We start from the raw sequence: 57,671 nt of genomic DNA, 5'->3' as shown, positions 1-57,671 counted from the left end.
GTGATCGTGCTGGTCGGAGCCGCCCTGCTGTATCGGTACGGCCGGTCCCGATGGCTGACCACCGTGCTGTCGACGGCCGGTGTGGCGGGCCTGGTGACCGTGACGCTGGGCATGCCGTTGGGTGCGACCCGGCTGTATCTATTCGGGTTGTCGGCGGATCAGCAGTTCCGCACCGAATACCTGACCCGGATGACCTCGAGCCCGCATCTGGCCGACATGACCTACCTCGATCTGCCGCCCTACTACCCGGCGGGCTGGTTCTGGTGGGGCGGTCGGTTCGCCGCCGCGCAGGGCATGCCCGGCTGGGAGGCGTACAAGCCGTGGGCGATCCTCACCATCGCGGTCGCCGCGGCCGTCGGTGTCGTGTTGTGGAACCGGATGGTCGGCGCGGATCGTGGCGCGGCGATCGCGCTCGCCGTCACCGTCGTGACGCTGATGGAGGCCTCCCCCGAGCCGTACGCCGCGGTGTTGGTCCTCATCGGTGTGCCGATGCTGATCCCAATGCTGTACGCATTGCGGGGTCGAAGCCGGATGGCCGACGGGCCGACCGGGTCGCTGCGGGCGGGGACGAGTTGGCCTGCGGTGATCGCTGCCGGGCTGTTCCTCGGACTCTGTGCGACGTTCTACACGCTGTACGCCGGGCTGTTCGCCGGTGTCGCCGTGTTGATGGCGCTGGTGCTGATCGGGTTCGGGTGGGTCCGGGCGGGCAACAAGGCGCTGCCGTCGGCCGAGGTGTCCGCGGCGCGGCGGGCCGTGATCGTCGCGGTGGGTGTGCGTCTGATCGTGATGGCTGCCGTGTCGGGGATCGTCGCGTTGCTTGTCTGGACGCCCTACCTGTTGGCGCGGGTGAGCAATGCGCCGTCCAGCGGCGGGACCGCCGAGCACTATCTGCCCGGGCGCGGCGCGGTTCTGCCACTCCCGATGCTCCACCTCACCATCGTCGGCGTCATCACCATGATCGGGCTGATCTGGTTGCTGCTGCGGTTCCGCGAGCGCACCATCGCGCTCGCCCTGGGTGTGACGGTGGTCGGGATCTATCTGTTCTGCCTGCTGTCGATGATCCGCACGGCCGTCGGGTCGACGCTGCTGTCGTTCCGGCTCGAACCGATCCTGGTGGCCGTGCTGGCCGCCGCCGGTGTCCTCGGTGTCGCCGAATTGTCACGGTGGGCGGTCGGCCGGTTCGGTGATATCCGGACGTTGATCGGAGTCGTCGCGGCCGCCACTGCAATCGCTGCGGCACAGGGCATTCCCGAGTACCTGTCGGGTGAGATCACCACCGCCTACACCGACACCGACGGCTATGGCGTTCGCGCCGACCAGCGTCCGGCCGGTGCCGAGTCCTTCTTCCCGGAGATCGACCGGAAGATCACCGCGCAGACCGGCCGTCCGGCCACCGACAATGTGGTTCTCACGGCCGATTACGGATTCCTCTCGGTGTATCCCTACTGGGGTTTCCAGGGATTGACGTCGCACTACGCGAATCCCTTGGCCGAGTTCGACAAACGGGCCGCGACCATCGCCAAGTGGGCACAGGTCACCACGCCCGACGAGATGATCGATCAGCTCGACCACGCCGCCTGGCCCGCACCGAATGTCTTCCTGTTCCGCTACTCCGCGGACGGCTACGCTTTGCGGTTGGCGCAGGATGTGTATCCGAACGATCCGAATGTGAAGCGCTACACCGTCACCTTCGATCCGAAGGCCTTCGACGATCCTCGTTTCGAGGTCACCGAGATCGGGCCGTTCGTGTTGGTGGTTCGTCAGTGACACCAAGGAGGTGATCGTGCCGGCCGAGAAGTTCGACCTCAGTCATGTCGACGGCGCGTCGTCACGGGCCTGGTTCGTCGGCACCCATGCCGTCAATTGGGTTGTCCTCCAGGATGAGTCCGGACTCACCCTGATCGACGGCGGCTACCCCGGCCAGGCCGATCTGGTGGTCGAGTCGATTTCCCGGATCGGCGCACGCCCCGAGGACATTCGTGGCGCCTTGCTCACCCATGCGCACGTCGACCACATCGGCGGGGTGGCGAAACTCGTGCAGCGGTACGGCTTTCCGGTGTTCGTCGATCCCGCAGAGGTGGGCCACGCCCATCGCGATCACCTCCAGCAGGCGTCGCCGCTCGACATCGCGTCGGTGGCGTATCGGCCGAGGGTGTGGCGATGGCTGGCCGAAGTGACCCCGCTGGGAGTGTTGAGCCGCAAGGGAATCGACTCGGCGGAGGCCTTCCCGGAGCGCCTTGACCTACCCGGATCGCCGGTGCCGGTGGCCTCACACGGCCACACCGACGGCCACAGCGCCTACCTCGTCGCCGACGGGGCTGCATTGGTGTCCGGCGATGCGCTGGTCAGCGACCATCCGATCTCCGGAATCCATGGCTGCCAATGCATTCCGGACGTCTTCCAGCATGATGTGGCCGCGGCCCGTCGTAGCGTCGAGGCATTCACCGAGTTGAATGCGACGGTACTGTTCCCGGGACACGGACCTCGAGTCGACGGTTCGGTGGCCGACATGGCGCGAGAAGCGCTGTCGCGCTGACCGTCGACCCGAGGTCGGCGTCCCAATTCACTATGGAGTTCTCAAGGAACCGATGCGGTCCCGGCCGGAGCCGGGTGCGGGTTGGTTGGTCTGTTATCTATCTGTGGGCGAGGGTCTTACCCCGTTGGTCGAGCGCCTCCCATTCGCCGGTCGAGCTCCTTTGCCAGCCGGTCGAGCCGTTGTTTCGCCGGTCGAGCCGGTGAGGAGCGCTAGCCGCCGCGTTGAGCTCCGTCGAAACGACGAGCCGTGTCCAGACCTCCGCAAGGCAAGGCTGGAACCGGATCCTCATGCCACACCCGGCAATCCATCCAATGTCATGGTCCTACGGTGATACGACCGCAACCGTCTGCGTTGTGGGTCAACACTTTCCGGTGGGATCAACCACGGGTGGTGATCGGCTCCCATGACGACGTCCCATCCGTTATGGTGGACATCGTCATGACAGGACGAACAGAGCAAAGCGCCGTTCTCCAAACAGGTTTCGCCGCCGTCGATCCAATGGACGATATGGTGCGCCTGGGTTCGTGAGGGCGGTGCCCCACACTTGATACATCCTTTGTCGCGGTGTGCCAACGCGCGTCGTTGGGCCCGGTTGAACAGTCGGATGGTCCGCCCGAGCGATAGTGGTACCTCGTCTTTGCTGACGATCATGACGCCGACGGTGGCGTCGCAGCACAGTTTGCGGGCGGTGGCTTCGGTGACCGATCCCATGAACTGCAACGATGCCAATGATGGTGTGCCGGTGGGGATGGTGAGGTTGACCAACTCGGTGGGCATGCGTGGTCCGTCGTCGCTGTGTTCGCCTGCGGCGGCGCGGGCGGCGGTGTCGAGGATGATCTCGAGGGCGTCGGCACGCACCTGACCTGCGGTGCGCGGATCGCGGGAACCGTCGGGTTGGGGTCGCGGTGCGGACAGCACTTCGATCGCCGTCCTCAACTTCTCCCCGAGCACGGCATGCAGGTCGCCGGTGACGGTGAGTCGTCCGTCGTCGGAGTCGTGGAAGTCGAAGGTGTTGATGGAGCGATCTTCGCCGGCCGGTAGGCCGTCGGTGTCGTCGGCCTGCTGGTTGCCGCGGCTCTTGGCGTACTCGCGGATTTCGGCGGGAGTGAAGCCGGCGGTGGCGTGCCCGAGTAGGGCAATGGCGTGTGCGTCGCGTTCATCAGCCGTGACGGGTTCGCCGGAACGTTTCTCGATGTGCGTCAAGCCTCGGACGATGGCGTCGGCGTGTTCGGCCGACAATGTGCCCAACGAGGTGTGGCGGTACACGCGGCCGATGTCGGGCGTGGTGCCCAGGCGGATCATGCGGGACGCGGAAGCCGGCGCGACACCCCATTCGTGCAACAACTTCTGGAGTTTGCGACCCTCCTTCTCTGCGACCTTGAGGTGATCACAGAGTCCGACAAGCACACTGGCGTGGTGATCGACCAGATTGCGGATCAGCAGGATGGCGTGCAGTGCGCTCTTTGCGTCGTCGCCGGTGAGGCTGCCGTTGGTGAAGTCGAGTTCCAATAACAAGTCGATGGTGATGTCAAGTTCCCCCGATGTCATGTACACCACAATACGCCTCGTTGGCGGTCGGCGCAAGGGTCAGTTCTCTGAATCCTGTTGCTGTGCATAACTTTTGATCTATGGATAACTTGTTCGTGGCGGGATCTTCTTGTCGGTGGCGTGTGGTATGGCGCGGCGCGTTTCGTGGGAGATGTTGTGGTGGTGGGGGTTCCAGCATCATGTTGCGAGGTCTCGACTCGGACTTCGCTAGCGCTCCGTCCGGCTCGACCGGCGGGATGGGGTCGGCTCGACCGGCGGGATGGGTCGGCTCGACCGGCGGGGCGGGGTCGCATCACCGAAAACAGAGCGCTGTCAACGAGGTTCAGGGCGCTGTCAACGAGGTTCAGGGCGCTGTCAACGTAGCCAAGAGCGCTGTCAACGGAATAGAGAGCGCTGTCAGTGAAGAACCGGGCGCTGTCGGTTCGGCAGGACTGTCACCGTCGGATCCACGACCCAGCAACCCTAAGGCGAGTCGCAACCTCGGTCAGTCGTCGCCCTCGGCGAGATCCTTGATGCGCGAGAGCCGTCGCTCCCACCCACCGGCGATCTTCTCCAGCTGGCGCGCGACATCGGACAACCGCGCTCCGACTGCCTCGTAACGGATTTCGCGCCCCACCTTCATCGGCTCGACGAGTCCGACGTCGGCAAGTATCCGCAGGTGTTTCGCGATGGCCTGGCGTGTGATGGGCAGTCGGTCTGCCAGCGCCGACGCCGATGCTGGCCGGCGGCCGAGTTCTGCGAGGACCTGCCAACGGCTGTCGTCGGCCAAAGCCGCGAAGACGTCGACCGGCGACGAGACCTCAGGCATGCGAAGTCGATTCGGTGAGAGCTTCTTTGGCGAGATTCAGTTCGAGTCTCCAGCCCTCGCTGTGATCGTCGAAACGTGAACGACGATCCATCTCGGGTTCGTCCAGCGAGGCGAATCCGCTCTCGGCGACCTTGAGCTCGACACCGCCGTCGGTCTGGGTCAGCCAGAACTCGACGAGAGTCGCTGCGCTGTCCAGATTCTCGGCATCGGTCAGCCATCGGAAGGCGGCGTACCGAGGTTCGTCGAGTTCGATGATCCGCATGGCGAAGGAGCCGTGAGTCGGGTCGTGGACGATGGTGACGTCGCCGCGGGTCTCGATGCGATGTTCGGTGAGTGCGCGATCGTTGATGTACCAGCCCGGTTCACTGACCAGCGCCCACACGCGGTCGATGGGGGCGCTGATGGTGACCTGGTGCTCAATGCGGTCGAAATCGGTGGTGGACATGGCGACTCCTGGATTGATCGGTTATATGCAACTCTATGGTTGCACTCAATCCACCTCAATGCAACCCCCCGGTTGCAGTTAGTCAGTGCCCCGGCGGCTTGAGGAGCCCCATGCAGAACAGATCACCGCTGCGGATCGCGCACATACCTCGGAATGGCACCACCACTTTCGAGGCACCGTCGAGCCCGTCGATTTTCACCGGTGTCGGGACGTTGTCCCCCAGAGTGCCGTTGGGGTTGGGAATGTAGTCGTAGTTGCTGCCCCAGCAATAGACCTCGTGAGCAGACGAGATTCCACAGATGAGCGGTCCCGAACCGACAGCGATGTCCAGGTACCCATGGACACCGGGCACCGGGGTGGGCTTCGGCACGTCGGCGTACTGACCGTCATCGCCGAGAAGGTGGCCCCAACATTCCGGGGTGCCATTCTGCAGGACGCAGAATACTCCGCCGCCACCGCTGATCTTGGTGATGCCGGCAATCCCGGTCATATCGACGACCGGTCGTGGAGTCGACTCCACTGCGTTCTCGTCGACGCGGCCGTTGCCGAGGAGCCCGTACGCATTGTTTCCCCAGCAGTAGGGCGTGCCGTCGCTCAACGCGCAATACGCAGAACCCGAGATCGCGACGTCCGTGACATGACCGAGTCCGGGCACCTTGGTCGGTACGGCAACGTAGTCCGTGTCGTCGGGGTACTCCAGCGAGTCGGCCACCCGGTAGCCCTTGTTGTGGCCCCAGCAGTAGACGTCACCTTCGCTCAGTGCACACCCCGTCGACGCGCCGACGATCTTTGTCACCTTGTCGATGCCGGCCAGTCGGGTGGGCGTGGTCACCGGCGGCGAGTAGTCGGCAGACCCGTAGCTGCCCCAGCAGTACACCTCCCCACCCGCGACCGCACAGCCCGCCTTGCCATCAAAGCTGACGTCGGTGACATCCTGTAGCGAGCCGAATGGCGCAGGGTTCGCATCGGGGAAGAAGTCGATGTACGTGTGCGACCACTCCTCGTCGGCCCAGCAGTACAACTCGCCGCCGTCGACGCCGCAAGCGGTTCCCATGAATCCGTCCACAGCCGTCCAATTCGATCCCGCGGCCGGATTGGCGATCTGACGAGGATCGGGGTCGCCACCACCACCCCGCACGACCACCACCGCGACGATCGCGATCACCGCAAGCAGCGCCACCACACCAACAGGAATGGCCCACAACCACTTCCGCCGCGACGAGGGTCGGGCAGGCGGAACCACCGGCCCACCCGGCGCAACGGGAGCAGCCGGCGCACCCGCCTCCTTGGTCAACGACACACTGCGCTGCCCAACCGAACCCGCAACCCCCACAGCAGCTTTCAACGCACCCGCGAACTCACCACACGACACGAACCGCGCCCGCGGATCCTTCGCCAACGCACGCGCCAGCACCGCATCGACCGCCGGATCACCCACCGACGGCACCGGCGCCGACAACTGCGCCATCATCAGTCCCGCCGGGGTCGGCGCCTCGAACGGGAGTCGTCCTGTGAGGCAGGCGAACACCAGCACCGCCAACGCATACTGATCCGACGCCGGCGACGGCATCCCACCCTGCAACAGTTCCGGCGCCGCGAACGACAACGCCTCCGGACCCGAATCAGCGCCGGCAACACCGAAGTCGGTCACCACCACCCGAGCGATGGCACCGTCCTCGCCGCGTGTCACGATCACATTCGACGGCGTCACCGCCCGATGCAGAACACCTTGGGCGTGCGCAGCATCCAACGCCGCGGCCACATCGCCGACAACCCGCGACAGTTCGGCCGGTGACAGTCCGCCGGCGTGGGCCAGGTCCGGCCCGTCGACGAACTCCGTCGCACACCACGGCACCCCACCGGACGCGAGATCACCCTCCACCCCGAACCGGGAGATCGTCGCAATGCTCGGATGCGACAGCTCCGACACCGTCCGCATCGAAGCGATGAACTGCTCGGGCGCAGGCCCACCACGATCGGGCTCGATCACATGCAGCGCGACCCGAGATCCGTCCTCCAGATACTCGGCCTCATACATCGTCCCGGTGCGGCCCGACCCCAGCGTGCGCACCACCCGGTAACCGGCGAATCCCTCGTCGGGCTGCATGACCGTCCCCCTCGATCTACTACGGTTCGCAGCAGAATACCGACGCCAGTCCGAACGGGAAGAACCGCGTCAGCTCGTCAACCGACCAACTCGACCAATCGTCGGATGGCGAACTCATAGCCCCGGATGCCGTAGCCGACGACGATGCCGGCCGCGATCGGCGAGACATACGAGTGATGCCGGAACGCCTCGCGCTTGTGCACATTGCTGATGTGCACCTCCATCACCGGAACCTCGGGGATGACGAGTGCGTCGGCCAGGGCGACGGAGGTGTGCGTCCAGCCGGCCGGGTTGATCACGATGCCGGACACGTTCCCACGCGCCTCGTGAATCCAGTCGATCATCTCGCCCTCATGATTGGTCTGGGCGGCACGCAGTCCGTAGCCGAGTTCGGCGGCGGTACGTTCGGCCAGGTCGACGACGTCGGCGAGGGTGTCGGCACCGTAGATCTCGGGCTGCCGCAAGCCGAGCGTGTTCAGGTTCGGGCCGTTGAGCAGCAGGATCGGCAAGGGTGTGGCGTCGGGAGCGGCATCGGTCGACATGACGGTCAGCGTACCGGCGGCGAAATGCGTCGCGTGATGCAACTACGATCACTCTTTGTGCCAGCAGCGTCGACGGTAAGGCGAGCCAGACTCCTCGCCATCATCACCGGACTGCTCGGGGTGTTCCTCGCTCTGGCGACTCCCCTGATGCCGGTCAAGCAGACCACCGCGGAGATCTCGTGGCCGCAGCACGGCGAGATCACCTCGGTGACCGCGCCGCTGGTCAGCTACGTACCCATCGACCTGGACGTGAGCGTCCCGTGCTCGGCGGTCGACGACCTGAAGCCCGGCGAGTCGGTGCTCCTGTCGACCACTCCCAAGGGCGCGGAGAAGGCACCCGAACGCGGCCTCTTCATCCGCACGACCGGCCCGGCCGGCGGCGGGCAGACCGTCGAGGTGGTCAACCGCAACGTGCCGCTGGTCTCGGCCACGCTCGATCAGATCCGGGCACAGGACTGTCGCGAGATCGTCGTACACGCCGATCACGACGAGGTGACCGCCGAATTCGTCGGCATGACCAACGACAAGGGCGAATCGCTCACCGGCACGACCGCCGACCGCGAGCTCTACACCTCCGACCAGCGACCGCAGGTCACCGGCCTGTTCACCGATCTGTCCGGCGCGGCGTCGGCGATCCCCGGGCTGACGGCCCACGTCACCATCGACTCGCGGTACACGTCGACGCCGACGATCCTCAAGTGGCTCGTCCTCATCGTCGGCATCATCTGCACGTTGCTGTCACTGTCGGCGCTGACGGTGCTCGATTCGACCGACGGCCGCAAGCACCGACGGATCTTCCCGGCCCACTGGTGGCGCCTGAATGCCCGTGACTACGTGGTCATCGGCGCGCTGATCGTGTGGCACTTCATCGGACCCAACACCTCCGACGACGGCTATCTGCTCACCATGTCGCGGGTCGCGCAGAACAGCGAGTACACCGCGAACTACTTCCGGTGGTTCGGCGCGCCGGAAGCGCCGTTCGGGTGGTATTATCAGGTCTTCGGTCTGCTCAGCCACGTCTCCGTGGCGAGCCCCTGGATGCGTCTTCCGGCTCTGCTCTGCGGCATCGGCTCGTGGCTGATCATCAGCCATGAGGTGCTGCCACGCCTCGGTCGCGCTGCGATCGTCCGCCCCGGGGTGGGGTGGACGGCCGCGTTCGTGTTCCTGGCTTCCTGGTTCCCGTTCAACAACGGGCTGCGCCCCGAACCGATCATCTGCCTCGGCGCGCTGCTGACGTGGTGCTCGGTGGAACGTTCCATCGCCACCGGACGGCTCCTCCCCGCCGCGCTCGCGTGTCTGTTCGGCGCGTTCAGCCTCGCGGCCGGGCCGACCGGATTGCTTGCTGTCGCCGCATTGATCGCCGGGGCGCGGCCCATGATCCTGGCGTTGATCAGACGCGCCCGGGCCATCGGTGGCGGCTGGCGGGCCTACCTGGCATTGCTCGCACCGATCGGCGCGGCCGGAACGTTCGTGGTCTTCGTCGTCTTCTCCAACCTGACGCTGCGCTCCTTCCTCGAGGGTTCGAGCATGAAATCGGCGCTCGGTCCCTCGCTGCACTGGTACAACGAGATCGATCGCTACTCGTCACTGTTCGCGTTCTCCGCCGACGGCTCCATCGCCCGGCGCTTCGCGGTGCTCGCGATGATCCTCGGAATGGTGGTCTCGGCCGCCGTGCTGATCCGCAAGTCCCGCATCCCCGGAACCGCGCTCGGACCGTCACGGCGCATCGTCGGAATCACGTTCGCGTCGTTGGTGTTCCTGATGTTCACCCCGACCAAGTGGACCCACCACTTCGGCGTATTCGCCGGTCTGGCAGCAGCTTTGGCGGCCATCGCCGCCATTGCCGCCAGCCAGAGCGCCATGCATTCGCGGCGCAACCGCACCCTGTACGCGGCGCTGGTGTTCTTCATCGTCGGTCTGGCGTTCACCGGCCCCAACTCCTACTACTACTCGTCGGCCTGGGGTATGCCGTGGGGCGTCGACCAGGTCACCATCGTGGTGCGCATCGGTACCGCCATGCTGGCAGTTTCACTGGTTTTGTTGTTGCTGGCGTTGTGGTTTCACTTCCGGGAGCCGTTCACCGGCACCGACCCGGAGGCCGCCGAGGAAGCACACTGGACCGAGCGACCACATCCCTGGTATCGCCGTCTCTGGCATTCGCTGGCCGGGGCTCCACTGGCGTGGGTGGCCGCGGTGGCGGTGGCCTTCGAACTGATCACCGCCGCCTTCGCCGGTATCCACCAGGCCGAGTCGTATTCGGTGCCGCGTTCCAACCTCGAGGCCCTGACCGGCAAACAGTGCGGCATGGCCGACAAGATCTGGATCGAGCAGAACCCGAGCGATTACCAACTCACCCCGGTTGATTCGACGCTGCGCGATCCGCTCGCCGGACCCACGACACAACCCGCGGATTCGACCCGGCAGGCGACCACCGGATTCACCCCCGACGGTACGCACGATGACCTCAACGCCAATGCCCCGGCCGGATCGCTCGGCGTCCTCGCCGGCGACGCGGCCGCAGACCCGGATGTGTTGATCGCGAACGCCGGTGGCACCGGCGGCGGTGAGGAGGCCACTCCCGGCGTCAACGGCAGCCACGCGTCGTTGCCGTTCGAGCTCGACCGGTCGAAAACCCCTGTGCTCGGCAGCTATTCGGATACCGACCAGACCACGGCGCGACTCACCTCCGGCTGGTATCGGATGCCGACCGACTACAAGTCGTTGCCCCTGGTGACGTTCTCGGTGGCCGGGATGTTCGACTATCCGCAGAATCTGCAGCTCGAGTACACCACCGATCCGATCGGCAACGACACCCGGGACGCAGACCTCACTGCCGCGGGCGCGAAGGACATGATCGACCCGGGGCCGCGTCCGTCGTGGCGCAACGTGCGACTACCCACCAGCGACCTGCCCGACGGGGTAACCGCGGTGCGCATCGTCGCCACCGACGACAACCTGTCCCAGGACCGCTACATCATGGTCACCCCGCCGCGGCTACCGAAGATGCAGACCCTGCAAGAGGTTGTCGGAAGCAGCGATCCGGTGCACGTCGACTGGACCTCCGGCCTGGTCTTCCCCTGCCAGCGTCCCTTCACCCATCACGACGGCGTCGCCGAAATCCCCCGGTGGCGCATCGAACCCGGCGCCGACCTGTCGGCCGCGGTGTCGGCGTGGCAGGACAGCTTCGGCGGCGGACCCTTGGGGTGGGAGCAGGTCCTCCTCGACCCGACCGCCGTCGGCACTTACCTGCAGGGCGACGTCGGACGCGACTGGGGATCGCTGGAACGTCTTGTCCCGTACGACGATGTGACCACGAACGCGGACATCACCACCGGAACACAGACCCGCAGCGGGCTGTGGAGTCCCGCGCCGATTCGGTACTGAGCTGGATCGCTTTCACGTTGGGGTGGTCTCGATACGCCCCTCGTTCCTCGGGGCTACTCGACCGGCGGGGGGATGGGCGCTCAACCGGCGGGGGATGGGCGCTCACCCGGGGGGGGGTAGGGTGCTCGACCGGCGGGGGATGGGCGCTCAACCGGCGGGGGATGGGCGCTCAACCGGCGGGGGATGGGCGCTCAACCGGCGGGGGGATGGTGCTCAACCGGCGGCGGTGAGCACGGTCAGCGTCAGTTGGTGATCGCCCGCATCGGTCCGGGGGTCCAGAGTCCGGTGTGGACATCCTGCGTCACTTCGAGATTCGCCACCGGAACCTGATCGACCAGCGGGGTCAGCTTCTGCAGACTCCCCCAGTCCTTGGCCCAGGCGTTGCGCAAGTAGGACGGCAACACCGTCGGCCGCAGATCGTTCTCGACGATGCCGAGCGGGCCGCCGTAGTCACCGGCCATCCAGCGCCGCGAGTTCACGCGTTCACCTTCGGCGTCCGGGGTGATCCGCCACTGCGGAACCTCCAGGATGCCGTTGTGCACACCGGCCGGCCGCTGACATGGGAAGGCGAAGGCCACCTCCCAGTCCAACAGCACCGGATCCTCGCTGCCGACAAGATCATTCAGTGTCGTCATCGGCGTGACGCGCGGCGGGGTGAGCGCCAGCCACTGGGCCGGATCCGAGCTCGTGTCGGCAGCGACGACGCGCACGACAGTGGCGCGCGGCGGCGCGGATTCCAACGGGAAACGCAGGTTTCGCCACTCGGGGGCGGTGTCGATACCCAGCGGCACCATCGAGGCGACGGTCGTCACCCGTCCGTCGGGCTCCACCCGCCCGAACTCCACCGTGAGCTTCTGCCCCGGATGCGTCACCGCGAGCTCGTCCACGTACTGCACCTGCCCGGCCACCGACATCGTGACGAGGGGCTTGTCCTCACCGCGTGCGGGCAACTGATACCAGTCAGAGGTCAACTGCGCCCGGCCATTCGGCGCCCCGAAGCTTCCGAGGACGGGCACCCGGGACTGATCCAGACCGAACGGCAGTTTCACCGACGAACCGTTCACACCCTGATTGGCGGTGGTGCCGCCACCGGTGTCGGACGATCCCGCGGTGCCCTCCGACAGATCCTGCGACGTGGTCGGTTCGGTCTGCGCCGGGTCCTGCGTGGTCGCATCCGAGCCATCGGAATCGTCGTAGGTGTCCTCGAGATTGGTGGCCACGCCGTTCGGTGTGAAGCCCGTCATCCCGGTGCCGGCCAACGCCGCCCCGGGCGACGGATTGTTCTGTCCGGCAACCTGTGCCGGTGCGAGAACTCCCTTGTTCGGGTCGGCCTCGACGAGTACCGCGTCGGCCAATGCGCACGGATTGCCCCGCAGCGCATTGACGTTGGAACTCGCCCATGACCACGAACCGCGCTGTGTCTGAATCGCTTTCGCGAACGAGATCATGTTGAACACCAGCACGATCGCCAACACGATGGCCAGCGAGTACGTCGGCATCCGCCCGAGCCACCCGCGCACACCCGTGCTCGACTCGTCGACCGGCTCGCCGGCCTGGGCGCGACGGTCGTCGCGGTAGTACTGCCACGCACCGAGAATCGTCAGCGCCACCGCGACGAGCAGGATCGGAATGTACAGTTCGATACCCGCGACGTTGGGGGTGTCATCACCCCACGGGATTCCGTAACTGCCGACGTACCACCACTGATTGCGGCCGGCGAAGGTGACGGCGAGCACGTAGGTCGCGGCGGCCGCGATGAACGTGCGATTGCATCGCCGGCGGATCACCTGCGGCGAGATCATCGCCGTCGCCGACGCCACCAGCACGCCGGTCATGCAGGCGAACGCGCCCATCTGATGGGTGGCCTTGGTGGGCGAGAATGCCAGCACCAGAACGGCTCCGGCCAGGATGGCGACCATTCGCCACAGTGGTGCCGTCGCGATGCGCGGCACCCGGCGTTTGCTCAGCAGGGTGAGCACGATGATGATCACCGCGAGGAAGGTCACGAAGATGCCGATGCGTCGGGCGATGGACCCGTCGGTGGTCGGATTCTGCAGGATGTAGTACCGCATCGCCTCGGTCCACCACTTGTTGGTGGGTCCGACGATGCCCTGCACCTTGACGCCCTCGAGGATCGACGCGAGGGGCTGATCGGCGAAGATCTCGTACAGCACCAGCACACCCGACGCGAGAATCGGCACCAGCACCGGCAGCCAGCCGTCGCGGCGGATGCGGTAGCGCAGGCGTGTGACGATGGGCCGCAACGCCGCAACGAGTGCGAGTGCGGCGATCGCGCCGGCCGGGTGCACGGTCAGCGTGAACGCGGCGACGATGATCGCCAGCGTCAGCGGGAACAGCCGACCGGTGGCCACCGCGCGTTCGACGAGCAGCCAGGTCGCGAGGATGCCGACCGCCAGGATCGGCTCGACCCGCAATCCGTTGTTGAACGCCAGCCACACCGCCAGGAAGCCGAACGCGCCCGCCCACCGTGCGGCGGTCGAGGTTCGCACGGCCGCGCCGATCCGCCCGAACGCGGCCCGCGACAACAGGAACCAGCCGGCGAGGGCGAACAATAACGGCAGCAGTCGCAACCACGGCGTGGCCGTACTGACCTGCATCCACAGCGCGAGGTACTGGTAGTGCCATCCGAACGGATCCTGCGGCACACCGAAATACCGGTAGTAGTTGTCGAGGTACCCGGCGCCCGGCGCGATGCGTCCGACGGTCAGCTGATACCCGTCGTCGGCGGTGTTACCACCGATGAACAGCCAGATCACCAGGGTGGCAACGACCACCACGTCGGCGAGGGTGATCCGCCACCACCGTCGAGGCAGCCAGCGACGCACCTTGCGGCCATCCTGCGAGTCGAGGATCGCCAACGCGACCAGGGAGGCGATCGTCATGATCACGCCGACGATCGCGGCGATCAGTTTCAGCGCCGTCGGGCTCGACACGAAGCGGGTGTCCACCGTGGAGCTGTACGAGAGGCCTTGGTCGTCAACATCCTTGGGCAGGTCGGTGAAGACGCCGATGATCTGTGGTCGCGCGTTGGGGTCACGCAGATCGAAGCTCGGGGGTGCCCCACCGTCGGTGGACAGGCCCCGGATCTCGCCGCGGGTGCCCCCGGTGTCGGCATGGATCACCACCGTGCAGTCCGGGGTGCTCTGCGCCTGCTCCCGGGGCACGTTGAGCAGCACCGCATTTCGCTGCGTCACCAGCAGACGGTCCGAGGTGGCCCGGACGAACAGGCCCACCTTGCCGGCCTCGACCCCACTCTGCGGGACCGTCGACACCAGGACCCCACCCTCTGCGGGCAGGTCGGCGGCCAGCCGGCACGGCACCGTGATGTCCATGTTCGTCGGCGTGTAGGACACGTTGGGCGCCACCACATTCTCGACACCCTGCTGCGGCCAGTTGAGCACCACCTTGGTGAAGCTCACCGGTAGCAGCGGCATCGCGACGGCCAGCAGAATGCCGATGGCGCCGGCGACGACGGCAACGATCCGAGCGATCCGGATTCTGCGGTCGGACACCCCCGCCCCGGACACCCCGGTCCCGGATGCCCTGGTCTCGGATGCCCCGGTCTCGGTCACCTCGCGGTCAGTCATTCTCTGCCACCACTCTGATCGCACCGTCGCGGGTCCATCCCCATTGTGTCGCCTCGCCGGTTCCGATCCGGGCCGCCGGGGCGTCGGGCACGAGCGGCGTGAGCCGTTGCAGGCTGCCCCAATCGCGGTACCAGTCACCCTCCAGATACGTCGCCAACGTGTCCGGCTTCGTCAACGCATCGGCCGTGGTGAGGGCACCACCACCGATCGCCGATTGCCACGACTTGGATTTGGAGAAGGTCGTCGTGCGATCCGGGGTGATCCGCCACTGCGGGATCTGGCTGACGCCGTTGCTGACGGTGGCCGGCTGCTGGCACGGGAACTGGCTGCCCACCGACAGATCCAGCAGCACCGGGGCGTCGGAGCCGACGAGGTCCTGCAGGGTCGTCAGCTGTGGAGCTCGCGGCGGGGTGAACGCCAGCCACTGATCGTTCGCCAGGTTGTCGTCGACGGCGACGATCCGCATCGCGGTGGCCTGCGCGGGCACCGCGGACATCGGGATGCGCAGATTCCGCCACGGCCGATTCGGGCGGTCGGGCCCGGGATCGATCGGCACGTACGACGCGCCGATGCGCCGGAAGTCGTTGCCCGACACCGTGCCGAACTCGACGGTCAATGACCGGCCAGGGGTGATCACGCCGTCCTGGTCGACCGAGAACACCGGTCCGGCGGCGGTGATGACGATCAGCGGTGAGGAATCGCGGGCCGGCAGACGGTAGGGCAGCGAGGTCAATTCGGCGGTGCCGTTGTCGTGGCCGTAACTGCCGAGCACCGGTGTGGTGGCCGGGTCCAGACCGAAGGGCAGCGCCGCCGTGGAGCCGTTGACCCCGGCCGGGCCGACGCCGCCGATCGTGCCGGGCATTCCCCCGGTCACCACGTAGGGTCGCGCGAGATTGCCTGCGGTGTTGATGGTTCCGGCGCCCAGCGTCGTCGACTCCGGGGTGAGGTCGCCGGCGACTCCGTCGGGGGTGAAGCCACTCTGTTCCCCGGCCAGCGCCGCGGAGATGTCGGTGGTGCCGATCGGTTGCAGCGCACCGGCATTCGCGTCCGGCTCGACGAGCACCTTGTCGGCCATGCCACACGGGTTGCCGGTGACGGCCGCGACGTTGGCCCCGAAGGTGGTGTAGGTGTCACTACGGTCGGCGGCGGCCTTGGCGAACAGCACCAACTCGGCCAGCACCACCACCGAGACGATCACCACCATCGGCGCCGAGGCGAGACCGGTCCGCCAACCACCCGCCGACGCGGAATCTGTTCGCACCCGACCCTTTTCGGCGTCGATGTCGATGCGCAGGTGGAACCACACCGCGACCGCCAGGGACAGGACCGTGAGCACCAGGAACACCGACGACAGCGGCCGGCCGGCGAGGACGGGCGCCTTGTCGAACCAGGCGATACCGAAGTCGTAGGCCCAGCCCCAGGCGTTCTGGCCGGCCACCGACACCGCGCACACGAACATCAGGCCGGCGATGTAGATCCACAGATTGCGTGGTGAGCGTCGGGCGATCTGCGCCACCGCCACCGTGGTCACCGCGGCCATCGCCGCCGCGAGTCCGGTGTAGATCCCGAACTGCACGGTCCACTTGGTCGGGGTGAACGACAGCAGCAGCACGGTCAGTCCGACGGCACCGATGAGACGCCACACCGGTGCCGAGTCGACACCGCGGATGTGTTTGCGGCGCAGCATGATCGCCACGGTCACGAAGATCGCCGCGAAGAACAGCAGCACCGGAACGCGACGCACCATGGTGCCGTCGGTGGTGGTCAGGGTGAGGTAGTAGTACCGGAGGAACTCCTGGTACCAGGACAGTGTCGGGCCGACGGTCTCCCGCACGCGCAGCGCCTCGGCGACGGTGGCCAGGCTCTGGTCGCGGAAGACCACCATCACCACGAGCCCGGCCGCCGCGGCGAGCGGCGCGAGCAGCGGCACCAGTCCCGATCCCCACAGCGTGCGGCCACGCCACCGTAGGTGCAGGTCGGCCGAACGCAGGCGCAGGGTGCGCAGCATCGGCCGGGAACCGGCCAGCAGCAGCGCGACCGCAATCACTCCGTGCGGCGCCAGGGCCAACGTCATCCCGGCGGCGAGGGTCGCACCGGCGGCCGGTAGCAGTCGCCGGGTGGCGACTGTCTGCTCGACACCCCACCAGGTGAGCAGCGAACCCAGCACGATGATCGGTTCGGCGCGCAGCCCGCTGCACAGCGGCATCCAGAAGGCCACGAAGACCGCCGCGGCGGTGAACATCGCCCACTGCGACCGGCGGATCGCGCCACCGAGTCGCGGCAGCAGGATGCGGCTGAGGATGAACCAGCTCGCCAGCCCGGCCAGCAGGGCCGGTAACCGCATCCACACGCCGGCGGTCGACACCTGCGACCAGAGCGCGAGGAAGGAGTAGTACCAGTCGAACGGCGCCTCGGGGATGCCGAAGAATCGGTAATAATCGGCCAGGTATCCGGCGTCGACGCTGTTGCGCGCCATCCCGAGGATGTAGCCGTCATCCGACGATCCGGCGCCCAGGAAATGCCAGATCACCAGCACCGCCGTCACGACGATGTCGACGGCCCGCGGCATCAGCAGTCGACGGACGTCGATCCGGCCGATCCGCCGGTGATATCCGCCGATGACGTCGAGGGCCGCGATCGCGACGAAGGACAGCAACGCCGCGAGAACCCCGAGGATCATCACCACGAGTTTCAGCGCCGACGGACTGGTGTCGAAGCGGTTGTCGATGTCGACGCGCACGGCCAGACCGGTGGTCGAGTCGAGATCGGTGAACAGCCCGGCGATTTGTGGCTGGTCGGCGGGTTCGGCGGTGCCCGCCGCGTCCGGACCGCCCACGCCGAGGAATCGGGCGCCGACCCCGTCACGTGCCGACCACACGTGCAGCCGGCGGCAGGTGGTCAGTTGGTCGGCGGTGGCCGCGGCGATCTCCGTGCCGCGGGTCACCACGGTGACCCCGGTGCGGGTGGCGGTGATGACCAGGGCGCTGTCGCGGGCGCGCTGGGCGTCGGCGGGCATGGTCGTCAGGACGGTGCGGCCACTCGTGTCCGCTGCGCGCACGGCGTCGGAGAGGAGTCCGCAGTCGGCGCTGACGTCGAGCCTGGCGGCGGTCTGCGCGGCCAGCGGCGCGGTGACCCCGGGTGTCGCCTGCTGCGACTGACCCTGCGGCCACGTGATGGTGGCCGTGTGGGCGGTGACCGGCAGGAACGGGGTCAGGATGGCCGCGATGACGGCGACGCACCCGGCGACGGCGCTGAGCAGGGCCCAGAACCTCGGATCGGAGTGGATCCGGCGGCCGCCGATGTGGAGTGCACGAGTATCGCCACGCCGATCGGGCGTGACGGACGTCGGCGTCTGGGGCTCACTCATCTCAGTCGGACACAGTAGTGGACGATCCTGGGTGGTCGTCTCGGTGCATCGGATTGCGGCATCGGATCATGCCGGGGAATCCGACAGGCCGGACTCCGCGTCAGCGCTGTGCAGACGAATACCTGAGCAGTTCCAGGGCCGTGTTCTTGATCATGATCTCGGCCTGCACCCGCATCCTCGCCTCGACGGGTTCACCGTTGCGCGCGGCCACCTCGACGGCGGCGGCAGCCGACTGGACGCATCGTGAACACCAGTCGCGGGCGATCACGTCGCCGGCGGGCAGGGGTTTGCCGAACGGATAGAGCACCCGCGGGCCGATCTCGACGTCGGCGGGACCGGTCTCGATCGCCGGGTTCACCGACTGACAGGCGAAGGGACTCCCCCAGTGTTTGACGAGGCCGACGACACCCTTGGATTCGACGACGTCGAGTGCCGGGACCTCCACGCAGTACACCGCCGGCACCCCGTGGACGTCGGGCGCGATGAAGTGCAGTCGTGGCGCGCGCTGCCCGCAGCGCTCACAGACCCACGGGTCGTCGGAGTCGAACACCCGCGCGGCGAGCTCCTCGGCCGCGGTCAGTTTCTCCTGATCGGGCTCGTCCGGATGCCCGTCGGTGGTGCCGGGCCGTTTGAGGAAGGTGTCGCGGCTCTGAACGCGGCCGTCCCGGGACCGCAACCAGTCCTGATAGCGCGGCGACCACAACACGCGACGTGTGGCGCTGTGCGCATGCGGCAGGACCACCGCGTAGAACTGCGAGAACAGTTCGGGACCCGACATATCGCCGTCGAAGTGCATGCCGCCCATTATCGTGGCCCGACGGGCTCTGCGGCACCGACCGACACGCATCCGCCCGCAGTACGCGCCCGCTCGGTTCCTCTCAGTTCCGTCACATAGCATCAATCATCGTGCCCGCGACAGCCCCGCCTCCCGCGTCGGGATCACCTCAGCAGGCGTCGGCGGCGGACGCTCGGCGCGGCGTTCCGGTCGGCGTGATCGCCGTCGTCTCCGGTGTGCTCGGGGCACTGCTGTGTCTGCTGACCCCGCTGCTGCCGGTGACGGTGAAACAGTCGTCGTTCGACTGGCCGCAGGCACAACTCGCCGGTGACACCTCACCCGACGTGGTGGCCCCGCTGATCGCGCAGACCCCGCAGTCATTGGACATCTCGATTCCGTGCACCTTGCTGAGCGCGACACCCGCCGACGGCGCGGTCGTCCTGTCGACGATGCCGACCGCCGCGCCGGACAGCAAGAACAAGGCCCTGTACGTGACGGCGAGCCGCGACGCGGTGTCGGTGACCTTCCGCAACACCCAGGCGGCGAGTGCCCCGCGGTCGGCTCTGGGGCGGTGCTCGCACGTGCAGATCACCTCGTCGGCGACGGGCACCGGCGCCCGGTTCGTCGACGCGGCGGGCGCCGAGCCCGAGGGTGTGCGGTCGGCGGGCGATCTCGGTGCCGATGCCCGCCCGCAGGTGGACGGCATGTTCACCGCACTGCCCACCCAGCAGATCAGTGCGGCCGTCGACCAGGGTCTGCGTGCCCACGTCGAGATCGACAGCCGGTTCACGAGTTCGCCGTCGACGATCAAACTCGTCGTGATGATCCTCGCGGTGATCTGCGTGATCATCTCGCTGATCGCGCTGTTCCTGCTCGATCGCGAGCACGGGTATCGACGCCGGATCACCGCCGGACGGTCCTGGTGGACGGTGCTGTGTCCGCGACCCACCGACGTCGGCGTCACCGCGACGCTGATCGTGTGGTTGTTCCTCGGTGCCGGTTCACCCGACGACGGTTACATCCTGACGATGGGGCGGACCGCGGACTCGTTCGGGCACCTGGCGAACTATTACCGCTTCTACGGCATCCCCGAGGCGCCGTTCGACTGGTATTACTCCTTCCTCGCGCACTGGGCGGGCGTGTCGCCGTCGCTGCTCTGGATGCACATCCCGCCGCTGATCGCCGGGCTGGTCTCGTGGTTCGTGCTGTCGCGGGTGTTGCTGCCCCGCCTGGGCCCGGCCGTGGCCGGAAACCTGTCGCGGGTGCGCCGGTGGGAGGGCTGGGCGTGCTGGGCCGCGGCGACGGTGTTCACCGCGTTCTGGCTGCCGTTCTGCAGCGGACTGCGCAGTGAGCCGATCATCGTGGTGGGGTCGCTCCTGACATGGTGGGCGGCGGAGCGGGCGATCGCGACGCGGCGCCTGTTGCCGGCCGCGGCCGCCGCCATCGCCGCCGGTTTCACCCTCGCCTTGGCACCGCACGGCATCATCGGCGTCGCCGTCCTCGTCGTCGCGGCACGGCCGTTGCTGCGGGTGGTGCTCGCCCGTCGCGCCGCCGGACAATCCGTGGCCGCCCTCGTCGCGCCGATCGTCGCGGCCGGTCTGTTGATCCTCGTCGTCGTCTTCCGCGATCAGTCGTTGGCCTCGGTCGTCGACGCGGTGCGCATCCGCTATCTCACCGGTCCGGTGATCTCGTGGAATCAGGAGTACCTGCGGTACTACTTCATCGCGGTGGAGACCAAGGACGGCGCCCTCACCCGACGGGTACCGCTGCTGCTCTTGTTGGCCGGACTCATCGTCTGCGTCGCGGTCATGTTGCGGCGTGGGCACATTCGCGGCATCGCACCCGGACCGGTGTGGCGCCTGATCGGCACCATCGGCGTGACCATGCTGCTGTTCGCCTTCACCCCGACCAAGTGGACCATCCAATTCGGGGTGTTCGCGGGTGTCGGCGCGGGGATCGCGGCGTGCGCGACGGTGGCCGTCGCGCAGTCGGCGGCACGCTCCACCCGCAACCTGACCGTCTTCGTGTCCGCATTGTTCTTCGCGCTCGCCGCGGCGATGGCGGGCAAGAATGCCTGGCCGTTCGCCTACGAATTCGGCATCTCCTGGTTCGACCGGGCCCCGGTGGTCGCCGGCGTCGGAGTGTCGACGATCTTCCTGATCCTGGCCGTCGTCGCCGCGATTGTCGCTGTGTGGCAACACCTTCGGCTCGACTACGTGACCAACAAGGGTCTCGCCCACGGCGGCGGTGACAGCCGGTCGGATCAACGTCGCCTGTTCCTCGCGTCGTCGCCGATCGCGGTGATCGCCGCGCTGATGGTGATCTCGGAGGTCCTGGTGTTCGCCAAGGCCGCGGCGGTCCGGTATCCGGCGTTCACCGTGCTCGGGGAGAACCTGAACACGGTGCGCGGCAACAGTTGTGGGCTGGCCGACGACGTGCTCGTCGAACCGGACCCGAACGCGGGCATGCTCGTCCCGGCGGGCGGCGAGTCGGCCTCGGCGGCGCTGGCGGGTGCCGGCAGTGGCGTGACGTCAACGGGTTTCAGCCCCGACGGGGTTCCCGACGACCTGTCACCGAAGTCCGGCAGCGCCCGCCCCGGCCAGATGAATGTGGCCGCACCGTTTTCCCAGCCGTTCGTCGTCTCCGGCGGACTGGAGGCCGGCACCACCGGTGGACGCGGGCCCGAAACCGTCAACGGATCGACCGTCGCCCTGCCCTATGGCCTCGATCCGGCGACCACGCCCGTCCTGGGCAGCTACGGGTACGTGGGGCAGGCCACCCTCACCACCGGCTGGTATGACCTCCCGGCCCGCGCGTCCTCTCCGCTGCTGGTGTTCTCGGCGGCCGGATCGGTGGCCAGTGTCGACATGTTCGGGGTGTACCAATTCGGTCAGAAGCTGGTGGTCCAGTTCGGTCGCCCCGGTGCGGGCGGCGGCGAGCAGGGTGGTTTCGAGCAGATCGGCCCCGACGTCGTACCCCTCGACGCGGGCCCGACCATCATCAACCGCCCGTGGCGCAACCTGCGGGTGCCGATGTCGGCGGTCCCGCCGGCCGCGACGGTCATGCGATTGTCGTTGTCGGACAACAATCTCGGCGCCGACCAGTTCCTCGCCATCACACCACCGCGGGCGCCCCGACTGCAGACCCTGCAGCGGGTCGTCGGCACCGCGCCGGCACTCATCGACTTCACCGTCGCATCGCATTTCCCGTGCCAGCAACCGCTACAGGTGACCAACGGTGTGGCACAGGTTCCCCGGTGGCGCATCCTGCCCGACTACGTCGCGGCGAACTCGCAGTCCAAGACGTGGCAGGACGCCGACGACGGTGGGCTGCTCGCGGTGTCGGAGGGCACCACCTCCGCACAGGCGGTGCCCACCTACCTGAAAGACGACTGGCATCGATCCTGGGGTGCACTGGAGAAGCTGACGCCACTGGAACCCGAAGCCGTACCGGCACAGGTGAACACCACCGGCCGCTCGCAATGGGGATGGTCCGGACTGCGCGTGTCCGGGCCGACGACGATCCGGGTGGAGTCCTCCGATGACAACTGATCCCCAGCCGACCGAGCCCCAGACCACCGTGTCCCAGACCACCGAACCCCCGCCAACCCCGTCACCCGGCAATGCTCGTCTGATCAGGATCGGCGCCGTCGTCTTCGGTCTGCTCGGGATGCTGCTGGCCGTCGGAACCCCGCTGTTGCCGGTGAATCAGACGACCGCCGAACTGCGGTGGCCGCAGGGCGACGCGGTGGGCAATGTGAGTGCACCGCTGGTGTCGTTCGTGCCGATCGACATGGACGTCGCCGCGCCGTGTGCACTGGCACGCGCATTACCCGCGAGCGGTGGGGTGCTGCTCTCGACACTGCCCGAGGGCGGGCAGGACGCCGCGGCACGCGCCCTGTTCATCCGCGCCACCGCCGACGCGCTGGTGGTGACCGACCGTGACCTCGTGATCCTTTCGGCTCCCCGGGACACGGCCCAGGACAATCCCGACTGCCGCATCCTCTTTCACGCCGACGGGTCGGGAGTGTCGGCGCGTTTCGCGGCCGGACCGGGCAGCGCGTCGGACGCGCCCGTCCTCACCGGCGACGACGCCCAGTCGAGTTTCACGGTGCCCGACCAGCAGATGCGCCCGCAGATCGTCGGCATCTACACCGACCTGCCTGCCGAGACGCCGCGTGACGGGCTATCGGTGCACGCCACCATCGACACCCGCTATGTGAGCACACCGACCCCGCTGAAGGTGACGGCGATCGTCCTCGGCATCCTGATGACCCTCGCGTCGCTGGTGATGCTCGGTCTGCTGGACCGTCGGGATGGCCGCAGCCACAAGCGGTTCCTGCCGTCGGGCTGGTGGACGATCCGGCCGCCCGACGTCGCGGTGTTCGTCATCCTGGCCCTCTGGTGGCTGATGGGTGCCAACACCTCCGACGACGGCTACAACTTCATCGTCGGCCGGATCGCCGGCGACGCGGGATACGCCGACAACTACTTCCGCTACTTCGGTGTGCCGCAGGATCCCTTCGGGTGGCACTTCCAGGTCATCTCGGCGATGACCCATGTCAGCCTGGCCGCACCGTGGATGCGGTTGCCCGCCTTGCTGCTCGGGCTCCTGGGGTGGTGGCTCATCTCGCGCGAGGTGATCCCTCGCCTGGGTCGCGCGGTCCGCCACAGCACGCCCGCGGTGTGGTCGGCGGCGTCTGTGTTCCTGGCGATCTGGTTGCCGTACAACAACGGATTGCGCCCGGAGCCGGCCGAGGCGGTCGGCGCCCTGCTCACCTGGTGCTGCGTCGAACGTGCCATCGCCACCCGCCGCCTGCTGCCCTATGCGATCGCCGTGGTCACCGCCGCCTTCACCCTGGCGTTGGCGCCGGGCGGATTGATGGCCGTGGCAGCGCTTCTCGCGGGTGTGCGGCCCATCGTCAAGACCCTGGTGACCCGACGCCGCCGCGACGGTCTGCTGCCGATGTTGGCGCCCATCCTGGCCGCCGGTACCGCGGTGCTGTTCCAGATCTTCGCCGATCAGCCGTTGATGCCGCTACTCGTGGGCAATCAGGTGGCCACCTCCGTCGGTCCGACGCTGGAATGGTGGGAGGAACCGGTGCGGTACTACTACCTGATCCTGCCGACCGCCGACGGCACGCTGTCCCGGCGCTTCGGCATTCTGGTGATGATCCTGTGCCTCATCGTGGTCCTGCTCCGCCTGCTGCGTCGGGTCCATCCCAACGGGGTTGCACGGGCACCGATCTGGCGACTCATCGCGGTCACCCTGGGCACGATGTTCTTCATCGCGTTCACCCCGACCAAGTGGACCCACCATTTCGGGGTCTACGCCGGCATCGCGGGCGGCCTTGCCGCCGCGGCCGGTGCGATGATGGCACCGGCCATCCTGCGATCCCGGCGCAATCGGACCTTCTTCGCCGCGGCCGTCCTCGCGGTCACCGGGATCTCGTTCACCGGCACCAACGGATGGTGGTTCGTCGGCAGTTACGGCATCCCGTGGTGGGATCGTCCGCCGTCGCTCGCCGGAATCCAGTTCGGGACGGTGTTCCTCGTCCTCGCGGTGATCACCACCCTGGTCGGATTGTGGTTCCACTTCCGCGACGACTACGTCGACGAGGCGACCCGTGCGGGCCGGTCCGACCGTTGGTACACGAGGCTGACGTTCTCGCCGCTGCCGGTCATCTCGGCGTTCGTGGTGATCTTCATGGTCGTGACCTTCGCGAAGGCAGCGTACGTACAACGTGACTCGTTCTCCTGGCTCAACTCCAATGTGCGGGCACTGACCGGGAACTCCTGCGGACTGGCCAATGACGTTCTCGTCGAGGCGGATCCGACGGCGGGTCTGCTGCGGCCCGCGGCCGTCGACGGCACACCCGCGCCGGACGTCTCGGCGGCACTCGCCGGCACACCGTCCGGGCAACCCCCGAGCGGGTTCTCCCCCAACGGGGTTCCCGACCAGCTCAGCGTGGACGCCACCGAGGACTCCGATACGACCACGACGTCGTCGGGCACCAACAGTGCCGCGTCCGGGGCGGGCGCCGATGAGTCCGGGTCCTCCGATGAGTCGGCGCAGGGTGGTACCGAGGGCGGTCGGGGACAGCGGGGAGTCAACGGATCGACGGTGCGGCTGCCGTTCGCTCTGGACCCGGCCGCCACCCCGGTGCTCGGAACCTACGGATCACCCACCGGCACAGGTCATCTGACCACCTCGTGGTACACCATACCGGCACGTTCGGATACCGCTCCGCTGCTGACCGTCGCGGTCGCCGGGTCCGTCGAGGCCGTCGACGGAATCGGCGTGGTCCATCCGGGACAGACGGTCATCGCGCAGTTCGGACGCATCCGGCCCGACGGCACCGTCACCCCACTCGGGACGATGTCGCCGATCGACATCGGGGAGGCCCCCACGTGGCGCAATCTCCGCTTCCCCCTGGCCGAGTCACCCGCCGGCGCCACCGTCGTACGTATCGACCTGGTCGACACCGCGGGCGCCCCGGCCGAATGGGTGGCGATCACTCCCCCGCGGATCAGCACCCTCGGAACGCTGAACGATGTTGTCGGACGCACCGATCCGGTGTTCATCGACTGGCTGCCCGGGATGGTGTTCCCCTGCCAGCAGCCCATGAAGGTCGTCAACGGCGTTCTGCAGGTACCGAAGTGGCGCATCATGCCCGACGCCGAGGCCACCCGGAAGAACAGTCAGACCTGGATGGCCGGTACCGCCGGCGGGCCGCTCGGCATCACCGAGGCGATGCTCACGCCGACGCTGCTGCCGACCTATCTGCGCAACAACTGGGGCCGGGATTGGGGTGGGCTGCAACGGTTCACCGAGATCGACCCGGCGCCGCCGGCCGACCTGGAGATCGGCACGGCACGGCGATCCGGGCTCTACAATCCGGCACCGATGCGATCCAGCGGGTACTGATCGGCCGCGGCATCGGACTCCAGGAACCGGATCGTCTCGGTGATCGTCTCCGGCGCGTCATTCTGCGGCAGCCGCTGCAGTTCGTCTTCGACGATCCACGGCCACCGCCACCCGATCCGGCGTCACCGACTTGACCGCGGCGTCGACGACGGTGCCCTTGCTGGTCGCCCTTGTTGTCGAGGAGCAACTCCTTGAGGTTGTTGCTCGACCGCGAGTACATGTCACGGAACTCACCGGTGGAACCGTTGGTGACGGCAAATGCTGTCACCGCGAGACGGGATCGCTTGCGCGCTTGCGTCGTGACCATACCGTGATCATCCGTCTCGGTTGCGTTGCGCAGCGCCGCCGAGGGTGTGCGGCGGTCGGCGGCACTCGTAGCGTGGGGTCATGACCACATTCACCGCTCCCGGACTTGACTCCGACGCCGCATCGACGGTCACCACTCTGCTGCAAGAGCGTCTGTCGGCGCTCAACGACCTGCACCTCACCCTCAAGCATGTGCACTGGAATGTGGTGGGCGCCAATTTCATCGGCGTGCACGAGATGATCGACCCGCAGGTCGAACTGGTCCGCGGATATGCCGACACCATCGCCGAACGCATCGCCACCCTCGGCGCGTCGCCACGTGGCACCGCCAAGGCCATCGAGGTCGACCGCTCCTGGGATGACTACTCGATCGGTCGGGACACGGCGCAGGCGCACCTCGGCGCGCTCGATGTGGTGTACGACGGCTTCATCACCTCCCATCGTGACGCCATCACAAAGACCGGTGATCTCGACCCGATCACCGAGGACATCCTCATCGGGCAGACCGCCGAACTGGAGAAGTTCCAGTGGTTCGTGCGGGCGCATCTGGAGAGCTACACCGGCGAACTCGCCACCGCGGGCCAGACCACCGAGAGCGGCGCCGCAGCAGCCGCACGTAACGGCTGATCTCTGACACGACGTCGGACACATGTCACCCGAACCCGCTGTTCCGAACCACACCGCCGCCGGTGGTGCTGAGGTCGATCCGATTCCGGCGCCACCGGATCCCGCGGACCGCGGTGTCCGGGTGCTGTGGATCGCCGCCATAGTCGCCGTCATTCTCTGGGTCTTCGTCATGGCCGTCGGCTTCACCGGGTCGGTGACGGTCGCTGCCGTCCTCATCGCGTTTCTTGTTACCCTGGCCGTAGGCACCATGTTTGCCCTGTCACGGTTATGAGCCACCTCATGTGACGTTCACAAGAGGATGTGAAACAGCTGCATCCATCCGGTTGCGCCTCGACGCGCCAAGGGAAGGCCGATGGACGTGGTTCTGCGATGACCCCTGATTCTGCACAGATGCCGGTCGGGAGTGGATTCACTCTCTTCGATGAGCTGGAGCTCCACATGCAATTCGCGCCGGTGTGCCGGTTGAGCGACGGTGCCGTCGCGGCGGTCGAACTCACCCTGCGCGGCCCGACCGGCACACGGGTCGGCACCTCCCGCGCCCTGCGCCGGGCGGCCCGGCTGATGGATCAGCACCGCGTCCTCGACAACCGCAAACGCGAGTTCGCGGCCTCCCCGCAGGCACAGTCCCTGGCCAAGATTCTGCCGCTGCTCGTCCACCTCGACCTCGAACTCGTCGACGGCCTCGACGACGACACTCTCGACGTCCTGGAGCGACACGTCATGGTCGTGCTTCCCGACGCCGTCGAACGCAGCCCGCAACGCACCCTGGCGCGGGTCGCCCGGGCCCGCAGCAAGGGACGGGTGATCTGTGTCGACGGCCTGACCACCAGCGATCAGGCAGCGACCCTGCTGTCGCTCATCGAACCCGACATCATCGTCACCGGGCCCGAGCTACTTGCCGCCGACGCCAATCCGGACGGCGCGCGGATCGCACACACCTTGGCCGCCCACATCGAACGCACGCATGCGGTGGTCGTCGCCGACGGCGTCGACGACGAGGCCAAACGGATCACCGCGATGACGATGGGCGCGTCCTACGGAACCGGCAGCCTGTATCCCGCGGTCGAGTCGCCGTCGGTGTTCGGAACGGCGACCATCGTTCCGCTGCCGGATCTGCCGGTGTGGTCGACACCGGCACCGGACGGCGCCACCCCGTACGCCATCGCGTCGGCCCTGCACGTCCCGCGCCGCGGCAGCAAACGATTGCTGATCGAGATGAGTAAGGCATTGGAAGAACAGGCCGCCGCCGGCGGTGCGGCGATTGTGCTGGGCACCTTTCAGCACGCCCGCCACTTCACCGACCGAACCGCGGCGCGATGGCGGTCGATGTCGATGCGCACCGGACTGGCCGGCGTCTACGGGGTCGACCTCGTCGACATCCGCGACGGCAACGTGCACCGCGCACCGCTGGCACCCGACGACGACCTCGTCGAGGAATGGAATGTCGCGGTGCTGGGGCCTCATTTCGCCGCTCTGCTGTCGGCGCGCGATCAGCATTGCGGATCGGCGGACCTCGACCGCACCTTCGATTTCGTGCAGAGCTACGACCGGGTGACGGTCACCCAGGCGGTGCACTCCATCCTGCAGCGGTTCGCGTGAGTGCGGTCGCCATGGATTCGCCCATCCGAGACACACGAAAATCGCGGCAAAACTGCAGCTAGGTTCGGCTTTCCTGACTTGCGGCTCCCGACAATTCGGGCTTGAGTTGAGTCATGCGCAACGTCGAGGACACTGCTGCCGAGCATGACGATGCCGATCCGCCGCATCAGCATCCGGGTGAACCCCACGCCGGCGGCTCACTGAAGAATCGTCTCAACTGGCTACGTGCCGGTGTGCTCGGCGCCAACGACGGCATCGTCTCCACCGCGGGCATCGTCGTCGGTGTCGCCGCCGCCACCACCGAGCGCGGTCCGGTGTTCACCGCCGGTCTCGCGGGCCTCTGCGCCGGCGCCGTGTCGATGGCACTCGGCGAGTACGTGTCGGTGAGCACCCAACGCGACACCGAACAGGCACTCCTGGCCAAGGAAACCCGCGAACTCCGTGAGGAACCCGAGGCCGAGTTCGAGGAACTGGTGGGCTTGTACGAGGCCAAGGGCCTCAGCCACGACACCGCCTGCCGTGTGGCGACCGAACTGACCGACCGTGATGCGTTCGAGGCCCACGCCGACATCGAACTCGGCATCGACCCCCACGAACTCACCAACCCGTGGATGGCCGCGGTGTCCTCTGCGGTGTCGTTCCTGTCCGGCGCCCTGCTGCCGATGCTGGCGATCCTGTTGCCGCCAATCAATGTTCGGGTGCCGATCACCTTCGCAGCGGTGATCGTCGCCCTGGCCTTGACCGGCTACGTCGGCGCCGTCCTCGGCGGCTCATCGCCGTGGCGGCCGATGTGCCGGGTCGTCGTCGGAGGCGCCATCGCGATGATCGTGACGTTCGCGATCGGAAAAGCACTCGGCACCGCAGTGGGCTAGGAAGACCCGACGCGGGTCGCTGCGATCTCGGTGAGGACCGCACCGTCCATCTCGGTGGGAATGATCCGGGTCAACTCGCTGAAGTGGACTGCCGCAATCGCGTTCGATCTTCGCGCCACGCGGGGTGTTGTCCGCCGGGTGTTGTATCTGTCGCCGGCCGCGGCGCGATCTTGCCGGCAGAACGATTTCGCCGGGTCGGAGCCAGTCAGCCGCCGCGTTGAGCTCCGTCGAAACGACACCCGTGTCCGCCGGGCCGAGCTTGTCGAGGTCGAGACCCGGTGAGACAAGGCTGAAAACCTAACCACTCCAATCCCATCGGGCCATGCTCAGCCTGTGGTCAGAAAGTACTCACCCGGCACCACGGTCACCCGCTACTGCGCGTCGAGCGTGCAGGCGGCACGGGTGGCCATGCATGCGATCCAAGCAGGCGAAGGCGGCGCATTCGTCGTCGCCGGCCCGTGGATCGATCCCTGCGGACGTAACGAACTGCCCGACGTCTATATCGCGATGGGCCAGACCGCGAAGAATGTCACCCAGGTCTCGATGAGCTGCTCGCGCAAAGCGATTACCGACGGGTGTCCGGCGAGGGCTGGAAGCACATCGACAAGGCCGAACGCGACGCCGGCAAGCCGCTGAAGCGTTGGCGACGCAAGATCGTCGACACCGCCGAACTACTCGACTGCGCGAGTCCGGTGAGCACTCCGGGGTGATCGCTCCGGGGTGATCGCTCCCGGGCGATCAGATGGGCATCAGGAAGTGCTTGCGGTCGGTGCGGAGCATCTGCTTGTCACGCAACTGCGCCAACGCCTTTCGCAACTGCAGCCGGGTCTCGGCGGGCTCGATGACCGCGTCGATGTAACCGCGTTCGGCAGCCAGATACGGCGTGGCCATCATCGTGTTGTAGAAGTCGATGAAGTCGCGGCGCACCTTGTCGGCGTCGTGCGCACTCATCCCCTCGGTCTGCCGTCGGGTCAGCACCGCCGCGGCCGACTCGGCACCCATCACCGCGATCTTCGCCGACGGCCACGCGAAGTTGATGTCGGCGCCGAGTTGCTTGGATCCCATCACCGCATACGCGCCGCCGTAGGCCTTGCGCAGGACCACGGTGATCTTCGGGACGTCGGCCTCGACGTAGGCGTAGAGGAATCGGCCGGACCGCCGGATCGTCGCCTTCTGCTCCTCCACCAGGCCCGGCAGGATGCCGGGGGTGTCGACGAGGAAGATCAGCGGGATCCCGAAGGCGTTGCAGATCCGCACGAATCGCGCGGCCTTCTCCGACGAATCGGTGTCCAGGGTCCCGGCCATCACACTCGGCTGGTTGGCCACCACACCCACCGACTGGCCGTCCACCCGGGCGTACCCGGTGATGATGTTGGGCGCGAACAACTCTCCGACCTCGAGGAAGGCGCCGTCGTCGAAGAGTTTGATGATGACGTCGTGCATGTCGTAGCCCGCGTTGTCGTAATCGGGCATGAACTCATTGAGGGAGAGATCGCTGGCGGTGATCTCCGGCTCGAGGCCCGGGTTGATCACCGGCGGGCGCTCGTAGCAACTCGACGGCATGTACTGCAGGTAGTCCCGCACCCACTCGAAGGCGGCCTTCTCGTCGGCGGCGACGTGGTGGATGTTGCCCCACCGCGCCTGATTGTGCGCACTGCCGAGGTCCTCGGCCGAGATCTCTTCTCCGGTGGTCTGTTTGATGATGTCCGGCCCGGTGACGAACATGTAGGACTTGTCCTCGACGGCCACCAGGATGTCGGTGTTGGCCGGGGTGTACACGGCACCGCCCGCGCACTTGCCGAGGATCACCGAGATCTGCGGCGCCAGACCGGACAGCAGATCGTTACGCCGGCCCATCTCCGCGTACCAGGCCAGTGACGTCACCGCGTCCTGGATGCGCGCACCGGCCGAGTCGTTGATGCCGACCATGGGGCAGCCGATCCGCCCGGCCCACTCCATCAGCGCGGCGACCTTGCGGCCGAACATCTCACCGACGGTGCCGCCGAGGACGGACTGATCGTGGGAGAACGCGGCGACCGGACGGCCGTGGACCAAGCCGTGGCCGGTGACGACGCCGTCGCCGTAACCGGTCTCCGCCGCACCCGGCATCTTGGCCAGCGCACCGATCTCGACGAAGGTCCCAGGGTCGAACAGCATCGCCAAACGCTCACGGGGAGAGAAAATCCCCTTCTTGGCTCGCTTGGCGATCGCCTTCTCGCCGGCCGGTTCCTTCGCCAGTTCGAGCTTGGCCCGAAGGTCGGCGAGTTTCGCTGCGGTCGTCTCCACGGTCTACTCCTAGCCGTTGTCAGTGGGTGCTGGGCGCCGGAACGTCGCTCAGGCGGCGGGTCAGGTCGGCACCGATCTTGCCGATGAACGGTTCGTCGACGATCGAGAGGTGATCGCCACCGATGTGGATGATCTCCAGATCGTCGACGACCTCACCCCAGCGGCCGTCCTCGTCGATCTCGGCCCATTGCGGCTCGAGTTCGATGGCGCCGTCGTGCATCCGGTCGGCGCGGTAGAGCACCACCTTGCCGTCGTAGCGGGTCGGCCGGATGTTGGTGAGCGCACGATTGTCGATGAACGAGGTGCGCTGATGCTCGATGATCCCGCCGGGGATCTTGGTGCCCGACATCGACATCATCTCCATGATGATCGCGAACTGCCCCTCGTCGTCGGCCTCGACCAGCCGATCCATCGGGATCGGGATGTCGGCGTCGAGATCGTAGTTGCGGATCGCGAACTCCTTCCATCGTTCCAGCCGTTGACGTTTGGTGTCCGAGGTCTCCGCCACGTCGTGGCGCGGCCGGACGACGTCGATCAGGCCGACGAACGCGACGTCCTCACCCTCCTCGGCGAGCACCTGCGCGCAGCCGTAGGCGAGAGCACCGCCGAGGGACCAGCCGATCAGCACGTACGGGCCGTGCGGCTGCACCTCGCGCAGGCGTGGCATGTATTGGCGCACACGCTCTTCGATGCTGCCCTCGACGCGGTCGAAACCGATCACCGGCTGATCGTCGGGCAGCCGCTTCAGCAGCGCCTCATACGCCGAGGTGTTGCCGCCGGCGGGATGGAACAGCAACGCCGGCACCGGATCTCCGGCGCTCGGGTCGTAGCTTTTCTTGCCCGCCGGCGTCAGCCGCAGGTATCGGATGAAGCCGTCGGTGTCGGCGGCGGCGTCGAGGAACTCGCGAACGTAGTTCGACATCTCCTCGATCGTCTCCGAGTCGAGGATGTCCTCGACGTCGATATCGCCACCGGTGCGCTCGTTGAGCTTGTCGGTGAGTGCTTGTGCCACTTCCTCTTCCAGCACCGGCAGCTTGTTGAAGATGCCGCCCGCGGACCGCTTGGTGATCACCGCGTACACCCCGAAGGTCAGACGCTCGGCCGCGTCACGCGGCGGGACGTCGGAGCCCGCGGCGTCGGCCACGGCCTTCTGATCGGTGAGGTCGGGGGCAGGGGAAGGTGTGGCCTCCACGGCGGGGGGTTCAGCCGAAGGGGAAGCTGTGGCCTCCACGGCGGGGGGTTCAGCCGCGGGGGAAGGTGCTGCAGTGGGGGCGGCGGCACGCTTGGCGTTTTGCTCGTCGATGTAGGCGTTGAGCGCGGCGGTGTCGAGTTCGCCTCCGCCGCCGGCATTCTCGGCCAGCGAGTCGAGTTCGTCACGGTGGGCGACCGCGTACTCGACGAACTTGGTGACGTCGGCGAGGTTGGCCTGACGCATCGCCTGCAGCTGCAGTTGCGGGATGTCGAACTCGAACTCGACGCGGTTCTTGATGCGCACCGCCATCAGCGAATCCAGCCCGAGTTCGATGAGCGGGATCTCGCGCGGCAGGTCTTCGGGGTCATACCCCATCGACTCACCGACGATGATCGCGAGCCGATCCTCCACCGACTCGCCCGATGCCGGGTCCCAGCGGTTGCCGATGTCGTCGATCACCTCGTCCTCGACGACCACCGAGGTGTCGGTATAACCGATCTTGTCCGGATCGACCTTCGCCGGAGCGCCGCCAGTGACATTCTGGGCGGCGTCAACGAGATTCTGGGTGCCGTCAACGGAATTCGGAGCGCCGTCGGCGAGGTCGCCGGTCACCGCGGCCTCGAAGAGCAGCCGGAAGTTCTTGTCGGCCGTGTTCTTGTCGTCCCGGGCATGCACCGTCACCGACGCGCCACCCGGGTGCGGGCTCAGCGTCGTCGTCAGGGTGCCCGCCGACGGCAGCTCGCCATGGGCGAGGGCCGCACCGACCGTGGCGCCGGAGAGGACCTGAGCGGCCGCCGCCCGCACCAGCTCACGCGGGTCGGTGACGGCGGCGGCGTTGACCTCCCAGGCATGCCGACCGTCCGGCAGCGCCACGTGGGCGCCGGGAACCTTGCCGACACCCGAACCCGACGACAGCGAGGCGGAGAGCCAGTATTCCTTGCGCTCGAAGCGGGTTCGCGGGATGTCGGCGAAATCGCCTGCGCCGAACAGTGATCCGACGTTCACCGGATGTCCGTGCACGTAGAGCTTCATCAAGGCGTTGATGAGCCCGTAGCTCTCGTCCTCCTTGCGGCGCAACGTCTCGATCAGTTCCGCGTCGTGCAGACCCGACGAGAAGGTCACCGCGGCAACGGAGATGAGGACGGTCGGGTTGGGTGAGAGTTCCAGGAAGGTGCGGTGCCCGTTCTCCACCGACTTCGAGATGGCCTGGGAGAACCACACGCTGTGGCGTAGGCCCTTGAGGAAGTAGTCGATGGTGTGCACCGGCTCATGCCCGGGTCGGTAGAAGGTCTCCCGATCCACCGAACTGTAGAAGCCGACGGTGGGCCGTAGCGGCTCGATTCCGGTGAGCTCGTAGGACAATTCGCCGAGCAGCGGGTCCATCTGCGAGGTGTGGCTGGCGCCCTTGGTCTGGAGTTTGCGACCCAGCTTGCCCTCGGCCTCGGCGCGCGCGACGATCGCGTCGACCTGCGATTCCGGCCCGCCGATGACGGTATGCGTCGGTGCCGCGTACACACAGATCTCCAGATCCGGGTAGTCGGTGAGCACACCGGTGATGTCGTCGGCGGAGTACTCGACCAGCGCCATCAGGCGGATGTCGTCGCCCTGGAGCATCGACTCACCCTCACCCATCAGGCGCGAACGCTGGCAGATGACGCGGGTGGCGTCCGCCAGCGACAGTCCGCCGCTGATGTAGGCGGCGGATGCCTCACCCATCGAATGGGGCACCAGCACACCGGGTTCGGCGCCGAAGTGACGCAGCGTGTCGGCCAGGGCCACCTGGATGGTGTAGATGCCGACCTGGCTGGTCTCGATGCCGTAGGTCTGTGCGTCGTCGAGGAACATCTCGACGATCGAGTAGCCGAGTTCCTGCTGCACGAAGGCGTCGACCCGGTCAGCATACTTGGCGAACACCGGATTCTCGGTGTAGAGCTGCTTGGCCATCTTGCGATGCTGCGATCCGAAACCGGAGAGCAACCAGACCGCCGACGCCGCATCCGGTGAATCCACCGAATACACAGTCGGATTGGCCTTGCCCTCGGCGACCGCGCGAACACCCTTGATCGCGTCGTCGTGGCTGCGGGCCATCACCACCGCACGGGACCGCCCGTGGTTGCGGTGTGCCAGCGCGCGGCCGATGTCGGCGAGCGGAGTCGCCTGTCCCGCATCGGATTCCAGCCATGACAGGAGGTCGGCGGCGGCCTTGCGGCGACGCGACGGCAGGAATGCCGAGATCACCAGCGGCACCACCGAGCCCTCGGCCGCGGCCGGTGCGAACCCCTCGGCGGGATCGGATTCGGCGACGGCGGCAGGCGCCTCGGCGGCCGGGTTTTGCGCGGCGAGGACCGCACGCTCGGCCTCGGTGAGGAATTCGTCGTCGTCATCGTCGTCGGCCACGGGGGTCTCGGCGGCCGCCGCGTCGAGCGCGGGGATGTCGACGTCGCCGCGGGTCAGATCACCCGGCAGCACCTCACGCACGATGACATGCGCATTGGTGCCACCGAATCCGAAGCCGGAGACGCCGGCGATGGCGTGCCCGGAGTACCGCGGCCATTCGGTGACCTCGGGGGTCACCTTGAGTCCGGTCGCCTCGAACTGGATGTACGGGTTGGGGCCCGCGTAGTTGAGGGATGCGGGAATCGTGTTGTGCTGCAACGACAGCACCACCTTGGCCAGTGCGCCGGCACCGGCCGCCGATTCCATGTGACCGAAGTTGGTCTTGGCCGACCCGAGCAGAGCGGGCGCACCGACCACGCGGCCACGGCCGACCACGCGGCCGAGGGCGTCGGCCTCGATGGGGTCACCGAGGATGGTGCCGGTGCCGTGGGCCTCGATGTAGTCGACCTGACGCGGGTCGAGCGCGGCGTCGACGTAGGCCGATCGCAGCACCTCCACCTGCGCTTCGGGATTGGGGGCGAAGATGCCGTTGGAGCGGCCGTCGGAGTTGACCGCGGAACCGGACACGACGGCCAGCACCTGATCACCGTCGCGGCGGGCGTCGGCGAGGCGTTTGAGGACGAACATGCCGCCACCCTCGGAACGCACCATGCCGTCGGCGTCAGAGGAGAAGGCCTTGATGTGACCGTCCTTGGCGACCGCGCCGATGGTGTCGAAGCCGACGGTCGCGGCGGGGGTGAGGATCATGTTGACGCCACCGGCCAGCGCGACGTCGGATTCGCCGGAGCGCAGGCTTCGGACGGCCTGATGCACGGCGACCAGCGACGAGGAGCACGCGGTGTCGATGGCCACCGACGGGCCGTGGAAGTCGAAGAAGTAGGAGACGCGGTTGGCGATGATCGAGGTCGCGGTGCCGGTCAGGGCGTAGGCGGCGGTCTCGTCGGAACCCTCGCCGAGGCCGAGGGCGGCCATCAGCTGATAGTCGTTGGTGGAGGTGCCGACGAAGACGCCGACCTGCCCGCCCTTGAGATCGCTGGCCGGGATGTGGGCGTGCTCGAGCGCCTCCCAGGTCAGTTCCATCGCGAGACGCTGCTGCGGGTCGACCATCTCGACCTCACGCGGACTCATCTGGAAGAAGTCGGCGTCGAAGGACTTCACGTCGTCGAGGTAGCCGCCGCGCAGGTTGCGCTTGGCGAGCACCTCGGCCATCTGCGGATCGGAACGGAATTCCGTCCACCGGTCCTCGGGCAGGTCCGAGATGCCGTCACGGCCGGTGATCAGTGCGTCCCACGTCGAGTCTGGGGTGTCGCCGGCCTTCGGGAATCGTGTCGACAGGCCCACGATGGCGATGTCGTCGGCGTCGTCGCGGTCGCGTTCCCAGAAGCGGTCGGCGTCGACGTCGACATCCTCGTCGGGATCGCCCTCGATGATGCGTTTGGCCAGCATCGCGATGGTCGGATGGTTGTAGGCGACGGTCGCGGTGAGGATGACGCCGGTCTTGTCCTCGACGTCGGCGGCCAGGGCCACCGCATCGCGTGAGGACAGGCCGAGCTCTTCCATCGGCCGGTCGTCGTTGATCTGGTCGGCGGGGACACCGGTCGCCTCCGACACCCAGTTCCGCAGCCAGTCGCGCAGTTCGCCGACGGTCAGGCCACCGGCGGTCTCGCCGTCGGGGGAAGCGGGAGCCGCGGCACCCTCGTTGACGGTGTCGTCGGACCCAGTGTTGGCGTCGTTATGCAGTTCAGACATCAGTACCCAAAATACTCATCAGTGGGCCGGTACTGGACCGGCCCTGCGGAAATGGAGTGGCGCACCGCTACCACCAGGTGTTCGGGCCGCGCCGCGATGCAGGAGGAAGAGCGAGGAGCGAAGCCGTCGGGTTGAGTGGCGCCTCCGGGCCCGAACACTCGCGGACGCGGAGCGGACGCCACATCTTCGCGGCGTCGTCTTCGACGACGAGCGGTGCTCAAGGGCGCAAACACCCGCGCCGCCGGAAGCGGCGCCAGTCAGCACGCCGCTAAGCGCCCGCATCCGGGAAAGCTGTTTGCTTGTACCCACCCCGCAGGCTGCCGTCGATGTAGGCGGCCTTGGTGGCGCGCCGGGCGATCTTGCCGCTGGAGGTGCGGGGGATGGAGCCGGCGGGCACGAGGAGGATGTCGCGGGCCATGACGCCGTGGCGCTGTGCGATGGCGGCGCGGACGGTGTCGGCGATCTCCTGCGGGTCGGTCTTCTTGCCCGGTCCGCGCTCGGCGACGATGACGAGTTGTTCGGAGGCGTCGTCGGGGTCGAAGCTCAGACCGCTGGTCGACTGTTCGAAGACGACGGCGGGCAGTTGGTTGGCCGGGACCGCGAAGGCGGCGACGAAACCGGGGCGCAGCGCGGTGCTGGCCTCTTGGGCGCTGAACTCGATGTCCTGCGGGTAGTGGTTGCGGCCGTCGACGATGACGAGGTCCTTGACGCGGCCGGTGATGTAGAGCTCACCTTCGAACCAGACGCCGTAGTCGCCGGTGCGCATCCATTCGGCGCCCTCGGGTGCCCCGTCGGTGTGGCTGCCCTGGGGCAGCGGCACGTCGATCGTGTTGTGGAAGGTTCGCTGGGATTCGGTGGGCTTGTTCCAGTAGCCGGCGCCGATATTGAGTCCGTGCAGCCAGATCTCGCCGACCTGGCCGTCGGCCTTCTCGGTGGCGGTGCCGGTCTCGTCGTAGTCGGCGGCGTCGACGATGGCGGCCCACTGGCTCAGGGCGACCTGGCCGCAGGACACCTGTGCGACGGCACTGGGGGCGTCGGAGTCGATGATCTTCATTCGTCCGGCGCTGAGTTCGTCGCGGTCGACGTAGATGATCTTGGCCTCGTTGTCGCGCTGAGTGGCGGAGACGAACAGGGTGGCCTCGGCCATGCCGTAGCAGGGTTTGATCGCGGTCTTCGGCAGGCCGTAGGGACCGAAGGCGTCGTTGAACTTCTTCATCGAGCTGACCGTGACCGGCTCGGAACCGTTGATGAGTCCGATCACGTTGGACAGGTCGAGGGTCTCGCCGGGCTTGGGCAGTCCGCGTGCGGCGGCGTGCTCGTAGGCGAAGTTCGGTGCGGCGGCGTAGGTGGGGGCGTTGTCGTCGTCGGCGGCGAGTTCACGGATCCAGCGGCCGGGGCGGCGCACGAAGGCCTGCGGGCTCATGATCGTGATGTATTTTCCGCCGAGCGCGGGCAGGATCACCGTCAGCAGTCCCATGTCGTGGAACATCGGCAGCCAGGTGACGCCGCGGGCGTTGCGGTCGATCTCGATGCAGTCGTAGATCTGCAGAACGTTGGCGGCGACGGCCTGGTAGGTGATCTCCACGCCGGCCGGTACGCGGGTGGAGCCGGAGGTGTACTGCAGGTAGGCGACGGTGTCCTTGTTGTGGTCCTTGCCGGCGACGGGGGCGACCCAGCCGGAGCCGACGGAGTCGGGGACCGCGTCGACGGCGATGACACGAGGACGTTCCTTGGCGGGGCGGTCGGCGAAGAAGTTGCGGACCGCCTCGGCGGATTTGGTGGAGGTGAGGATGGCGGTCGGTTCGCAGTCGGCGAGGACCGCGGTCAGGCGGTCGGTGTGGCCGGGCTCATCGGGGCTGAACAGGGGTACGGCGACGTTGCTGGCGTAGAGCGCGGCGAAGAAGCCGATGACGTACTCCAACGACTGCGGGGCGAGAATGGCGACCCGGTCCCCGTGCTTGGTGACCTGCTGGAGTCGGGCGGCCACCGCGCGCAGTCGCTTGCCGAACTGTGCCCAGGTGAGGTCCTGACGCTCACCGTCACGTTCACGGCTGTAATCGATGAATCGGTACGCGAGGGTGTCGGCCGCGTCGCGGACGTTGCGCTCGACATAGTCGACGAGCGTCGCGTCCTCGGTGAAGTGCAGCTGACCGTTCTCGTCGAGGAACTGGTCGAATTCAGTGTTCAGCATCCATCTACTCCTGTGGCCCCCACGTCACTCCCCTGCCGGGCAGGTGAGTGCGTACCTTTCTCGTGGCACACCCCGCGGCGCCCACGAACAACGATGACGCTCGACTGCTCGGGCATCGGTGTTCGCATCGGTACTCATCTCGCGACTACCGCCTCACGGTAGTGCAGTCGCGTCTTCGGTTTCGCTTCGCGTGATCGTCATGTCCGCTTTTTGTGATCCTGCAGCCCGATCACGTGACTGCAGGCCCCTCACCTGGGCGGACACCACCGGGTTCACGCATATCCGGTGTCCGGGTGCGCCGCCAGACCGAGGTCACACATTACTCTCCCTTGAGGAGCGAGATCACCGGCGCGAACGCGTCCATCTGGGTCGGGAACACCCCGACGTACGACATCGACGTCCGGCGCCGGATCTCGCGGATCTGATCGGCGATCTCCTCGAAGGAGCCGATCGCGATGTACGGCGAGCTCAGCACATCGTCGACGGTGAACTCGGCGTCGCGGGCGATGTTCGGCGGATACCCCTGATCAAGCGCCTTGAGAGCCATCTCGGCGGTGGCCTGCCGATCGTCGGTGATGACGATGACCGCGATGGTCCAATTGATCTCGATGTCGTCGAATCGGTCGCCGGCCGCCGCACGGATGCGGTCCACGCGCTCGGCGGTCTTCTCGATCGTCATGTCGGAGAGCTTCATCTTGCCGTCGGGTGTGGTGCCCGGCGCCACCGAGATGATGTCGGCGTGCTTGGCTGCCAGCGCGAGCATCTTGGGGCCGCCACCGCCGACGGCGATCGGCGGGCGCGGTCCCTGCCGGGGCCGCGGCGTGCCCTCGAGTCCCTTGATCTGATAGAACTCGCCGTCGAAGTCCACGGTCTCGCCGCGCATCAGCTTGTCGAGGATGGTCAGCGACTCGTCGAGACGCCGGATGCGTACGCCGGGCGATTCGAACGGGATACCCGCCTTGTCGAATTCCTCTTTCATCCAGCCTGCGCCGATGCCGAGTTCGAGGCGTCCCTTGCTCAGCACGTCGATCGTGTTGGCCTCCTTGGCCAGGATCGCCGGATTGCGGAAGCCGTTGGCCAGCACCGAGGTGGCGAGGCGGATACGGCTGGTGGCCTGACTGAGTGCACCCAGCGCGGCCAGCGGTCCGACCTGATTACCGAGGTGATCCGGTACCGCGAACGTGTCGTATCCGTACTCTTCGGCGGTTTGCGCGAGTTTGACGAACTTACGGGCGCCGCCCTCGTCCTTGTTGCCCTCGCCACCCGCGCCGAACCGGAACTTGCGCACAGTGCTCTGGCCCGGCCCGGCGGGCTCGACCTGGGTCATACGCGTCTCTCCTCGTGCCCGGCGGTACCTGCCCGGCGTCGTCGATGTTCCGGCGGAGGATCTCCCCCACTTTGGGGGACATCGCCGAACCAGCCCACAACGTTAATGCAGGCCCGTGAGCTCACCAAACGGTGCTTGGTTGCGATCGCTCCGCGAATCGCGCGTGCGTGCGCCCACCTGCACCGCTCGTCGTCGTCATCGCATCGTCGCTACGCTCCTCGCTCTTCCTCCTGCATCGCGGCGCGGCGCACACACGGGCTCGTAGGCGGCGCTTGTTGCGCCCGTCAGTTGTGGGCCGGGCGGGGCGCCGCGTCGATCAGGTTCTGCGACCAGCCGAGCATCCACTGGGTGGCGGTGGCGCCGTCGTGGGACCAGTACCGCGGTGTCGCGTAGAGGGCGTGCACCGGGTTGTTCAATGCGCCGAGCAACTGGTTGACCGCGCCCAGCGGATTGGTGACGGTGGGCGCGTCACATATGAGATCGCCTGGCGCACAGATGGATACGACCTTGTCGCGAACGCTGCCGAATCCGCCGGTGCGTGGTCCGGTCATCGTGATTCCCGGTACGAGCGTACCCATTCCACTCAGCGAGATCTCGGCTCCGACGCCCGGCGGGCTCGGGGTGATGTCGCGCTGATCGCCGGGTTGCCGACGACCGTCGGCGATCAATCCGACGCCGAGGACGAGATCGGCATCCTCGGCGGGTAGCACCCCGCCCCGCCCGTTTCCGATCGCCGAGGCGAGATCACCGGAGATCACCGCACCCTGTGAGAAGCCCATGATCACGTAACGGGTCAGCGGGCAACGCTCGTGCGTGCTGATGATCTTGCCCGCGGCCCGCTTGTAGCCCTGGGTCCGCGAGTCGTTGTAGTCGGCCTGGTGGTCGTTGAGGTTGGTCGGGTTACGGAACTGCGCCACGTAGGGAACCGTGTACACCTCGGTCCGCGATTCGGGGAACTGCTCCTTGAGCGCCGAGGAGACGCGCAGCATCAACGATCGCGGATTGGCCGTGGGGTTGTCCGGGTCGTCATCGGCGGCCGACTCCCAGGTACCCGGCACCACCAGGGTCAACACGTCCGGACAGTCGGCAGACTGCGCCTCGGGGCGGGTGGACGGCGTCGACGGCGTGGTCGAGGTGCCCGGCGGTTGCGGCGCACCGCCACGCAGACCCTGCACCCACAGCACGACGAGAACGATGGCGATGATCGCGAGCAGGGCGACCGCTGCGAGCATCAGCGGCAGGATGCGTCGGCGGGCCGGGCGCGATCGGGCACGGCGAGATCGGCGGGCGGCGTTCACCGGTCAGGGTGTCCGCTCAGAAGCGGTGATCCCGCGCTCAACAGTAGTAATCCTCGGCGGCCTTGATCACCTTGTCGGCCTTGGCGTTGGCCTCCTGCGTGCTGTTGGTGCCGGGCGCCACCAGCGCCACCACATACCCCTTGGTGGTCACCGGATCGGTGTTCTTGCGTTGGGCCTCACACACCCAGATCGCGACGCTCAACGCGACGCCGTTGTCCTCGTCGCCGAGCAGGGTGACGTTCTGATCGCGCAGGGCCTGCAGATACCGCTTGGCCTTGGGATCGAGGGCCTGACCCGACGGTGCGACGAACGAACCCGACGCCGCCGCGGTGGTACGCGGTGCCGTGGCGGGCAGACTCGAACCAGCGGTAGTCGATGTCGCCGAATCGGGGGACGAGGAGTCGGCGGCGGCCGACGACGAGGGCGCACTGGACGACGCCGAGTACAGCGAGGTGGTGGTGACCGGGTTGCTGGTGATCGGGGCACTCGCGGTCGAATCATCCGAACACGCCGTCAGCGAGCCGAACGCCAACGCGGCGCCCATCATCATCAGGCCGAGCCTGAGGTACTTGGTCATCATCACTTGGTCATCATCACTTCGTCATCGCTTCCACGTCTCGCGCCGTGAAAACAGCACGGCACAAACAACATCGGGCCAACGCTCACCGGTCGGTGTGCGGACCGCCAGCGCAAGGCTACCCAACACCTCCGACGAATCCGGCCGCGGGAACACGTGATCTGCGGAAAACCCATGGATTCCACAGAGAGCTCTCAGGCCCGGCACACTCCGATGTCCCCGGGATCACACGCGGGAGCCGCCCCACGTGGTGTGGAGCGGCTCCTGCGTGTTCATGTCGGGTTCGGTCACCGGGCGAGTACGGCACCTCCGCGCGGTGTCCAGTTGATCCGACCGTGCTCAAACGTCTGGAACTTGCCGCCGTCGCGCCAGTTCTGTTCGTCCCCGGTGGGCAGGCCGAGCTTGCCGCCCGGTCCGCCGGCACCCGCGTAGGCGCCGCCGATGGCCCCACCCACCACCTTCGGGCCCTTGGGTCCGGTGATGATGCGTCCGCCGGCGAAGTCCTGTGCCCGACCGCCTGGCACGGCGTACTCCGGCGTGAGGCAGGCACCGATCCGGGCGCGGTCGGCGACCTTCTTGAACGCGGCGCTGGGACGGCAGCTGACCTTGTCGCCGGACAGGCCGAGTGCGGCGGCGGCCTGCGGCCATGCCTGATGCATCTCGAACTCCCAGTACGGCCAGGTGTGGGTGCCCGATGCCCGGTAGACGGCCTGACCGGGAATCCCCAACTGGTTCAGCTTGATCGCGAACTGCTGCGAGGTGACCCGGGAGAGTAGTTCCAGGCCGACGCCGGAGTAGTTGGTGGCCAGCATCGGGATGTCCGACGGTGAGTCGTGCGGGCCGATCATTCCGTTCCCGGAGGAGATATAGAGGCTGGTGCCCTGGAGCTTGTCGGCCAGCAGGTAGGGATCGTGTTCCTTCCAGGCCGGATCGCTGGGCGGCCCGAACATCTTCATCGCGTCGTAGCCGCCACCGTCGCGCAGGGCGAACTGAATCGCCTGCGGCATGCCGTAGGACGTCATCTGAAGGATGCCGGAGAACGAACCGGCGAACTTGTAGAAACCGGGATTGCGGGCCGCGAGCATCATCGCCGCGGAGCCACCCATCGACAGCCCCTCGATCCCGCGGACGTCGGTCGACCGCCAGTCGCCCTCCAGGATCGGCGGGAGCTCATGGATGAGGAAGGTCTCCCACTTGTAGGTCTTGCCCTTGTCCGGCTGCTGCCAGTCGGTGTAGAAGCTGGATTCGCCACCGATCGGCAGGATGACGTTGACGTTCTTGTCCTGGTAGAAGTTCACGATGTCGGTGTTGATGATCCAGCCGCTCTGGTCATCCTGGGCACGCAGGCCGTCGAGCATCGTCAGTTGGGCGAACTTGGCCCGAGGATTGGCCCACCAGTCGCGGGCGAGCAGGATCTGCACCTGGATCTCGGTGTTCATCGCCGGCGAGAACACCCACAGGGCGACCCGGCGGTCGGTGTACCAGTACGTCTTGGTGACGCGGGCGGGTGCCGTCGCCGCGGGCGCTGCGGCCGGCGCGGGACTGGCCGCCGGGGCCGGAGATTCCGCCGGTGCCGGGGAGGCGGGTGACGGTGCCGGGGAGGTCGCCGGTGGCGCGGCCGGCGCGGGTGCCGGTGCGCCGTGTGCGGTTTGCTGCCCGATCAACGTCCACGCCGCTGCCACCACGGCGATCACCACCATCGTGATGATCATTCGGACGGGGTTGCGCCACCGTGGCCGCCCCGCACTCGCTGTTCGCATTCCCTTGAGCTCCTTCGCACCCCGACGACCCGTCGCCACGGGGGATTGTCCTCCCGAACACCACATGAGTCACAAAAATCTCACTGGTGTCATTTAGCCTCAGGTGTTTCTTACACGGTCATGCGCGTCGGGCGGGGACGCCACGCTGTGGCAGATGAGATTTTTGTGACTTCTGTGATCTAGGCGGACAGATGTAGCGTCCCGACCCGGTGACCGGCCGATGCGAAGACCCCGGCCGGAACCAGTGGTTCCGACCGGGGTCGGTAGAGCAGTTGCCGCGTCTAGCGGATCAGCGGAAGAAGCCCTGTGCGTAGGCGTTCCACACCATGTCCTGCCAGTAGCCCCAGGCATGGGTGCCGTTGGCGTAGTGACTCATCACCGGCAGACCGTTGATCAGTGCCAGCCCCTCGAAGGCCTTGGCCTGGGTGAAGGCGAGCACCTCGAGCGTCGAACCCTTGAAGAGGTCGTCGAACACGTTCGGCAGTGCGTTGTACCGACCGAACAGGCCGTTACCCGAGCCGACGAAGATCTTCATCCCGTGCATCCGGTTGATGAGCATCGACGGGTCGTTGTCGTACCAGCGCGGATCCCACGGCGGGCCCCACATCGCGTCGACGTTCCACGGCGCCGGTGCGACGTCGAGCATCGCGAGCCGGATCATCGTGTGCATGCCCGGGGCGCTCAAAAAGTTGTAGCCAGACAGCGAGCCGGCGGCGTAGTAGAGGTCGGGGCGGTGCGCGGCCAGCGACAGCGCGGCGTTACCACCCGAGGAGATACCCATGATGGCGTACTTGCCGTTCTTGCCCTTGTAGCCACGCTGCTTGAGCGCCGGCACCAGACGATTCTGGATGACGCATTCCCACATGTACCGACGCTGCTGCCCGTTGAAGTTACTGGGCGCATTCCAGTTGGTGTAGAAGCTGGCCGGGCCGCCGATCGGCTCGACGACGTTGATGCCTCGCTTGACCAGTTCCTGGATGTTGGTGTTGATCTCCCAGCCGGAGTAGTCGTACTGGGCGCGCATACCGTCGAGCATGATGACGGTGCGCTGATTGCCCGGCTTGAACCAGGTGCGGACGTTGACCCGGCCCGGTGCCATCGACTTGTTGCCGAACGCCCCATTGGTGGGCATTCCGCAGGCGTCGATACTGAAGTTGTTCTGGAGGCCGGTGCCGTTGATCCGGGCATCCGCCTGACCGGAACCGGCAACCACTCCCACAAGTCCGGCCACCGTCAGCGCGGCGACCACGACCGCCACCAGCCGACTGCGGAGCCGGAACCCACCGGTCGCCTTCGGTCTCATCTCACCTGCACCCATCGACTGAAATCTCCCTCTGTCACCGGTGTCACGGACCCGTCAGATCGGTCCGCCCACGCCGGATTACAACGACGACCTCCGGTTGACCCCCAACACCACATGCTCGTGCGATCGCTCGCACACGACTTTCGGCAGCCTATGTGAGTTGCCGAACCCTGACAAACTCTGTGATCTCTCTCACATCGCTCTCAGGTTGGTGCTGACAGACGTCACCGGACGTCTTGTTCACGGTCGTTCTATCGATCGCGCCGCGCGGCACGTTACCGATTCGAGATCATTTCTCGCAAGTTCTGTGCGCGACCCGTGCGAGACCGCGCATCACCGCGGGTTGAGACGTTCCGGCATCTGCAGGCCACAGCGCTGGATCTCGTATTCGGGATTGCGATTGATCCGGTAGTCGGTGAACCCGAAAGACTGCACCAGATTGCGCTTGAACCGCGACCACGACCACGGCTCCTCGAACGAGGCGAACCGGTCCTGGGTGGCGGGGCAGGTGAGAGCCACCTGAGCCTGACGCACCACGTCCTCGTCGAGGTATCCCGGCAGCACCGGCTTGCGTGGGTTGGCACCGGCCTCGGCGACCACCCACTCCGACGGCAACACCTTGTCGTGCCCGATGCGGCCGTCCTCGAGCCGCTCGGTGTGAGCGGCCAGCGGGTACGCCAGGCCCATCTGATCGACGACGCGCACGTCGAGCGGCGCGTTCATGCTCGTCATACCGAGATTGAGGAAGTACACCGTGAGTTGCCGCTTGTCGGCCGGGGTCCGCTCCGGCAGCTTGGCGATGTACCACTCGTCGTAGTTGAACGACGCCAGCAGTACCCCGCCCTCGGTGCGGTACTTCTCGATGTTTTCGACCATCGCCTGCATCCGCGGGTAGTGCAGATAGTCCTCGGCGGTCACCGGATTCTCGTTGCCCATGTTGGTGACGTAGAAACGGCGTTCGTCGACGATGCCGCTACGACCGATGTCGATACCGGCATTGGGCAGCACGGTCTCGTGCGCGGCGACCGCCCAGATCACCGTCGCGACCCACATGCCCAGCATCAGGGCCGAACCGACCAGCTGAAGTCGCGTGCGTCGGTTGCGGTCGGGGTCGGTGCCGGGCTGATCGGAGGCCTCGGAGTTGATGTCATCCGCTGGGGCGTCGGCATCGGCTGCGATGTCGTCGACCGCGTCGGTATCGGCTGCGATGTCGTCGGTGTCTGGCTGCTGCTTCGCGCCCGGGGTCCGCCGGAATGCGGCGAGGATGCCGTGGACCGGGATCGTCACCGGGATGACCATCAGCGGCAGCAACAGGATGAACAGCGGGGTCAGCAGCACTCGGCCGTGCATGAAGTCGCCACCCTGACGCAGCCAGTACACGAAGACGACGGCGCCGGCGAGCAGTACTGCGATCACCACCGCACTCGGCGTCTGCAGGCGCGCCGACCAGCCGGCCACGCGCTCGCGCCGCGACTGCGGGCGAGCAGGCGTCGGGGCGGCGGCCGTCGGCCGGGATCGCCGCAGCCGCACACCGACGATCAGCACGATCCCGGCGACGAACGCCAGGATCACCGGCAGAAGCAGCGTGTACGGGCCGAACAGGTTGGCCAGGTAGAGGAATCCCTGATGCCACTTGGAGCCGCTGGCGTCCTTGGCCACCGCCGGATTCGGGACCAGCAGCGCGTAATAGCCCATCCGGAAGATCTGGTAGCCCACCGGCAGCACCGCGGCCACCACGACCACACCGACGCGCATCCTCCATCCGAGCGGGGCGAGAAACACCAACATCAGGGCGATGCCGCCGACGATGGCGAGTTCGGGGCGGATCAACGGTGCCAGACCGGCCCAGAACGCGAGGAACAGCGTGGCCGCGGCACCCCACCGGGTTCCGTCGTCGCCGGAACGTCGTCGGCTAGGCCGCCTGCTCCACGACACCAGCAGGCACCACAGCGTCGCCGCCCAGAAGATGCAGAGACCGTTCTCCAGTCCGCTGGTCGCGAAGTCTCGGGCGGGCGGGAGAGCGATGTAGATGATCGCGCCGAGCGGCAGCAGCAATGTGTAGCCGTCGCCGGTGATGCCACCGAGGCGGGTCCCCATGAGTCGGGCCGTGCCGTACATGGCGATCGGGATGGACGCCACCGACAGCACCAGCGCCACCCACAGCGCGACGTACTCGAGTTGGCCGTCGGTCACCCACGCCCAGAACCACAAGAGGTAGGTCCAGGCGGTGGAGGTGTTGGCCTCGACCCGCTCCCCCGCGTTGAACACCGGACCGTTGCCGGCGAACAGGTTGCGAAGGGTACGCAGGACGATGAGGCCGTCGTCGGCGATCCAGCGACGCTGCCAGGCACCGATGGCGAAGAAGGTGGTCACGGCGACCGTACCGATCAGGAAACTGATCGCGGCGGTCCACTCGCGGCCACCCCAGCGGCGACGCGGCTTGGCGCCCTCGTCCTCACTGACAGCGCCCTCGTCGTCACCGACAGCGCTCGACTTCTCACTGACAGCGCTCGATTTCTCACTGACAGCGCCCTCGTCGTCACTGACAGCGCTCGATTTCTCACTGACGGCGCTCGATTTCTCACTGACAGCGCCCTCATCGTCGCTGACAGCGCCCTCGTCGTCGAGATTCAGTCGCAGCCACCGCGTCGGGTTGTCGTCCGGCTCGGGCTGGGCTCTGCGCGCCGAACGCCGCGACGCCTCGTCGGCCGTGCGGCGGTCGTCGGCGGGTCGATCAGGAGACTGCATAGACCGCGACACCCACGCATACTATCCAGGCCACGGCCAGGACCTGCAGTACGCGGTCACCCAGCGCGATCTCCTCGGGTTCACCGGCCTCGCCGCCGTCCACGTCGACCGCATACCGCAGGATCGCGATGGTGAACGGCACCATCGACAAGGCGTAGGCGACGTTTGTGTCGTGGTCGGAGTTCTTGTCGAAGGCCCACAAACCGTAGAAGAGGACGACCGCGGTGGCCGCGAGCGTCCAGACAAACCGCAGGTACGTGGTGGTGTAGTACTGCAGCGCCTTGCGGATCTTCGCTCCTGTGCGTTCGGCGAGTTGCAGCTCGGCGTAACGCTTGCCGGCGGCCATGAACAGCGACCCGAACGCCATGACCAGCAGGAACCACTGCGACAAGCGGATCTCGGCGGCAACGCCACCGGCGATGGCCCGCAGCAGGAAGCCCGACGACACGATGCAGATGTCGATGACGGCCTGGTTCTTCAGACCGAAGCAGTAGCCGAGCTGGATCACCAGATAGATGGCGATGACCACCGCGGTCTGCCAGTTCGCGACGAAGGCCACCGCGAGCGATCCGGCGCCGAGGATGACCGCGAGGGTGTAGGCCAACGGCACCGGGACGACGCCGGCCGCGATGGGGCGGAAACGCTTCGTCGGGTGATTACGGTCGGACTCGACGTCCATCGAGTCGTTGACCAGGTAGATGCACGACGCCACCATGCAGAAGGCGATGAAGGCGATGCCGGCCCGCCAGAGGACGGTGGAGTCGGTGATGTTGCCCGCGGCCAGCGGCGCGGCGAGAACCAGGACGTTCTTCACCCACTGACGTGGACGGACCGCCTTGATGAGCCCCGCGGTCAGGTTCTTGGGCGGACCAAGGACCTTCCCGTGCTCGATCGGCTCCTCGCTCATGCGTTCTCCCTGTTGCTGAACTTCCCACCGACCAGTTGCGACATCACCAGGCGGGCCGTCGATCCCGGCACCAGTGCGAGCGCACCGAGGCGGGCGGCCACGCCGGCGAGCCGGGTTGTGGTCGGATGGCGGGCCGCGGTGTCGGCGGCGCGCTCGATGAACTGATCGCCGACAACGACGGCACCGGCACTCAGGGCACCGATCGCCGCACCGGCGGCGACGTCGCTCGGATAGTGCACACCGAGTACCAGTCGCGAGGTGAGCATAGGCGGCACCAGCGCGGCCGGGAGCAGGTAGGGCGGTAATCCGGCGGCGCGACCGATCAGGATGGCCGCCGCCGTCGTCGACGTGGCATGCGACGACGGGAAGCTCAATCGGCTCGGCGTCGACACCCCGACGACGATGCGCGGGTCATGTGGTCGCCGGCGCCGCACGATGCGCTTGATGATCACCGACGCGGCGTGGGCACCGAAGGCACCGACACCGGCCTCGATCCAGCGGCGCTGGGCCACCTCGTCGTCGCGGCGTACCGCCAGCGCCCAACCGATACCGCTGATCGCCAGCCACCCCAGCGAATGCTCGCCGAAGTGCGAGAGCCCGCGCGCCGCGGGCAGCACACCGGGCCGATCCGCGAGAGCACCTTGGATCGCGACGAGGGCCGCCGCCTCCCCGGTGGGTGCCGGGCCGATCACACTGACCGTGCTGACGTCGCTGTCAGTCGATTCCGAAGACACCCGCCCAGCTCTCCTTACTGGTCAATTCCTGATGTTTGCCGCGATAGAGCTCGCGCATCTCGTCGAATCGCTCGTTCAACTCCCGGACCAGGGCTGCCGACTCGCGGGCCAGGGCGATCATCGTGTCCCGATCACGCTTGCGGTAGACCACGCCCCGACCGTCGGCGGTGGTGACGGTGACGCCGTCGACCCGGCCCAGCGAGAACCAGCGGGCCTCGATGGGCGGGTAATTCGCCTGGGGCACTTCGTGATGCCGCGGGTCGGCCGGACGCATGTTGTTGACCACCACACCGGCGAGCGCCCGCAGCTTGGCCACCGCGCCCTCTGGGATGTTGGTGCCCAGATGCGTTGCCTCACCACTGGTCCGGGGCAGTTCGGTCGCCGACGGCAGGACCACCGCGTCGGAGAACTGCTTGCGCATGCCGGCCACCTTGGGCAGCGCGGTCGGCAACAGCGAACGGATGTGATCCGGACCGGCCAGGAAGTCCCGGATCGCCTCGTTCTGGATAGCGACGGTCGAATACTCAAGGCACAGAAGATGTTTCGCTGTCGCCTTGGCCATCGACTGCAAGATGCCCTTGATCGGGCCGTCGTGATGGATGGACGCGACGACGAGCCGGTTGCGCAGGTGGAAGTACGCCTGCCAGTCGATGGCGTCGTCCTTGTCGCTCCACGCCATGTGCCAGATGGCAATTCCCGGCACCGTCGCCGTCGGATAGCCGGCTTTCGCTGCGCGCAAAGCGAATTCCCAGTCATCCCACTTGATGAACAACGGCATCGGCAGGCCGATCTCCTCGGCGCACTGCCGCGGGATCATGCACATCCACCAGCCGTTGCCCTCCACATCGATGCGCCGATGCAGATTCTTGGAGTTCTCGCGGTCACGCAGCGGGTACTGGGCGAAGTTGTGGTCATACTCGACAAACGGCGCCGCCGTCCACATGAAGGTGTGGTGATTGATGACCTCACCCATGCAGTGCAGGTGGCTGCGGTCCTGCAGGTTCAGCATCTGCCCACCGACGAGCATGGGGGATTTGGCAAATCGCGACATCGCCAGGGCCCGCAGGATCGAGTCGGGTTCGATGGCGATGTCGTCGTCCATGTACAGCACATACGGACTGTCGGTCAGTCGCAGCGCCTCATACATGATGCGCGCGTACCCGCCCGAACCACCGAGGTTTCCCTGATCGAAGATGCGCAGTCGCTCGCCGAGCGCTCCGGCGGCCTCGGCGTAGCCGGGTTCGTCGACGACCTTGCGGGTGCCCTGATCGGGCATCAGGACGGCGTCGATCACCTCGTCCACCAACGGATCCGAGGTGAGGGCGGCGAGCGCATTGACGGCATCGGTGGGCCGGTTGAACGTCGGGATACCGACGGTGACCCGCTTGGTGTCTGCCGGTTGCGGGCATTCGATCGCCGAATACCAACCGGCGGAGACGATTTCGGTCTCGGTGTCGGTGGTGATGTCGAACCAGATCCAGCCGCCGTCCTCGAACGGCCCGAGGTCCAACTCGAATTCGATGACGCCACGGCCGTTCTCGTCGGTGGCGATCAGATCCCCGCCGATACCGATCCGGGAACCGTCGACCTTGGAGCGGTACAGATCCACCCGGCAGGTGCCGATGACCTCAACACGCAGCACCACCGTGCTCAGGACACTCCAGCGGCGCCAGTAGGCGGCGGCGAAGGCGTTGAAGTAGCTTTCGAAGCTGACCTCGGACTCGGCGCCGAGAACCACCGAGGTGCGGCTCGGCGAGTGTGCGCGACGACTGTTGCCCCACGATTCGACGAGGTACAGCGACCGCACGTCGACCGGTTCACCGGGCCGCGGGAAGATCACCCGCTGCAACAGTTCGACGGCCTTGGACTCCTCGGCCATGGTGGTCTCGGGCTGTGTTTGGGTCACGGTCACTGCCTTGTCTTCTCCACTCCGGCCTGCTTCACTCCGGTCTGCTTCACTCCGGTTCACCGGCCCGTCAACGATGCGCCGTCGGCCAGGTGCGGTGCCAGCGTGTTCTCGAACATGGTGAGCGCGCTGGCGATCGCCATGTGCATGTCCAGGTACTGATAGGTGCCCAGGCGCCCACCGAAGAGCACCTTGGCCTGCACCGTCTCGGCCTTGGCCAGATCCCGGTAGGTGGCGAGCATGTCGCGGTCCTCCGGAGTGTTGATCGGGTAATACGGTTCGTCGTCGTCGGTGGCGAATCGGCTGTACTCACGCATGATGACGGTCTTGTCGGACGGATAGGTGTCCCGCTCGGGATGGAAGTGCCGGAACTCGTGAATCCGGGTGTAGGGCACGTCGGCGTCGTTGTAGTTCATCACCGGGGTGCCCTGGAAGTCGCCGGTCGGCAGCACCTCGGTCTCGAAATCCAGGGTGCGCCAGCCCAGCCGCCCGGCCGAGTAGTCGAAGTACCGATCCAGCGGCCCGGTGTAGACGACGGGCGCGTCGGGGTTGGCGGCGCGGACCGCGTCGCGGACCTCGAACCAGTCGGTGTCGAGCCGGACGTCGATCCGCTCGTCGGCGGCCATGTTCTCCAGCCACGCGGTGTACCCGTCGACGGGCAATCCCTCGTAGGTGTCGTTGAAGTAGCGGTTGTCGAAGGTGTAGCGCACCGGGAGGCGGGTGATGTTGCCGGCCGGCAGTTCCGTCGGGTCGGTCTGCCACTGTTTGGCCGTGTAATCACGGACGAAGGCCTCGTACAGAGGGCGACCGATGAGGCTGATCGCCTTCTCCTCGAGGTTCGTCGCATCCGCGGCGTCGATCTCGCTGGCCTGCTCGGCGATCAGCGCACGCGCCTCGTCGGGGCTGTAATAGCGGCCGAAGAACTGGGCGACCAGGCCGAGTCCCATCGGGAACTGATAGGCCTGTCCTTTGTGCATCGCGAAGACGCGATGCTGATAGCCGGTGAAGTCGGTGAACCTGTTGACGTACTCCCACACCTTCTTGTTGGACGTGTGGAACAGGTGTGCGCCGTACTTGTGGATCTCGATGCCGGTGGTGGGTTCCGGTTCGGAGTAGGCGTTGCCGCCGAGGTGATGACGCCGCTCGAGGACGAGGACACGTTTGCCCAGCTCGGTGGCGGCGCGTTCGGCGACGGTGAGGCCGAAAAAGCCGGATCCGACGACGATCAGGTCGTAGCCCTGGTACGAGTCAGGAGCTGCGCTGCTATTGGATGCCACGGGTGTTCAGCGTAACGGACCGAACCTGAGGATTCGCCGACCCACGAGGCAACGGCTGCGCGTCGTACCCTTATGGAGTTGGTTTTCTCTGTCTCGGCGAGGAGGACTCGAGTTGACGACGGACATGACGTCGCTGATCACCACCCTGGTAAACGAGCTGCGGATACGCAGTGACGGTGCCGAGGACGTGCTGCGTGCCATCACGGCGGCTGCGGTGGGAACCGTGCCGGGCGCCGACGAGGCCAGTGTCACGGTGGTCACACGACGACAGATCGAGACGCCGGTCGCGGTCGGCGCCGGTGCTGCTCGCTGTGACGACATCCAACGCGAACTCGGCGAGGGACCGTGCGTGCGGTCCGCGGTCGACGACGCCACCGTGTCGATCACCGACATGACCCGCGACGAGCGCTGGCCCCGGTTCGCCGCGGCCGCCGCACAGGCCGGGATCGCCTCGATGCTGTGCTGCACCCTCTACATCGACGGCAGCGACTTCGCGGCACTCAACCTGCACAGCCATTCCTCCGACGCGTTCGACGCGCAGGCGCAGGCGCTCGCGGAGGTATTCGCGGCGCACTGCTCGACGACGTTCGCCGCGGTGCGAGAGAAGGAACAGTTGCGTCGTGCCCTGTCGTCGCGTGATCTCATCGGGCAGGCCAAGGGCATGCTGATGGAGCGGTACCGCATCGACGCCGACGCGGCGTTCTACCTGCTGGCCAAGTTGTCCCAGGAGTCGAACACCAAGCTCGTCGATGTGGCCGGCGGCGTGGTGGCCGCAGGTCCGGGGAGCTGACGCCCGCTACCGCAGGACGTTGCGCTTGGGGAAGCCCAGCACCGGGATTCCGCCGCGCGCCTGATACCGCGCGAGTCCTTGCCCGGCGAGTGCGTGCGCGCCGGTCTGCTGCGAGAAGAACATCATGCCCTTCTGGAACAGCTGGGTGACGCCCGCGCCGTCCGGGGTCAGCGTCGGCACGCCCAGCGCCTGGCCGAGTGGTCCGGTGATGCCACCGAGGTCGCCGGACAGCCCCTGGAATGCGCTGGTCGCCGCGCTGAGGAGATCACCGGCACCGGGCAGGAGCTGGTCGGCGAGCCCACCCAGGGAACCGAGATCCAGCGACCCGGCCCCACCGGCGGGTCCGGTCGGCGGTTTCACGATCGCCGGCGGCGTCTGTTGACCCTGGACGGAGAACCACGACGATTTCAGACCGAGTTTGGTCCGCGCCTCCTCGCCGGTCGCCTCCACGCTGCGGCCACCACCGGTGGCACGCACCTTGAGTGCGCGGCCGTGCTCGGCGCCGAGACCGTTGGCCTCGATCACCTCGAACTTGTCGAGACTGCCCAGCCCGAAGGCCGCGGCCACCGCACTCGGGCTCACCGTCGCGGTCCAGTCGTGGTTGGGCGATCCGGCGTCACCGTCGTCGACCACCGCCGGGAACTTGCCGCCGGCACTGAACCCGCCGGTGGATGAGGAGAACTCGGTGAAGGCGGGTTGACCGTTCTGTAGCCGGATCTGGCCCGCGGTGGCATCGGCCGCTGCGTTGGTCCGCGGGTCCTCACCCGCGACGGCCCCGTACACCTGGGAGTTCTGCGTGTCGTCGATCTTCTTGCCGCCGGCGATCGCGGCCAGGGCGTAGCTGCGCGCGACGACCGCCTGCGCCTTGAGGGCCTCCATGCCGCCGGAGTCGGCCCAGCCGGGGATGCTCTCGCGCGGGATGACGCCCTTGACGTAGTCGTCGACGTTGAGTTTGTTGACCACGCGGCCGCCATCGAGCCCGAGCGATCCGCGGTAGGCGGCGTTGGAGCCGCACAGTTTGAGGAATTCGTTGGCGGGCCGGTTCGGCGCGGCGTTGACCGGATCGACGAAGGGTTGGGTCAGCGGCACCGAACGGATCACCGAGCCGCCGCAGCCGGAGAGGATGTTGGCCATGTTGCCCGCGAGGCTGACCGCCTGGCCGGCTTCGACGGGCTGCCCGCCAACGCGCATACCCGCATCGGAACGGACGCTGACACCGCCGACGTTGGTCAAACCCACCTGGATCTCAGGGTTGGCCGGACGTCCGGCCGTGGTGTTGCCGTAGAAGTGCTGCAGGATCTGCTGATACGACCAGCCGCGTTTGGCGTAGCCGTACGCGCCGTACTGGCCCATACCGCGGCCGTGGCCGTATCCGTGACCGATCAGGGTGATCTCCGAGCCCGCGGTGAGACCGATGTCGGGTGCGCGGTCGGCGGTGGTCCCGACCAACGCGATACCCCCGACGAGCGTCAGTGCGGCCGCCGCCCCGATCGCCGATGAGGTGCGGCGTCGACGCGCCAGACCGGGGCGAACCCGGGTCGTCAACGCTCGTGTCAGGCGAGTCGCCATCGCTCGAACACACCTCCCCCTTCGGCCGGAACACCGCAACCGGCTGTTACGGATGGTGTTTATGTGACTCAAGTGACGATAGACAAGTCTCTTGAGAATCACCAACCACAGGAGATAACAACCACATCACATGTTGTGGGTACGCGGCGTGGGGTCGGCGCGTCGTCGACGTCGGCCGTGGAGGATCAGCGCGGCCGGTGCGGACGAGAGCCCACCGGGCCATACCGACGTGAAGGAGTGGACCACCCGTGCGATACCCGCGACGCAGACCCTCGATGATGATCGCCGCCATCGCCGTGATCGTCGGGGCGGGCTTCCTCGTCGACGCCGGCGCCCAGCGATCGGCGGATATTCGCGCGGTGGACACCCAACGCAGCCTCGAGGACGCGCCGACCGACGCCGTCGAGAGCGCGACGGTGAAACTCCGCGATGTCCCGGCCACCGCACTCGACCTCGCGCGATCCGGCTTGGGCCGGGCGGGGATCACCCTGCCCCGCCTCGATTTGTCGCAGATGCCGGTGGCCGATGATGTGCCTGCTCCGGCCACTTCCACACCGTCCGGTGCAGCCCCTTCGCCGTCGACAACTTCGCCGTCGGCAACTTCGCCGTCGACAACTTCGCCTTCGGCTGCGAGCGGTTCACCGTCCGGCAGCGCCCCGTCGGGGCGTCGCCCGGTAGGTGCACTCGTGAAGCATCTTGTGCGGGACACGCCGTTCAAGATGGTCGGATTCACGTGGACCAGGCCGGTGTGGAATGCCGACGAGCAGACGATGTTGCTTCGGGCCAAGCAGCCCAATGGACGCTGGGGCGACTGGATCGAGCTCGAACCGATTCACACATCGGGTGAGCCGTCGGCGCGACAACCGGGCGGCACCGAACCCGTGTGGGTGGGCGGCGCGAAGGAGATCCAGGTCGCCTTGGCCGCCGACGGTCTCGCCATTCCCGCGACGCTTGCCGCCGGCGACACCGGCAGCGGCCTCCTCGATCTCGTCGTCGGCAGTGGCGCCGAGATCGTGAAGAACCTCGCCGGCACGGTCTTCCCTGAGTTGACCGCGACCCTACTCAATCCGGACAGCCTGCTCTCCCTCGGATCGTCGATGCTGACGACGCTGTCCGGTGGTCCTCAGGTGATCTCCCGGGCGGCGTGGGGTGCCGATGAGTCCATCCGCTGCTCTCAGCCGTCGTTGTCTCCGACGTTGCGTGGCGCGATCGTGCATCACACGGCCGGGAGCAATGACTACACACCGCAGCAGTCGGCGGAGATCGTCCGGGGTATCTACGCGTATCACGCACGCACTCTCAATTGGTGCGACATCGGCTACAACGTTCTCGTCGACAAGTACGGCCAGACCTTCGAGGGCGCATTCGGCGGTCTGGACCGCAACGTCGAAGGCACGCATACCGGCGGATTCAACCGTGACACCGTGGGACTGTCGATGATCGGCAATCTCGACGAGATCGCGCCGAGCGGACCGATGATCGCCTCGGCCGGCCGGTTCCTGAAGTGGCGCCTGAACCTGGCGGGACTGAATCCTGCGGGGACTGCCGACCTCACGTCGGAGTACTTCTCCGACAGCAAGTTTCCCGCCGGAACCCAGACACACATGCCGATGATCGCGGGACACCGGGACTACAACAACACCTCCTGCCCGGGGAACCTGGGCTATCCGGCGTTAACGCAGATCCGCGGCCTGGCCGGGGCGATCGCCCCGCCCCCGGCGGAGACACAACCCGAGATCGCACCGAGTGAGACCGAGCCAGTTGCACCGACGAATCCACCGGTGATCGCACCGGCGCAATAGTATTCACTCACTTGCCCTCACGGCAGGCTGAACCCGCCGAGGCATCTCACGCTGCGCACCCCTGCGACGTGGGGCCGTCGAGCGCACGACACCTCTTGTCGGCGTCTACATTTCACTGTGGATTTGTCAAAGAACGGATGCGGTCCCAGCCGGGGCCGGGTGCGGGTTGGTTGGTCTGTTGTCTATCTGTGGGCTTTATGGGCGCTGGTAGTTCCCTTATCCAGCTGCTCGATCCGAGCCCCCATCTCCCCGGTCGAGCCCCTTTGCCAGCCGGTCGAGCCCCTTTGCCCGTCGGTCGAGTCCCTTTGCCCGTCGGTCGAGTCCCTTGCCCGTGGGTCGAGCCGGTGAGGAGCGCTAGCCGCCGCGTTGAGCTCCGTCGAAACGACGAGCCGTGTCGTTTCGACGGA

At 67.1% G+C, this 57,671-nt stretch carries 34 protein-coding genes (1 of these 34 running past the window's edge); 12 read left to right on the top strand and 22 right to left on the bottom strand.

Features of this window, described 5'->3' with window-relative positions; genetic code table 11:
- Together ACWETB_RS06765 and ACWETB_RS06760 are read left to right on the top strand one after the other, a co-directional pair.
- Positions 1–1,767: the 3' portion of a galactan 5-O-arabinofuranosyltransferase gene (locus tag ACWETB_RS06765; protein ID WP_348809723.1), read on the top strand. It extends 174 nt beyond the left edge of the window; 1,767 of the gene's 1,941 nt are visible here — the last part of the coding sequence; its start codon lies beyond the left edge, outside the window; it ends in the stop codon at positions 1,765–1,767.
- A 10-nt stretch (positions 1,768–1,777) separates the two neighbouring features.
- Positions 1,778–2,536, top strand: coding sequence for an MBL fold metallo-hydrolase (locus ACWETB_RS06760; RefSeq protein WP_348807371.1), 759 nt, complete (start codon positions 1,778–1,780; stop codon positions 2,534–2,536).
- A 285-nt stretch (positions 2,537–2,821) separates the two neighbouring features.
- Here the strand turns inward: ACWETB_RS06760 and ACWETB_RS06755 are convergent, their stop codons facing one another.
- The 5 genes from ACWETB_RS06755 to aroQ all read right to left on the bottom strand — a co-directional run bounded on the left by ACWETB_RS06755 (position 2,822) and on the right by aroQ (position 7,986).
- Positions 2,822–4,084 carry a DUF222 domain-containing protein gene (locus ACWETB_RS06755; RefSeq protein ID WP_452210112.1) on the bottom strand — a complete coding sequence of 421 codons (1,263 nt, stop codon included), beginning with the start codon at positions 4,082–4,084 and terminating at the stop codon, positions 2,822–2,824.
- Positions 4,085–4,568: 484 nt separating this feature from the next.
- Complete coding sequence (locus ACWETB_RS06750) at positions 4,569–4,892, bottom strand: ArsR/SmtB family transcription factor (protein ID WP_348807263.1); 324 nt, start codon at positions 4,890–4,892, stop codon at positions 4,569–4,571.
- Positions 4,885–5,337 carry an SRPBCC domain-containing protein gene (locus tag ACWETB_RS06745; protein ID WP_348807264.1) on the bottom strand — a complete coding sequence of 151 codons (453 nt, stop codon included), beginning with the start codon at positions 5,335–5,337 and terminating at the stop codon, positions 4,885–4,887. The genes ACWETB_RS06750 and ACWETB_RS06745 overlap by 8 nt, the downstream gene beginning before the upstream one ends.
- An 82-nt stretch (positions 5,338–5,419) precedes the next feature.
- Positions 5,420–7,444: a protein kinase domain-containing protein gene (locus ACWETB_RS06740; protein ID WP_452210109.1), complete on the bottom strand. Its 2,025-nt coding sequence runs from the start codon at positions 7,442–7,444 to the stop codon at positions 5,420–5,422.
- A gap of 77 nt (positions 7,445–7,521) precedes the next feature.
- On the bottom strand, positions 7,522–7,986 hold the full coding sequence (gene aroQ / locus ACWETB_RS06735) for a type II 3-dehydroquinate dehydratase (protein ID WP_348807266.1): 465 nt from the start codon (positions 7,984–7,986) through the stop codon (positions 7,522–7,524).
- Between the two features lie 57 nt (positions 7,987–8,043).
- Here aroQ and ACWETB_RS06730 point away from each other — a divergent pair, with 57 nt between their 5' ends.
- A complete protein-coding gene (locus tag ACWETB_RS06730; protein ID WP_452210107.1) occupies positions 8,044–11,370 on the top strand; it encodes an arabinosyltransferase domain-containing protein in 3,327 nt (1,108 codons plus the stop codon).
- 242 nt (positions 11,371–11,612) lie between these two features.
- Here the strand turns inward: ACWETB_RS06730 and ACWETB_RS06725 are convergent, their stop codons facing one another.
- From ACWETB_RS06725 to ACWETB_RS06715, 3 genes are all read right to left on the bottom strand, one after another.
- Positions 11,613–14,978, bottom strand: coding sequence for an arabinosyltransferase domain-containing protein (locus ACWETB_RS06725; protein ID WP_348810242.1), 3,366 nt, complete (start codon positions 14,976–14,978; stop codon positions 11,613–11,615).
- Entirely contained in the window at positions 14,971–18,345 is a 3,375-nt protein-coding gene (locus ACWETB_RS06720) for an arabinosyltransferase domain-containing protein (RefSeq protein ID WP_348810243.1), read from the bottom strand. The genes ACWETB_RS06725 and ACWETB_RS06720 overlap by 8 nt, the downstream gene beginning before the upstream one ends.
- Before the next feature lie 100 nt (positions 18,346–18,445).
- Entirely contained in the window at positions 18,446–19,141 is a 696-nt protein-coding gene (locus ACWETB_RS06715; protein WP_449742590.1) for a hypothetical protein, read from the bottom strand.
- Between the two features lie 110 nt (positions 19,142–19,251).
- Between ACWETB_RS06715 and ACWETB_RS06710 the strand changes: the two genes are divergently transcribed.
- The 7 genes from ACWETB_RS06710 (at position 19,252) to ACWETB_RS06680 (ending at position 30,087) form a co-directional block, all read left to right on the top strand.
- The gene (locus ACWETB_RS06710; protein ID WP_452210104.1) at positions 19,252–22,671 is read left to right on the top strand and encodes an arabinosyltransferase domain-containing protein; all 3,420 of its coding nucleotides are present in this window, start codon (positions 19,252–19,254) and stop codon (positions 22,669–22,671) included.
- Positions 22,672–22,789: 118 nt separating this feature from the next.
- Positions 22,790–26,047: an arabinosyltransferase domain-containing protein gene (locus ACWETB_RS06705; protein WP_452210317.1), complete on the top strand. Its 3,258-nt coding sequence runs from the start codon at positions 22,790–22,792 to the stop codon at positions 26,045–26,047.
- A gap of 387 nt (positions 26,048–26,434) precedes the next feature.
- A complete protein-coding gene (locus tag ACWETB_RS06700; protein WP_449742588.1) occupies positions 26,435–26,980 on the top strand; it encodes a Dps family protein in 546 nt (181 codons plus the stop codon).
- Positions 26,981–27,002: 22 nt separating this feature from the next.
- The gene (locus tag ACWETB_RS06695; RefSeq protein WP_452210102.1) at positions 27,003–27,251 is read left to right on the top strand and encodes a hypothetical protein; all 249 of its coding nucleotides are present in this window, start codon (positions 27,003–27,005) and stop codon (positions 27,249–27,251) included.
- Positions 27,252–27,349: 98 nt separating this feature from the next.
- Positions 27,350–28,579, top strand: coding sequence for a DICT sensory domain-containing protein (locus ACWETB_RS06690; protein ID WP_452210100.1), 1,230 nt, complete (start codon positions 27,350–27,352; stop codon positions 28,577–28,579).
- Between the two features lie 113 nt (positions 28,580–28,692).
- On the top strand, positions 28,693–29,451 hold the full coding sequence (locus ACWETB_RS06685; RefSeq protein ID WP_348807274.1) for a VIT1/CCC1 transporter family protein: 759 nt from the start codon (positions 28,693–28,695) through the stop codon (positions 29,449–29,451).
- A gap of 333 nt (positions 29,452–29,784) precedes the next feature.
- Positions 29,785–30,087, top strand: coding sequence for a hypothetical protein (locus ACWETB_RS06680; RefSeq protein WP_449742585.1), 303 nt, complete (start codon positions 29,785–29,787; stop codon positions 30,085–30,087).
- Positions 30,088–30,189: 102 nt separating this feature from the next.
- Here ACWETB_RS06680 and ACWETB_RS06675 read toward each other — a convergent pair whose 3' ends face one another.
- The 13 genes from ACWETB_RS06675 to glf form a co-directional block, all read right to left on the bottom strand.
- On the bottom strand, positions 30,190–31,737 hold the full coding sequence (locus tag ACWETB_RS06675) for an acyl-CoA carboxylase subunit beta (protein ID WP_452210097.1): 1,548 nt from the start codon (positions 31,735–31,737) through the stop codon (positions 30,190–30,192).
- 19 nt (positions 31,738–31,756) lie between these two features.
- Complete coding sequence (gene pks13 / locus ACWETB_RS06670) at positions 31,757–37,075, bottom strand: polyketide synthase Pks13 (RefSeq protein WP_452210095.1); 5,319 nt, start codon at positions 37,073–37,075, stop codon at positions 31,757–31,759.
- A 268-nt stretch (positions 37,076–37,343) separates the two neighbouring features.
- Positions 37,344–39,266, bottom strand: coding sequence for a long-chain-fatty-acid--AMP ligase FadD32 (gene fadD32, locus ACWETB_RS06665; protein WP_452210093.1), 1,923 nt, complete (start codon positions 39,264–39,266; stop codon positions 37,344–37,346).
- A gap of 319 nt (positions 39,267–39,585) precedes the next feature.
- Positions 39,586–40,593 carry an LLM class F420-dependent oxidoreductase gene (locus tag ACWETB_RS06660; protein WP_348807286.1) on the bottom strand — a complete coding sequence of 336 codons (1,008 nt, stop codon included), beginning with the start codon at positions 40,591–40,593 and terminating at the stop codon, positions 39,586–39,588.
- A 284-nt stretch (positions 40,594–40,877) separates the two neighbouring features.
- Positions 40,878–41,891, bottom strand: coding sequence for a cutinase family protein (locus ACWETB_RS06655; protein WP_425476277.1), 1,014 nt, complete (start codon positions 41,889–41,891; stop codon positions 40,878–40,880).
- Positions 41,892–41,928: 37 nt separating this feature from the next.
- Positions 41,929–42,471: a DUF732 domain-containing protein gene (locus ACWETB_RS06650; protein ID WP_348807288.1), complete on the bottom strand. Its 543-nt coding sequence runs from the start codon at positions 42,469–42,471 to the stop codon at positions 41,929–41,931.
- Positions 42,472–42,755: 284 nt separating this feature from the next.
- Complete coding sequence (locus ACWETB_RS06645) at positions 42,756–44,228, bottom strand: alpha/beta hydrolase-fold protein (protein WP_449742581.1); 1,473 nt, start codon at positions 44,226–44,228, stop codon at positions 42,756–42,758.
- A gap of 289 nt (positions 44,229–44,517) precedes the next feature.
- Positions 44,518–45,546: an alpha/beta hydrolase gene (locus ACWETB_RS06640; RefSeq protein ID WP_452210089.1), complete on the bottom strand. Its 1,029-nt coding sequence runs from the start codon at positions 45,544–45,546 to the stop codon at positions 44,518–44,520.
- Positions 45,547–45,864: 318 nt separating this feature from the next.
- Entirely contained in the window at positions 45,865–48,279 is a 2,415-nt protein-coding gene (zomB, locus tag ACWETB_RS06635; RefSeq protein ID WP_452210087.1) for a flagellar motor control protein ZomB, read from the bottom strand.
- Complete coding sequence (locus ACWETB_RS06630) at positions 48,266–49,186, bottom strand: decaprenyl-phosphate phosphoribosyltransferase (protein WP_348810172.1); 921 nt, start codon at positions 49,184–49,186, stop codon at positions 48,266–48,268. Before ACWETB_RS06630 ends, zomB begins: the two co-directional genes overlap by 14 nt.
- On the bottom strand, positions 49,183–49,920 hold the full coding sequence (locus tag ACWETB_RS06625; protein ID WP_425476276.1) for a phosphatase PAP2 family protein: 738 nt from the start codon (positions 49,918–49,920) through the stop codon (positions 49,183–49,185). Before ACWETB_RS06625 ends, ACWETB_RS06630 begins: the two co-directional genes overlap by 4 nt.
- Complete coding sequence (locus ACWETB_RS06620) at positions 49,901–51,799, bottom strand: glycosyltransferase (protein WP_348810179.1); 1,899 nt, start codon at positions 51,797–51,799, stop codon at positions 49,901–49,903. The genes ACWETB_RS06625 and ACWETB_RS06620 overlap by 20 nt, the downstream gene beginning before the upstream one ends.
- 86 nt (positions 51,800–51,885) lie before the next feature.
- Positions 51,886–53,103, bottom strand: coding sequence for a UDP-galactopyranose mutase (glf, locus tag ACWETB_RS06615; protein WP_348810171.1), 1,218 nt, complete (start codon positions 53,101–53,103; stop codon positions 51,886–51,888).
- A 112-nt stretch (positions 53,104–53,215) separates the two neighbouring features.
- On the opposite strand from glf, the gene ACWETB_RS06610 reads away from it, so the two are divergent.
- Entirely contained in the window at positions 53,216–53,893 is a 678-nt protein-coding gene (locus ACWETB_RS06610) for a GAF and ANTAR domain-containing protein (RefSeq protein WP_348810169.1), read from the top strand.
- Positions 53,894–53,899: 6 nt separating this feature from the next.
- On the opposite strand, the gene ACWETB_RS06605 is transcribed toward ACWETB_RS06610, so the two are convergent.
- The gene (locus ACWETB_RS06605; protein ID WP_348810168.1) at positions 53,900–55,462 is read right to left on the bottom strand and encodes a SpoIID/LytB domain-containing protein; all 1,563 of its coding nucleotides are present in this window, start codon (positions 55,460–55,462) and stop codon (positions 53,900–53,902) included.
- Between the two features lie 275 nt (positions 55,463–55,737).
- Between ACWETB_RS06605 and ACWETB_RS06600 the strand changes: the two genes are divergently transcribed.
- Positions 55,738–57,264, top strand: a complete 1,527-nt coding sequence (locus ACWETB_RS06600; RefSeq protein WP_452210314.1) for a peptidoglycan recognition protein family protein — start codon at positions 55,738–55,740, stop codon at positions 57,262–57,264.
- Positions 57,265–57,671: the final 407 nt, after the last annotated feature.

The sequence above is a fragment of the Gordonia sp. NPDC003950 genome (assembly GCF_053605205.1).
This window is presented reverse-complemented; position numbering and strand designations above follow the sequence as displayed.

Coding starts and splice junctions, on each gene's coding strand:
- ACWETB_RS06755 (WP_452210112.1), bottom strand. CDS start 4,084: ATGACATCGGGGGAACTTGACATCACCATCGACTTGTTATTGGAACTC.
- ACWETB_RS06750 (WP_348807263.1), bottom strand. CDS start 4,892: ATGCCTGAGGTCTCGTCGCCGGTCGACGTCTTCGCGGCTTTGGCCGAC.
- ACWETB_RS06745 (WP_348807264.1), bottom strand. CDS start 5,337: ATGTCCACCACCGATTTCGACCGCATTGAGCACCAGGTCACCATCAGC.
- ACWETB_RS06740 (WP_452210109.1), bottom strand. CDS start 7,444: ATGCAGCCCGACGAGGGATTCGCCGGTTACCGGGTGGTGCGCACGCTG.
- aroQ (WP_348807266.1), bottom strand. CDS start 7,986: ATGTCGACCGATGCCGCTCCCGACGCCACACCCTTGCCGATCCTGCTG.
- ACWETB_RS06725 (WP_348810242.1), bottom strand. CDS start 14,978: ATGACTGACCGCGAGGTGACCGAGACCGGGGCATCCGAGACCAGGGCA.
- ACWETB_RS06720 (WP_348810243.1), bottom strand. CDS start 18,345: ATGAGTGAGCCCCAGACGCCGACGTCCGTCACGCCCGATCGGCGTGGC.
- ACWETB_RS06715 (WP_449742590.1), bottom strand. CDS start 19,141: ATGCACTTCGACGGCGATATGTCGGGTCCCGAACTGTTCTCGCAGTTC.
- ACWETB_RS06705 (WP_452210317.1), top strand. CDS start 22,790: ATGCTGCTGGCCGTCGGAACCCCGCTGTTGCCGGTGAATCAGACGACC.
- ACWETB_RS06700 (WP_449742588.1), top strand. CDS start 26,435: ATGACCACATTCACCGCTCCCGGACTTGACTCCGACGCCGCATCGACG.
- ACWETB_RS06695 (WP_452210102.1), top strand. CDS start 27,003: ATGTCACCCGAACCCGCTGTTCCGAACCACACCGCCGCCGGTGGTGCT.
- ACWETB_RS06690 (WP_452210100.1), top strand. CDS start 27,350: ATGACCCCTGATTCTGCACAGATGCCGGTCGGGAGTGGATTCACTCTC.
- ACWETB_RS06685 (WP_348807274.1), top strand. CDS start 28,693: ATGCGCAACGTCGAGGACACTGCTGCCGAGCATGACGATGCCGATCCG.
- pks13 (WP_452210095.1), bottom strand. CDS start 37,075: ATGTCTGAACTGCATAACGACGCCAACACTGGGTCCGACGACACCGTC.
- fadD32 (WP_452210093.1), bottom strand. CDS start 39,266: ATGCTGAACACTGAATTCGACCAGTTCCTCGACGAGAACGGTCAGCTG.
- ACWETB_RS06660 (WP_348807286.1), bottom strand. CDS start 40,593: ATGACCCAGGTCGAGCCCGCCGGGCCGGGCCAGAGCACTGTGCGCAAG.
- ACWETB_RS06650 (WP_348807288.1), bottom strand. CDS start 42,471: ATGATGACCAAGTACCTCAGGCTCGGCCTGATGATGATGGGCGCCGCG.
- ACWETB_RS06645 (WP_449742581.1), bottom strand. CDS start 44,228: ATGCGAACAGCGAGTGCGGGGCGGCCACGGTGGCGCAACCCCGTCCGA.
- ACWETB_RS06640 (WP_452210089.1), bottom strand. CDS start 45,546: ATGGGTGCAGGTGAGATGAGACCGAAGGCGACCGGTGGGTTCCGGCTC.
- zomB (WP_452210087.1), bottom strand. CDS start 48,279: ATGCAGTCTCCTGATCGACCCGCCGACGACCGCCGCACGGCCGACGAG.
- ACWETB_RS06630 (WP_348810172.1), bottom strand. CDS start 49,186: ATGAGCGAGGAGCCGATCGAGCACGGGAAGGTCCTTGGTCCGCCCAAG.
- ACWETB_RS06620 (WP_348810179.1), bottom strand. CDS start 51,799: ATGGCCGAGGAGTCCAAGGCCGTCGAACTGTTGCAGCGGGTGATCTTC.
- ACWETB_RS06605 (WP_348810168.1), bottom strand. CDS start 55,462: ATGGCGACTCGCCTGACACGAGCGTTGACGACCCGGGTTCGCCCCGGT.
- ACWETB_RS06600 (WP_452210314.1), top strand. CDS start 55,738: ATGATGATCGCCGCCATCGCCGTGATCGTCGGGGCGGGCTTCCTCGTC.